Consider the following 49,228-nt stretch of genomic DNA (forward strand, 5'->3'; position numbering starts at 1 on the left):
CGCAGGGGGATGGGAACAGGCGCGGCGACGGGATGAAGAACGGTGTCGTTCATTTGCAGAGATCTCCTGGGGTTTCGCGCCCCGAAAGCGATTGAGAAAGTGGCACAAAAGTGGGTCTGGCTTTCGGCTTCCCTTCATGCCGTTTACAGTGGCGCGACCGCGCCGGAATCGCACCGGCTTCCACACATCGTACGGCGAGGATTCTACCCGCGAAACAGTCATCAGAGAACGCATCAGGTACCCTGTGCCGGAACGCAGCGCCCAAATCGCCGCAATCTGCGCGACCTCATCGCAACGACGAAGCAGGATGGGATTAGACTGTCGTCTATAGCCATAGCGGGAAGCCGGTGTGATTCCGGCGCGGTCGCGCCACTGTGTCTGGTCAATATCGATGATTGGCCAGGAGCCAGACCTTGCTATTGCTCTTCCCTACCTTGCACCGGGGCGCGTAACCCCAGAGGAGCCTGCTCATGCGTATTCACTTCGTTCGCGGTTTTACCGTTGACGCCAGACTTCTGCCTGAATGGCGATCTGAACAAGGTCGCTTCCCGCGCGCTTTGCCAGACGCGACGTAATCCGTCTTTACTGTGATCGGCTCAGGTTCGATGTCTCGCTGAACTGCGCGACGGGATACAGCACGCGCGCCATTTCATCTGACGTAGCAGACACGCGCCGCAGACCGACACGTCCTCGAACGCGTTCGCGGGAGCAAGCATGAGTCAGCGGATACTCAGAACGACCATTGGCGGTCTTCCTGCGCGGGTCAGCATGGGCTGGAGCCGCGCAGGGCAGTCGCACAGGATGGTCATTCAGATCGGATCGGAGGAGAGCGAGCCGCTGTTCATGGACGAGCGTCCGGCGCGCAAGGAAGTGCTCGGCTATTTCAGTGAGATGGCCCGCGCCTTTGGGATCGAACTACCTGAGCCGATGGTTGCTACGCTCATGACCGACGAGATTCTCGATATCGGCGACAACAACATTTCATGGTTCGACGTTCGCGAAGATGCGCAGTCGACCGATCAAGGCGGAGTGGATTCTTGAAACGGATATTGATCATCGGCATTGGTGCTGGCAACCCCGAGTACGTGACGATCCAGGCAGTCAATGCGCTCAATCAGGTCGACGTATTCTTCGTGATGGACAAGGGGCTGTCGAAGGAGAAGCTCGTCGCATTACGCAAGGAAATTATCGAGCGGTATGTAAAGGACAGGGCTTACCGGATCGTGGAGGCGGCAAGTCCCGAGCGAAAGCGCGATGGACAGGACTATGTCGCAACGGTACAGGAGCTGAATCTCGACAAGCAGCTCGTGTTCGAGCGCCTGATATCGGATGAGCTTTCCGATGGTGAGTGCGGCGCCTTTCTGGTGTGGGGCGATCCATCGTTGTACGACAGCACGATGCGGATCATTGGCGCGATAGCGCGCAGCGGCCGTCACGAATTCGAATACGAGGTCATTCCGGGTATCAGCAGCGTGCAGGCGCTGGCGGCGAAGCATCGCGTCGCGCTCAATGCGATCGGCCAGTCCGTCGAGATTACGAACGGCAGAACGATCGCAGAGGGTTTCCCGAACAACGTGGATAGCGTCGTTGTGATGCTCGACGCGCAGAATGCCTTCCGGCAGCTCTGTGATGAGGACCTCGACATTTACTGGGGCGCCTACGTCGGCACGCCAGACGAGATTCTTCTCGCGGGCAAGCTTCGTGAAGTGGTGGACGACATCGAGCGTATCCGGGCCGATGCGCGCCAGCGCAACGGCTGGATCATGGATACGTATCTGCTGAAACGGCGAGGCGAAACGGAGGAGTAGCCGTGAGCGAGCCTCTTCCATGAACGGTCGTTGGAGCCGCGATGAAAAAGGCCGCCCGCAGGCGGCCTTCGATTCGCTGCGGCCAGGAGAACCGCAACGATCAGACCGACTGGCGCAGGGTTTTAGCAGCCGCCACCATATTGGTCAGCGCGGGCAACACTTCCGCCCACTGGCGCGTCTTCAGGCCGCAATCCGGATTCACCCACAGACGCTCCGCCGGAATGCGCTCGGCCGCTTTCTTCATCAGGTTCACGATGTGTTCCTGGCTAGGAATGTTCGGCGAGTGAATGTCGTACACGCCTGGCCCGATCTCATTCGGATACTTGAAGTCATCGAACGCGTCGAGCAGTTCCATATCGGAGCGCGATGTCTCGATCGTGATCACGTCGGCATCCATATCGGCGATCGACGCAATGATGTCGTTGAACTCCGAATAGCACATATGGGTGTGGATCTGCGTGTCGTCCCGCACGCCGTTGGCCGTGATACGGAACGATTCCACCGCCCAGCGCAGGTATTCAGCCCATTGCGCACGGCGCAGCGGCAGACCTTCGCGCAGCGCCGCTTCGTCGATCTGGATGATGCGCACGCCGGCCTTTTCCAGGTCCAGCACTTCCTGCCGGATTGCCAGGGCGAGCTGGTAGCACGATACCGAGCGAGGCTGGTCATCGCGCACGAACGACCAGTTCAGGATCGTGACGGGGCCCGTCAGCATGCCCTTCATCGGCTTCGCGGTTTGCGACTGTGCGTATTTGATCCATTCGACCGTCATTGCCTTCGGACGGCTGATGTCGCCGAACAGGATAGGCGGCTTCACGCAGCGCGAACCATACGACTGCACCCAGCCGAACTGGCTGAACGCGTAGCCATCGAGTTGCTCGCCGAAGTATTCGACCATGTCGTTACGCTCCGCTTCGCCGTGCACCAGCACGTCGAGGCCGAGCGCTTCCTGTTCCTTCACGGCGCGCGTGATTTCCTGCTCCATCGCGGCCTTGTAGCCGGCCTGATCGATTTCGCCTGCCTTGAACTGGCTGCGCGCATGGCGGATTTCAGCCGTCTGCGGGAAGGAGCCGATCGTGGTGGTCGGGAACGCAGGCAGATTCAGGATCGCCGATTGCTTTTCCGCGCGCTGCGCGTAGGCGCTTGCGCGTTTGCCGAGGGACGCGTCGATCTTCGCAAGCGCAGCCTTCACAGCCGGGTTGTTCACGCGCGGCGATGCGCGGCGGCTCGCGATAGCGTTCGCGTTAGCAGCGAGTGCTTCCGCAACCGAGTCGCGACCGTTGTTCCGCGCGCCCGCCAGCACGGAGAGTTCGTCGAGGTTTTGCAGCGCGAAGGCGAGCCACGATTTGATCTCGGCGTCGAGCTTCTGTTCGCTGTTCAGATCGACGGGCGTATGCAGCAGCGAGCACGACGGCGCGATCCACAGACGATCGCCGAGCGCGCGGCGCAGCGGTTCCAGCCAGTCGAGTGCAGCCGTGAGATCGGTCTTCCAGATGTTGCGGCCATTGATTGCGCCGACCGACACCACCGTCGTCGCCGGCAGTTGCGCGACAGCCTTGACGATTTCATCGCGAGCGTTGATCGCATCGATATGCAGGCCATCGACAGGCAGCTTGCACGCGAGTTCGAGATTGTCTTGCAGCTGACCGAAGTAGGTCGCGAGCAGCAGCTTCACGCGACGCTCGGACAGCGCTTCATATGCGGTACGGAATGCCTGACGCCACGCCGCGTCGAGTTCCGTCACGAGCACGGGTTCATCGATCTGTACCCATTCGATGCCCTGCGCCGTGAAGTAATCGAGCAGCGCCGCGTAGGCGGGCAGCAGGCGCGGCAGCAGGGCGAGCCTGTCGGATTCGTCCTTCGCCTTGCCGAGCCACAGATACGTGACGGGGCCGATGATCACTGGCTTGGCTTTTACGCCCAGCGTGCGCGCTTGCGTCAACTGTTCGAGCAGTCGCGACGGATCGAGCGAGAAGTTCGTGTTCGCATCGAACTCGGGGACGATGTAGTGATAATTCGTATCGAACCACTTCGTCATTTCACCCGCGGCGACACCGCCGCAGCATGCGCTGTGATCGTCCGCACCTTGAGCCGAGCGTCCCCGCGCGACGCGGAAATAGTTGTCGAGCGTATCACCATGAAACCCACGCACGCGTTCCGGCAAATTGCCGAGCGTGAAGCTCATATCAAGCACCTGATCGTAGAACGCGAAATCACCAAGGGGCGCGAAATCAAGGCGCGCCTGCTCCTTCCAGTGACGCTCGCGAAGCTGCGCACCAACCGCCTTCAGCTCGTCACGCGACGACTCGTTCTTCCAGTACTTTTCGAGTGCGAACTTCAGCTCACGCCTGGCGCCGATGCGCGGAAAACCCAGGTTATGCGTAGTGACCATGGTTTCGTTTGCCGTCCATAGGAAAGTAGCTAAAGGCGATGATAGAATCTCTCCTGCATGAATAAAAATGTATTTATTTCATGCAAACATTAATTTCGTTCATGGAGTGAGAAATGCTGGAGCGCAGTCATCTGATGGTCGTGCGTGAAGTCGAGCGGCAAGGCTCGCTGACGGCGGCCGCTGATACGCTCAATCTCACGCAGTCGGCGCTAAGCCATGCAGTGAAGAAACTGGAGCAGCAACTGGGCACGCCGATATGGACGCGCGAGGGCCGTTCGATGCGGCTCACGCAGGCAGGCCAGTATCTGTTGGGTCTTGCGAACCGGATGCTGCCGCAGTTCGAACTGGCAGAGGAGCGCATGAAGCAGTACGCGCAAGGTGAGCGCGGCACGCTGCGCATCGGCATGGAGTGTGCACCGTGTTACCAGTGGCTGCTGAAGGTGGTATCGCCGTATCTCGAACGCTGGCCTGATGTCGATGTCGACGTGAAGCAGCGGTTCCAGTTCGGCGGCATTGGCGCGCTCATTGGCTACGAGATCGACGTGCTGGTGACGCCTGACCCGCTCAAGAAGCCTGAATTGCACTTTCACCCTGTGTTCGACTATGAGCAGGTGCTGGTCGTCGGCGATGACCACGCGTTAGCGGGTGAAGCGTACGTCACGCCTGACCAGATCGCGAAGGAAGTGCTGATCACCTATCCGGTCGAAACCGACCGGCTCGATATCTACACGCAGTTCCTGACGCCTGCGCAAGTGGTGCCGAGGCGCCACAAGGTGATCGAGACGACCGACATCATGCTGCAAATGGTGGCGAGCGGCCGCGGCGTGGCCGCGCTGCCACGCTGGCTCGCAGAAGAGTACGCGGGCTGGATGCCACTTACGCCGGTGCAACTCGGCAAGAAAGGCATTGCGAAGCAGATCTTTCTCGGCACACGCAAAGCCGACGACGAAATCGAATATCTGGCCGCATTCGTGAAGACTGCGCGCGAGTCGAAGTGGGCGGAAGCGAAGATGCGGGCCTAGTGTTGCGTCGATGCATGAACAAAACGAGTCGTTCGATAAAACATACCATTTCATCTCGAACGGCGGACCAGGTACTACAGGAAGACCGACTATGACAGTCTCAAACGAACGCAAATCTCTGCCTCTGCCGGGCGGCCATCAGAAGGTTTTGCTGCATTCTTGCTGCGCGCCGTGTTCTGGCGAAGTGATGGAAGCGATGGTGGCCTCGGGGATCGATTTCACGATCTTCTTCTATAACCCGAACATTCATCCGCGCAAGGAATACGACTTGCGCAAGGATGAAAACATCCGCTTCGCCGAGAAGTTCGGCATCCCGTTCGTGGATGCCGACTACGACCGTGATAACTGGTTTGCGCGCGCTCGCGGTATGGAAAACGAACCTGAGCGCGGCATTCGATGCACGATGTGCTTCGATATGCGTTTCGAGCGCACCGCGTTGTATGCGCACGAGCATGGCTTTCCGGTGATCACCAGTTCGCTCGGCATTTCGCGCTGGAAGAACATGCAGCAGATCAACGATTGCGGCATACGTGCGGCTTCGCATTACCCGGACCTGATGTACTGGGACTACAACTGGCGCAAGGGTGGCGGGTCGGCCCGCATGATCGAGATCAGCAAGCGCGAGAATTTCTATCAGCAGGAATATTGCGGGTGCGTGTATTCGCTTCGCGATACCAACGAGCACCGCATCGCGATGGGCCGTGAGCGGATCAGGCTGGGTGAGCTGTACTATGGGCAGACACCCGCTGGCAACGAAGACACGCCGGCCGGTCCATCCACTGATACGACCTCTTGAAGCTGGACTCTATATCCATGCTATTGCGCGACCCGATCCACGGTGACATCGAACTAACCCGCCTTGAAACGGCCGTGATCGATTTGCCCGTCGTACAGCGCTTGCGCGGCATCAAACAGCTTGGGACGGCGCATCTGGTTTATCCAGGCGCACTGCATACGCGTTTCGATCATTCGATAGGCGCATGCGCTGTTGCGCATCGGATCGTGGATAGCTTGCGTCGCAAGGGTCTCGTGGTTCCCCAGGAACTGGAAGAGGCCGTTGGCGTGGCCGCCTTGCTGCATGACGTCACGCACGTGCCATTCGGTCATACGCTGGAAGATGAACGGCGGCTGTTTGCGCGACACGATAAAGGGTCGCGGCTTGAGAATCTCTTTGCCGGTGAGCTTGGCGCAGCGCTCACGCGGCTTGGCGTGCGTGAGCCGGTGGCAAGTCTGCTGGGGCTGCCGTCTTCGGAGACGATGCCCGGATGGGCAAAGGACATCATCTCAGGCAGCGTGGACGCCGATCTGCTCGATTATCTGCGCCGCGACAGCTATTTTTCCGGGCTTGCGCAGAACTATGACGATCGCATTTTTCGTTGCTTCGCGGAGCGCGATGACCGTCTTGTGATCAGGCTGGCACGTGACGGTATGGATCGGCCCGATGCGCGCTCGGAGATCATCGGCGTGCTGCGGCTGCGTTACTACCTGACCGAGCGTGTGTACTATCACCACACGAAAGTGGTCGCGGGCGCAATGATTTCAAAGTCGGTCGAGCTTGCTCTCGATCACAACGTGCTGGCCGAAAACGATCTGCTCGAGCTCAACGACTGGACGTTGCTGGACCGGCTTGCGCGCTGTGATGTGCCGGATGCGGCTATTCTGGCTCGCCGTACGCTCAACCGCGAACTGCTGAAGCGCGGCTATGTCGTCTCGGGCAGGAGCGTTCCACCTGAGCAGCGAAAGACATGGGTCGCACGATTCCATGCGTCGCGCGAGCATCGCGCGCAGGCGGAGCGGGAAATGGCTGCGCAGCTGGGGCTGCCCTTCACCGATGTCGTCCTGTACTGTCCCGCGCTGACGGCAATGAAAGAAGCGGCCGTGCCTGTCGAGACGAGCCGGGGCCTCGAGTATCTGAAGGATGCGGGCAGCACCACATCTGCCGAGATTGGCGCACTGCAGGATCGATATGCTGATCTATGGCGCTTTTATCTGTTCGTGCCCGATCACGCCGCAGCGCGGGCTGCGTCAATCGCTCAGGATATGTTCAAGGTGCCGCAAGAGCGGATTCCGACATAGCGCGCTGCCTTCGCGCGATGTTTTCAATACGCTCACTGCTGCTATCCTACAGAATCTGTAATGCAAATATCGGTTGCCGGCTGAAACGAAGGCCTTGCGATATGGAAATGAAAACCTGCGCCATGTTCGCGCTCATCCTTGCCTTCGCAGAACTCTGCTGGTGCATGGTCGATCAGACCGATCCTGTCAACGCGGCGTTGGCGCGTTCCTATTGTTCCGCGCGTTCGCATCATCATTAACCTGCTGGCGTCCTGTCCAGCAGCCTCGTCGAGTCGCTCAGGCTCCCACCATTCCCGTCACTGCGGCTATCGATATCCACACCTGCAATTGCGCGGCAATATCAAACGCGCTATTGGCCTCGAGGCCAACGTCAATCGCCTCGTTGAGTGTCCGGCCGTGTTGCAAAGCCAGAAATGCGTCATGTGCCGCCAGGGTTTGATCCACGACGACAGGACGCCAGTGTGGTCGCACGACAAGCACGCATGCTGCCGCATCGATATCGCGGGGCGCATCGCCGCCGGGTTGATGAGCGCGCCAGATATCGCCGATCGAATGACGCGAGCGCATGGCTGAACATGCGGGATGGGTCGTCAGCCTGCTGTTTAACAGGCGCTCGCTTCCGGTTTCCTGCCACTGCTGCGTGCTGGTGACGCGTGGATCGGCCGCATACCAGGCGTTGTGAACGGCCCATTCGAGCCGTGCGACGTCACCGAAGTAGCCGTAAAGCGCATTCTGTTCCCACCTCTCGATGAACTCAGGCAGATGGGCTCCGTACTGGTTGAGATCGCCGCTTTCCGATGGATGATCCTTCGCATAGCCCTGCGCAAGCCCGGTGAAATAGCGCTCTCCGGTCAGTGCCAGCAAAACCGGGTAGGCATTTTTCAACGCTGCGAGCCACGCTGACTGGACGTTGCGCCGGTACAGACTCAAACGTCCGCTGACGATATTGGGAGGCGTTGAGAGTCGGCCGGAAAGCGCAGCGTCTTCCCGTGCGTCGCGAACAGCGCTGCAAAAGGCTTGCTGAGTGTCTGCAAGCGATGCCTTCATGTCCGCCCCTGTTTGCACGCTTCAGAAATCAACGGTCCATCGGTACGCGCCAGAACGTTGCGAGCCTTGTCCACCTCGTTGACCAGTTCCGCGAGTGGCGGCAGATTCGTGTCCCACTCGATCAGCGTCGGGCGATGGCCGAAACGTTGCAGCGCATAGTCGTACAGACGCCAGACTTCGGGCGTCACGGATGAGCCGTGATCGTCGATGACACCGATCCCGGTCACGCTATGTCCTGCAAGATGAATCTCGCCCACAACCTGCGGCGAAAGCGCATCGATGGCGGCGATCGCATCTTCACCGTGATTGCATTGATTGACGAAGAGGTTGTTGATGTCCAGCAGCACGCCGCAACCCGTGCGTCTTGCCAGTTCCGCCAGAAAAACGGTTTCTCCATACCGGTCCTCACGAAAGCGCGTGTAGGCCGACACGTTCTCCAGCAGAACCGGGCGCCGTAGGATTTCCTGAAGCGCGTCGACGCGTGGACAAAGATAGTCGAGCGCTTCGTCGGTGAGTGGCATCGGCAACAGATCGTTTAGATACGCCGACGATGCCGCATTCCACGACAGATGCGCTGAAACGATGTGCGGGTCGATGCGATCCACGAGACGCCGAAGTTTGCCGACATGAACCCTATCCAGCGGCACCGGGGAGCCCAACCCTAAACCCACGCCGTGCAGGCTGACGGGCAGGTCGCGCCGGATGGTCTCCAGCACATGGAGATCGTAGCCGCCGTCGCCAAAGTAGTTTTCGCTGTGGACTTCGATCCAGTCCACAGCGGGCGTCGACGCAAGGAAATCTGCGTAATGCGCGTGGCGCAGTCCGACGCCAACGCCGGAAGGTCGCGGGGTCGTGGTCGGCTCACTCATCGTGAAGGGCTTCGTGTGACCTGATCTGTGCAAGGAGAACGGTTAGCCGTCAACCGTTCCACCCAGCTTCTTGCACGTACCCTCGGGCAAGTTCTTGAAGTCACCCTTGTCGTTGTCGACCTTGGCTTCACCTGCGCAGCCGTGGACGCCCGTCTTGCTGGCGCAATCGTTCTGTCCGGCTTTTGCGATGCCGTAGCATTGAACCTTTTTGTCCGCGTGGGCCAACTGGGGCGTCACAACGGCAAGACCGGCAAGCGCTGTGGCAATGAGCGCGTGACGCGCGGTATCGGATTTCATGTTTTTCCTCCTGTTCACAGAAACGGTTGGCTTCAACGTCCCGCTGCGCAGGGTTGCGAAGCAAGACGCATCAAGTGATCTGAAATATAGACAATAGGCGGTGCTCTCGTTTGGCTGGCCGCTATTTCGCTATTTCGCTATTTCACTTCGAAGCTGTAATCGCCATGGGTCCGGTGACCGTCCGATGCAACGGCAACCCAGTGGACCGTGTAGCGTCCCGATTGCAGCGCAGGCAATGCGAGCGAAATCGCGTCGTGGTCTTGTGCATCCACGGCGGACCTGGCGGTATTGACCTGCTTTTCGCCTGCATCCGTGACCGTCAGTGACGAAAACGCGGGTTCCAGCGGGCCGTCGAAGACGATCCGCACCTCGGGTGGCGACGCCACGCTGGCGCCCGCGCCCGGCACCTGATTACGCGGGAACACGTGCGCAAAAGCGATGCCAGATAAAGCCAGGGTGAGGCCAAGTCCACAGACTGTCTTCCAGGCGAGCGACGCGAGACGGCTGATCATACGAATCTCCCTTACCAGTTGAACAGCGGCTTGCCGATCGTGGTCGGCGCAACGTCGTCGAAGAACACGTGCGCCTGAACCAGCACGCCGACGTGCGAACCGCTCGCGCGGTTGATCGGAATCTGCGCCTCGATGCCGAACTGCCCATAGCGATTGATCCAGATGAAACCCGGGTTGACGGTTCCCGTCGTTTGTCCCTGACTTCGCGAGAGCGGAATTTCGACCAGCGGAATCAGATTGGCAAAGGGCTGCGGCAAACCGACAGAATGCACATGCTGCTCCAGATAGGGCAGGCTGTATTGCACGGTGAACCCGTAGTTGAATGCGTTCGGCTGGCCTGCGCCCGTTGTGAGCGAAGGTCCAAATTCGCCTGTGATCGCAACAGGCTTCAGGTAAGCCAACGAGTCCGGCAGGTCGCCCATGCCTTTGCCGATATAAACGGTAGGGGAGATCGTCGAAAAGCTGTCGGCGATTGCGTGGCTGCCGGTGCCACCAATTTCAGCGTCGACGCCGATCGAGGTCATGAACTCATGGGGCTCATTGACGTAGAGCAGATACTTGAGCCCAACGTCGAAGTTGTCGAAGCCATGTGCAGTCGGGTTGTTCTGCATCACATACGTGCCGCCCACCGACAGCGCGAGCCGCGACGTAATGAGCTTGTCGTAGTCGAAATCGCACGTGTTGACGCTCTGGTCGCCGTTGTCGCCCGGCACGCGGACATGGCCGAACTGCAGGTTAGCCTCGTCGCCGACGCCGGGGTCGTCGACGGCCATCGTGGCTGGGAAAACGCGGTCGCCGGCTATCGCGTGCGCGTGGGCATGCAGCGGCAACAACGTGATGAGGCCAATCGCGGCCGCAAAGAGTGGTGATGCGGCGCGCGCAGGCGCGCGTCCCGTCGAACAGGTGTGCATGAATGCGTCCTCTTTCCTGGTTGTGGGCGGCATCGCGCGGCGTAACGGCGCGCGAGCGTGCGCCACGCGGCAGCACGCGCATGGCAGCGGTAGTGAAGCTGGATCAGGAAAGGCGGAAAGGTGGCGCGCGTGGTTGTCCGGGCGCGAGCGGCTCGACAAGGCGCACGCTCTCGAAGCGTGTCGCGATTCGCTGCAGGACAACCTGGATGATCTGGGTGAAAACGAGTTGCGGCGCGACGACGGCGGGCATGTGCGCGAGCAGGCTGCAATACCCGCACGCATCGCCGCCCGGCATCGATGTATGTGTATGCGATGCGTCCTGGCCGGCGTCGTGCTGCATCGACGGCATCGAGCAATGCATGCCGCTTTCGCCGCCGCCGTGCATTGCCGCGAGCGAATGCGAAATGGTCGGCGCAAGCGTGGCCATCAGGATCGCAAGCAATCCTATGAAGCTGCCAGTGAACCGGAAAAAGCGGCTTCGCATGGGCCGGGGCCAGGTTGTTTCTGTTGAGTCTGATGGCAGCGATTATGCCACGCGCATCCGGCTACACATGGCGTAATCGCTGATCATGCGTATCAGCCGACGTTGACGGGCATTTCGTCATACCCCTTGATCTTGTACACGACGACCGAGACCAGCCAGCTCAACACGAACAGGCCAATCACCGCGTAACCAAGCAGGCCGAAATTGTCCGACAGCGAACCGACCAGGTCCCAGAAACCGCCCTTGAGCTCGAGCTTGTCGGCGATCAGTGCCAGCGCTTCAATGCCGCCGATCAGCACAGCCACGATGACCGATACGAACGTAATGGTGATGTTGTAGTAGAGCTTGCGCACGGGCTTCATGAAAGCCCAGCCATAGGCGCCCAGCATCAGCACGCCATCGGCCGTATCGACGAGACACATGCCTGCCGTGAACAGCGCCGGGAAGATCAGGATCGTGCCGAGCGACATGCCGTCGGCAGCTTGTGCCGCCGAAATGCCGAACAGCGCGACCTCGGTTGCCGTGTCGAAGCCGAGACCGAACACACAGCCGATCGGGTACATGTGCCAGCTGCGCGAAACCAGCTTGAACAGCGGGCGGAAGATACGCGAGAGGAAACCGCGCTTGTTGAGCAGCATGTCGAGATCTTCCTCGACAAGACGTTCGCCGCGTTGCACGCGACGGAAGGTCTTGACCACGGAGATCAGGATCATCACGTTGACGATGGCCAGCACGAGCAGGAAACCCGCCGATACCGACGTGCCGATCACGCCGCCGATGTCCTTCATGTCCTCGAAGCGCGCCTTTAACGTGACGGCGGCGAAGGCAACGGCGACAGACAGGCCGATCACGATCGTCGAATGGCCCAGCGAGAAGAAGAAGCCGACGGCAACCGGCCGCTTGCCCGCTTGCATCAGCTTGCGCGTGGTGTTGTCGATCGCGGCGATATGGTCGGCGTCGACAGCGTGGCGCAGGCCGAAGGTGTAGGCGAGGAGTGCGGTGCCAAGCAGGGCGGGCCGCGCGTGCAGCGCGGTCAGCGCCCACACCCAGACACCGATGTTGGCGGCGACCAGCAATGAAAAGATACCGATGATCTTGCCACGCAGTGCCTGTGGACCATCGTCGAATAACTGGGAGAAAGCAAGCCGTTGCATGAATTGTCCTCGCATGCGGGTTAGGCCGCCCGGGGGCGAGCGGCATCGGCCGGAATACTTCTTTGCACTCCGGGCGTGGGCAGGTCTCCTGACTTACGCGTCAACGTCTGGGCATCGCCTTCCCGAGCGATTCAGTGGCATACAGATGCCTGACTCTGCGCTTACAGTTGCGGGTACAGCTACGGACTCGGCGGGTGCCTCACCGTATTCCCTATCAATGCCTTGCGGCAACCCACGCCGCGCGATTATCTCCCGAAAATAAAGCCTGGTGTGACGTACACCGACGCTAGGTGCGCGTCCAGCAGATGGGCGCCATGTACTGCGATGGGGAGTCGCCTGGCCGCGTGATCCACGCCATCCAGCCAGCCCAGATGCCAAGTGCGATCAGGGCAGTCAGATTCAGTTGCAAGCGATGCCGCTTCAGCCAGCCAACCCACTGTCGGGTCTCGGTCATATCGTTCTCCATTTGCGCGAGTGAGTGCGTCACGACGCCTGACTGAGCCAGGCGCCGGGTTATTCCATGTCAGAACGCGTATCGCATGCCGCCGTAGATGCTGCGGCCAGATCCCGGATAAAAGATCGCGGTGCTGCTTGCCGTGCGCGCATCGGCGACCGTGCTGATGTCGCTGACATAGCGCTTGTTGGTGAGGTTGCGCGCGTCGAGGAACAGCGACAAGCCGTTGCGGAAGTCATAACCCGCCTGCACGCCCAGCAGCGTATAGCCCGGCACGCGCAAGGTGTTCGCGTCGTCCGCCCATGCACCCGCCGGCACCCAGTCGACACTCGTCGAAATGTGAAAGCCGTTCGGGCGTGCATAGCCGAGCGTCGCGCGCAGCACGTTGACGGGCACGCCGGCGATGCGATTATTGCCGTATTGCGGAGCGTCCTTGACACGGAAATCGCTGAGATTCCAGATACCCGACAGCGTGATGCGATCGCCTGCACCCGCACTCGCGATGTTGCGGAACAGATCGATCGATGCGCCTGCCTCGATGCCTTGCAGGATCGTCTTGTTCGCGTTGACGGTGGACGCGGGGATGTCAGGGGTGGTGGTGTACTGGAGCAACTGGTCGCGCACGATCGAACGATAGCCGGTGATGTCCCACGAGAACCTGTCGCGCGTGCCGCGCGTGCCGAGTTCGAGCGTCCATGCGTGTTGAGACGCCAGCGGTGTGAAGCTGGTCGTGGTACTGAAGGTCTGCGTCAGATCGCCGAAGTCGGGCACATCCTGGCTGCGCGTGATGTCGACGAATGCCTGAATTTCCTTATTGGGTTGCCACAGCAGGCCCAGCTTGGGGTTCACACCGTTGAAGGTCTCGCTGGTCGACTTGTAGGTCGGATCGGCGGCGAGGCCGCCGTGATCGACATATTTGCGCACGTCGCGTAATGCCTTGAAGCCGGCCATGACCGCGAAGGTCGGCAGGAAGAACAGTCTGTCCTCGACGTAGGCTTCATAGTTGTACGCGCTCTGCGTCGAATCGAGCGTCTGGGTGCCTTTGTCGCCCGACACGTTGATGTATTGCCGCGCCTGGTTGTTGCCGCCGAAAAATCTCGCGCCCGCGATCACGTCGTTGCGCATGCCACCGATTGTCAGGCTCGCCGTGTAGCGCGGCGCGATGCCATAGGTCCAGCCATCCTGATCGATCACCTGGAAGATCGGGTGATACAGGCTCTTGTGGATGGCCCACGTATCGACGTCGATCTGGCCGGTGTCGAGCTTGAAGGTGGTGCGGTTCGCGATGCGCTCGGTGCGCGAATTGCGCGCCTGGTCACCCGACAGCGCGCTCGGCGCGGCCTTGGTCGGATTGTTGAGCGCATCGGAAAGCGACAGCGTGCCGGGCAGTTCCTGATTGACGATGTATGCGCCGAAATAAAAGCGCGTCTCCACATCGGGGCTGAAGCGATAGCCGAGATTGCCGTTGAACTGCTCGTACTGGCCGCGCTCGTGCTGACGGAAACCATCGGCGTGATCGACCGTGAAGGTGCCCAGGAAATCGAGCGGGCCGACGATGCGCGAGAACTGCGCACTGCCGCGCGCGGTGCCGAAGCTGCCGCCTTCCAGACGCAGAATGTTGGGCGCGACGGCCGTATACGCTGTCGGCGTCAGAAAATTGATTGCGCCGCCAAGCGTCGATGAGCCATACGCCAGTCCGTTTCCGCCTTTGTAGACGTCGGTCGCCTGGAGGGCGAGGGGATCGATCTGGTAGTAGTCGCCGCTGCCGTCGGCAAGATTGGTCGGGATGCCGTCCTGCAGGATTTCCAGTCCGCGCGTGTGATACGAGCGCGCAATGCCTGAACCGCGAATCGACAGACGCAGCTCCTGGCCGTAGCGGTCCTGAACGAATACACCGGGGACGTCCTTCAGCACATCGCGCAAGGTGAATGCGTAGGTATTCACATAGGATTCGCTGTCGACGAAACCGACTGAACCGACTGTCTGATCGAGTTCACTGCGCTGTTCGGCGACCGTCTTCGAGGTCAGCGATGGTTGTCGCGTGTCCGTGACGGCAACGGGCGGCAGCGTGGTCTCGCTGGCTCGCGTGGTGCCTGAATCGGCTTGTGCAAGGGCACTGCCGGCAAACAGCATCATCGCTGCACTCGATAGCGCGCGGCGGCGGTTGGCAGGTTGGAACATGGTTTCCGAATCCTCTTGTGTTATGTCGTTCTGCTGGCGTCGACGTAGCGGATCTGGCCGCGTGCGACAACCGGAATGCGGGCGGACCGTGTCGGCGTGCGCGATGACGCGCAAGCTGCCGGTCCGCATGAGACGCGTGTTTCCCGCCGCAACTGCCGCTTTGAAGCGACAGGTCACGAGACAAAGCGATGCCAGCCGGCGAACGCAGGTTCGCCAGCCATTCAGGCTTGGTGAGCAGCAGGGAAAGCACGCACGAACGCGTGACGGCCGCTTGCGGTCGTCACAGTTCGCGTGGGATCAGGACTTCAGGGGAGGGGCGCGTGGTAGCGCGGCAGAGAGGATCGGCCGGGCCGATGGCAGCACAGGGGCAAACAGCCGGGGCGCACGGTCGATCCACACGACCGGTGCAAAACTGGCGTTCGCCGTTTGCACGGCGGGCGCATGGCTAAAGAAGTGGCAATAGCCGCAAGCCTGCAGATGAGGAAGAGAAGGCGTGGAGCTGGTGTGGTCCGCTTGCAGATCACCCGATGGGTTATCGACCGAGCAATAGCTATGCAGCAGTGCGTCGACGCGCTCATGTGAGGCGAGCGCTTGCGAGACGGCAGGCGCGAATACCGTCATCAGGATTGCAAGCAATCCAAGGATACTGCCCAGCTTTTGCAAGCGTAGACGCAGCATATCGACAGGCGCTCGAAAGTTTGTAAGTTTTGAAGGGCTGGATTATGCCATGTCGACGGACGATGAAGTATCCGTGTTCACGCATGATGAAGTTACGCGGCGGCGCGATGCGTGTATGTTGACAAAGGGAGTTGGCCTGATCGCGCGATGATGCTGCGCGCGCTCGCATTACGTGCGTAGTGCGTGTGTATTGCCGGCCGAGAAAGTTGGTGCTGCGGATGGACTGCCGCTTTCAACCGATCCGATAGACCGGGGACGCCGGCCTATCGGGCGTGCTATCGATGCTTCGCTTACTTGAGACCGAGCATGCCGCGCAGGCGCGACAGATCTTCGGCCAGCGTCTGGACGGGGCCCACAAGCGCCTTGCGGTCAGCGGCCGACAGCTTGTCGTAGGTCTCGTAGCCGGTCGGCGTCTTGTACTTCGCGAGAATGCGATCGACCGTCGCGAAGTTGGCTGCGATCTTGTCGGCGAATTTCGGATCCTGCTTGCGGATCAGCGGTTCGAACAGCTGCACGATCTTCTGCGCGCCATCGACGTTCGCCTGGAAGTCCCACAGATCGGTGTGGCTGTAGCGGTCTTCCTCGCCCGAAATCTTGGTCGCCGCTACTTCTTCCATCAACGCGGCAGCGCCACCCACGACCTTCGACGGCGGGAACACCAGCGTCGCGATGCGCTTTTGCAGATCGAGCACGTCTTTCATCAGCTTGTCGGCGACCGGCGCGAGACCCGCCGTGCGGTTCTGCGAGAAGAGCCCATATTCGATGCGATGGAATCCGCCGAAGGTCGGATCGCTTTCGCGCTTTTCGTGATCGTCGGCACGCGAGTCGATGGCGTTGTCGAGATCGCTGAACAGTTCCGCGATCGGCTCGACGGCTTCATAGTGCGCACGAGTCGGTGCGTAGAGCTGCTTCGCCTTGGCGAGATCGCCGGCCTTCACGGCATCGGTGAAGGCACGCGTTTGCGTGACGAGATCGGTGACTTCCGTCGAAACGTAGATCTTGTAGTCTGCAACCGGCTTGACGAGATCCAGCGGCGCGACGGCCGCATAGGCCGTCGTCATGCCGCCGATCATGACTGCCAATGCCAACGATACGATGTGCTTTTTCATTGTGTCGGTTCTCCTGTCGTCTGGTTAATCTGTTCGCAACGGGCGTCGCGCTTAAGCATTCAGCAATGTGCGGCCGAGAAAATCGTCCTTGCCCGGCACGCCGGGCAACGCGAAAAAGTAGCCGCCGCCAATCGGTTTGATGTATTCCTCGAGCGGCTCGCCGTTCAGCTTCTCCTGCACCGCGATGAATCCTTCCTGCAAATTCGCCTGATACGCGATGAACAGCAGACCCATTTCGAGTTGGCCATTCGGCGCGACGCCATTCGAATAGTTGAACGGCCGGCGCAGGATCAGATGCTTTTGCGCTTCTGGCGTGCGGTCGTTGGCAAGGCGGATATGCGCGTCGAGCGGGGTCTTTTTGCCTTCGGGATCAGCGGCGTAATCGGGTACGTCGAACTCGGTCTTGCCGTCGAAGGGTGCGCCCGTCGGCTTGTGGCGGCCAATGATCGATTCCTGTTCCTGCAATGGCGTGCGATCCCATCGTTCGACGAAATTGCGGATGATTCGCACTGCCTGATACGAGCCGTGCGTCGCCCATGCTGGCTCGCCGTTCTCTTTGCCCACCCAGACGATGCGCTCCATCAGCGCCGCGTCGCTCGAATCGGGGTTGGCGGAACCATCGCGGAAGCCGAGCAGGTTGCGCGCACTTTCCGGCCGCTTGTTGGCCGAGGCAGCAATGACGGGTACGGTGCCTTCCTGCTTCCAGCGCAGCACGAGAAGATCAGGCGTGTTCTTCACGATGTCACGCAATGCGTGGATATTCGTGTCTGGCGTGTGAGCACAAAACTGCAGGAGCAGATCCCCGTGACACAGACGTTCGCCCAGCGAGTCATTCGGAAAACCCGTCATCGGCGTGAGATGGACGGGCTTCTGCGCGGCGAGGCCGAAGCGGTCGTCGAACAGCGATGCGCCCACCGAGACGGTCACGGTCAGCCCGTCAGGCGTGACGACGGGGCCGAGAATGCCGGAGTCCGGGGGCGGGTAGTCCGGGTCGGTCTGCGGAACCGGGCCCCCTGTCGTGAGGAATGCGATGCGTTCCGTCAATACGCGGAACAGGCGCTCGAGTCCGGCGCGGTCGCTCGCGAGCACATCGAAGGCGGCCACCATGCCCGCAGCGGGGCGCGGTGTCGTGATGCCTTGCTGGCGCAGGCCACGAAACGGATAACGGTCTTCGATGCCGCCTTTCGCGGCAGGTGCGTCCGTGACGTGTTTGGCCGCGGGCGCGGCGGCGTTGGCGAGATCGGCGACCAGTGCACCGCCGAGAAGTCCTGCGCCCGCCAGCAGACGGCGCCGGCGCGGCGATTCAGGAAGTCCGGCTGTGAAGTCGAAAGGGCATTGCGTCATGATGATGAAGCGGTATGGTCGAGACCGAGTGCGGGGTTCACACGCCGCAGGTTGTCGATCAGCGCGTTGATCTGACCGGACAGCGTGTCGTTGGTGGAAACAGCGATGGGCGAGCCGTTTGCGCTTGCCGTCAGTTTTTTGAGCGTGGCATCGAGCTGGCTGAAGTTGTCCGCGAGCGCCTTGCCCAGCGACGGATCGGTCTTGAGCAGCGGCGTCAGCAGATCGCTGATCTCACGAATGCCATCGAGCGTCGCTTCGAACTGCGCGCCGCTGTCCTTTGCGTAGGGCGTCTTCGCGTCGGCGGCGAGCCGGTCTCTGACCTGTTCCGCGCGCCGTGCAGCGAGACTCGCCAGTTGTGCGGGCTGCATCGACAGCGCATCGATGCGCGAGGACAGCATGGCGATGTCGGCGGCCAGCTTGTCGGCGACGGGCTTCAGCCCGGTCGTATTGCTTTGACCGTAGAGGCCGTATGCAATCCGGTAAAAGCCGCTGAACGCGGGGTCCTGCTCGCCCTTGTCGAAATAGAGAGCGGGTGCGTCGATGCGGTGATCGAGATCCGCGAACAACGCCGCGACAGGCGCGATGCGCGCGTATTCGGCATGGGCATTCGCATATGCTTCGCGCGCGGCGGCGAGGTCGCCGGCCTGGATCGACGTCGAAAGCGATTTCGCCGCGCTCGCAAGACCTGCTGCATGGATGCCCAGGTAGACGCGATACTCGGAAAGCGGGCCGATGAAATCGACTGTAGACAGCGTGGCCGGTTTGGCCGCCGCGTCTGCTGCGGGCGTGACGACCAGACTGCCGCGCGGATTGCTCAGCAGACCGCAGGTGATCGCGTAGTTGCCCGGCGCGAGATCGACAGACAGCGATTGCGTGAAGCCGGGTGCGATGTTCTCGCGCTCCTCGATCACCATCACGCCGTCCAGAATTTCCCATTCGACAGCGCGATCGGACGTGTTGTGGATGTTGAACACCGTCAGGCCAGCCGGCACGGACAGGCTGGAGGGCGTGCATTCGTGTGCGCCGACTTCGACGCTCAGCGTGCGCTGGTTGTTCGAATGGGCACGCTGCGCAAAGCGCGTGGCCTGGTAAAACAGCACCAGACCCGCCAGCACCAGCAGAATCGATACGGCCAGCGCGGCGCGCACCGCCTTGACCGGCAACTGCGGCGGGGCAGCCAGGGTGGAACGATCACTCATTTTTGCAGTTGTCCTTCGACCACGGGCGCAGGCATCGGCCGCAGGAACAGATAAAGGGTGACGACGAGGAACACGCCGTAGACGAGTACTTCGCTGACGGTCGGCGTGTCCTGGTAGCCGAAGATTCCCGAGAAAAGCGTGCCGGCCGCGCTGCCGACGGGCAGGAAGCCGCTCAGGTCGACGACCACACCCTGCAGGTGATTCCACAGTCCGGCCTCATGCAGCGCACGCACCGAGCTGGCGAGAATGCCGGCCGCGACGACCAGAATGAACACGCCCGTCCAGCGGAAGAAGCGGCGCAGATTCAGCCGCACGCCGCCTGCATAGATGCCGTAGCCGACCAGCGCCGCGCACAGCACGCCGAGCAGCGCGCCCAGCGGCGCGGCAGCGCCTGCGCTTTGCTGGAACGTGGCGAGCAGAAAGAACACCGATTCGAGTCCTTCGCGCGCGACTGCGAAGAAGATCATCGCGATCAGGCCGTAGGCCTTGGCGCCGGGCTGCGAGAGGGCGGCGTCGACGGAGGCGCGCAGTTCGGCCGCGATGGAGCGCGCGGCCTTGCGCATCCACAGCACCATCGACGTCAGCACGATTGCGGCAATCACGCCGACGATGGCCTCGAACAGCTCCTGCAGCTTCTGCGGGAACTCGGCGCTGGCAAATTGCAACCCCGCGCCGACAAAAAGGGACAGTGCAACGGCGAGCAGAATGCCGATCCAGACGACGGGCAGCCACTGCCCTCGACCCGTCTGGCGCAGATAGCTCGCGACAATGCCGACGATCAGGGCGGCTTCGATGCCCTCGCGCAGCATGATAAGAAACGGAACAAGCATGCGATCTCAAGCGAAAGAGAATAGTCGTGTAGTTTAATCGCAATTAGCAATCATTCGCATTATAAAATTGGCTGAAAGGGGGATGCCAGCTAAGCTGGGTTAGTCCAAAAAGGTTCCGGGAGCGACACAGAGGAATGTTTTCGTGGTGCCTGCGACAAAGTGTTGCGGGTGCGACACGACGGCGCCCGCCACGGCGGAATGCGCCACCCTTTCGTGTACCTGACGCAGAACCTTTGAGCTAACGCATGTAGAATCTCGCGCCATGAACCTTTTTCGCCACTTCCTGTCGCGAGGCGGCGTGACCCGGCATGCTCTGCTGTTGCTGGTTTTCAGCGTGCTGATGTCTCGAGCCTTGTTGCCTGGCGCTGTCATGATCGATCCCGATCAGACGGCGGCAAGTGGCGTGCTGGTCATCTGTTCCGGCCACGGCGCGATGTTCGTCGACCAGGCGGCTGGCGTCGCCATCGGCGAGCAGATCTCGCGTGCGGCAGCAACGCACGTGACCTTCGCGGCAGACGACGCGTCGACAAATCTGCATGCCGGTCAGCAAGGCAACACATCGAACAAGGACAGCGGCGTGTGCGCGTTCAGCGCGGCGCTGGCGACGGCGCTCGCGGGCGTCGTGGTTCTGCTGTTGCTGTTCCTTCCGCAGGCGCGCAGCCAGTTCTGGCCTGCAGGCTCTACCAACAGCCTGCCGCGTCTCGCCGTTTTCACGCGCCCTCTCACGCGCGCCCCGCCCGTATTCAGCTGACAAGACAGACTGTCCGCTCACGCCCGTAACGATACGACGGCGTGCCTCTCTGCTTTCCTGAATACTGACGATGAACAAGGTCCAACGCCCGCATGCCGCGGGTCGTGTCCACACGCGCGCGCCTTCGATGCGCCGCGCAGATCACTCTTTCCCCGCGCGAGCCATCTTCCTCGCTATTTCGGCGCTGCTGGCCAGTGTGCCGGCCGCCCACGCTGCAAGCTCGACAGGGACAGCAGACTCAGCCTCCGCGTCAACGGGCAGCAATGCGGATGCAGCCGCGAGCACGGCGCTGCCGAGCGTGACCGTGTCCGCCAGCAAGGGCTCGACACTCGACGACATGGACCTGAGCACGACGTCGCTGTCGCGCAAGCAGGTCGAACAGGCGCCGGAAACGACTGTCGACCAGATCGTCAACAAGATTCCCGGCGTCTACACGCCGATGGTCTCCACGTTCGCCTTGCATCCCACGTCGTCGATTGTGAGCATTCGCGGCTTCGGCAACGCGTTCGGCACGAAGACGCTGGTGCTCGTCGACGGCGTGCCGATCAACGACGGCTATTTCCGCACGGTGGACTGGTCGCTGGTGCCCAAGGGCAGGGTGGATCAGATCGAAGTGATCCGCGGCGGCGGCGCGACGAGCCTGTGGGGCAACCTCGCGATGGGCGGTGTGATCGATATCATCACGAAAGAGCCGCAGCCTGGCGAAAAGACGCTGGATGTGTCGTACGGCAGCTTCAACACCCGCACGGCCGATGCCGCCATCACGCTCGTGTCGACGCCGGTGCTGAAGGTGGGGCTCACGGCCAGCACGTACCACACGGACGGTTACAACCTCACGCCCGAGCAATACCGCAATGCGTCGAACGTGGCCACTTCCGGCTTCGCCAATAACGTTGCGCTGTCGTTCTATCTGACGCCCGATGCGGCCTCCAAGTACTACCTCGAGATCTACGACCACGACAAGCACGAAGACGGCCTCGTCTACGCCAACGCGAAGAACACGTGGGAGCGTTACGGTCTGCGCGCAGGCGCGACGCGCAAGCTCGACGACGGCAGCAGCCTGAACGCATACATGTGGCTCGATCGCACGAACTTTTCCACGCAGAACGCAACGCAAACGGGCGGCTATTCGCTGTCGACGCCGACCCTCGGCTATTCGTACGTGTCGCAGATCGAGTATTCGCCGTACAAGACGGGCGGCGGATCGGTCTACTGGCAAAAGGATATCGGGCCCATCCACGATCTGAAGGTCGGTATCGACTACCGCTACCTGGGCGTGGACGATCAGAACAACCTGTACAACGTTGCGGGCACCAACACGTCGAGCTTCACCGCGCACGGCCAGCACCAGTTCTTCGGCCTGTTCTCGCAGGGCACCTACAGGGCGAGCTCGATTCCGCTCGACGTGACGCTCGGTCTGCGCGGCGATTACTGGCGCGCCAGCAATGCGTCGATCGTGGGGCAATCGCTGGCGGGCAGCCTGAACCAGCAGCTTGGCAACGCGGACAAACTGACCTTCAACCCACGGCTGGGCGCGAAATACTACTTCGACAACGGCCTCGATCTGCGCGCCGCCGTGTACAAGGATTTCTCCGCGCCGGGAATGAATCAGATGTATCGCTCGTATGTCTCTGGTGGGACGTACAACGCGACCAATCCGAATCTGGTGCCCGAAACCAATGTGGGCGAAGAAATCGGCTGGGATCTGAAGCGTGACACGTACAACGTGTCATTCACCGCGTTTCACAATCGCGTCAGCAACTACATCGACTATCCGACCCTCTGTTCGACGGCCGCGAGTTGTGCGGGCTTTGTGGCTGGCACGGGCCTGAGCAGCATTACGTCGGTGCGGCAATACCAGAACGTTGGCAAGGCAACCATCATGGGCGCGGAGCTGTTCGGCGATGTCAAGGTGTTGCCTACGCTGACGCTCAAGAGCGGTCTGACCTACACGGAAGCGTATCTGACGGAATCGAATTCGCCTGCTACGTCGCCGACGCATAACCAGATCGGTCAGATTCCGCACTGGGTCTGGACGGGCGGCGCGAGCTGGCAGGCGTTGCCGGCACTCACGCTGACCGCGCAGGTGAAAGCGTGGACGGGCTACTGGTACAACACCGCGCACACGGTCAGGAACGGCGGCGCGGCCGTGATCGATCTCGGCGCGTCGTACCACGTGAACAAGACCGTCGAGCTGTATGGGCTGATCGAGAACCTGGGCGGAAATCTGTACTACGACACCGGCGCGCAGGGCGCAACCACGCCGCCGCAACTGGGGCAGCCGTTCAGCATTTTTGGAGGCATCAGAGTCACGCTCTGATTGCGCAGATGTCATATCCTGAAGCGTGGCATGTGGCGCTTCAGGCCTGATGGATTCGAGGAGGATGTTCATGTCCACAACGCTCAGACAGGCTGCATCGGCGGCACGCCAGACCGGCAACGGTTACCGCACGCTATGGCGGTGGCATTTTTACGCCGGACTGTTCGTGATGCCATTTCTTGTGGTCCTTGCGATCACGGGCACGATTTACTGCTTCCAGCCGCAGATCGAGCCTTTGTTGTATCCGCATCGGTTGATCGTGCAGCCTGAGGCGCGCGCCCGGTTAAGCCAGGAAGCGCTGCTTGCTCGCGCGGTGACTGCGATGCCGAAGGGTGCCGTCGCGAGCAGCGTGCGCGTGCCGTCGGAGCCGAACCGCAGTGCCGAGTTCGTGTTCCGTCTGCCGCAGGGCGGCAGCGAGAGTGTCTACGTCAACCCATACAGCGGCGAGGTGCTGGGCACGTTGAGTATCGAGAACCGGTTGATGCAGGTGTCGCGGATGCTGCATCGCAAGCTGCTGCTCGGCAAGCCGGGTGAACTGCTGATGGAACTGGTGGCCTGCTGGACGCTGGTGATGATCGGAACAGGCGTTGCGCTATGGTGGCCGCAGGCGGGCACACGGGTGCGCGAAGCGCTGTTGCCCAAGCTCTCGCTTCAGGGACGTCCCTTCTGGAAGAGCCTGCATGCCGCGCTGGGCATCTGGCTGGCAATCGGCGCTGTCGCGTTCGTGTTGACGGGCTTGCCGTGGACAGGGTCGTGGGGCCAGTATTTCAAGTCGCTCGCGACCAGCGCCAACCTCGGTTCGCCGCCGGGCTCATGGGGTGGCCTGCCGCTGCGCTCCAGCGTGCCGGGCGGTGTGCAACCGGCTGCACAGCCTGCGGCCGATGCCGGGGCGCATCACATGGACGAGATGGAATCGATGCCCGGCATGAAGATGGACGATATGCCGCTCGCCACCGTGCCTTGGGCCGTTGGCGCGGTGCAGGTGCCGCATTCGCCTGCGGACACGACGGGTGCGAGACTGCCGCTTGCCAGCGTGATCGACATGCTGCGCCGTGACGGCATCGACGGCGGCTACGAGATCGCTTTGCCGACCAAACCGGACGGTGTCTATACGGTGTCGTATTTCCCCGCGGATCCCAAAGCAGAGCGAACGATCTATATCGATCAGTACAACGGCGCCGTGCTGAAGGACATTCGCTACGAGGACTACGGTGCCGTGTCGAAGGCCGTATCGTACGGCACGGCGTTGCACATGGGCCGGTACTTCGGTCTGGCCAATCAGATCGTGTGCGCGGCTATTTCGCTTGGACTCGCCGCCATGGCCGTGACGGGTTGCGTAATGTGGTGGAAGCGCCGGCCGTCGGGTTCGCTCGGCGTGCCGGGCCGCGAACGCGCAGCGCCGCCGATGCGCGGCTGGAAGACAGGCCTGGTCCTGCTCGGTCTGGTGTTTCCGTTGATGGGCGCAACGCTGGTCGCTGTCTGGCTTGCCGATCGCGTGATATTCGGACCGTCTGCACGGCGTCTGGCATCGTGAACGACGGTAGCGCGATGTTGTATTGCAAGTTGCGCGGCCGATGAACCGGCTGCGCCGTTTGCGAACGCATCATTCCGTAGGGCGCTGGCTATTGCACGCGCTCCTGCTGCTGTTTGCCGTGCGCCTGCTGGTTCCAGGCGGCGTCATGCTCGACGACGCTACGTCGGACGGTGACTTCGGTCTGGTTCTGTGCACGGGGCATGGACCGCTGGTGATATCGACAGTAGTCGATCAACCTGAGCTTGCGGTTACCCGTCAATCGCTCGATCCGCATCCGCACGCCGCATCGCCTGCTTTCGACGGCCATTCCGCATTTCAGTTAGCCGATGCGCCGCATCATCAAGGCACGGGTTCCGCCTCCGGTGATCTCTGTCCGTTTGCCGGCGCGCTGACGATTGCGCTCATCGCCATTGCAGCGCTGATCGTCGCGCATCGGGTCGATCTTCGTGAACGCGGTCCGTCCGCTGCGCGCACCCGTATCTTTTCGCGGCCACGCGCCGCTGCGCACACGCCTCGCGCGCCGCCGGCGTTGGCCTGATCCAAGGGCAACGCTTCGCGTCTGCCTTCCACGCATCGAATCTGCCAGTTGTCCGTACTATCGTCTTGCGACCGACGAGGGGATGCTTCGTCCGTCGCTCGCGATACGAACCGCAATCCGGACAGCCCGCCGATCACTACAAAAATGAATGAGCCGGAATAGAACAATGACTTTCAGGGTGACGATTTTCGCTGCCGCTGCGCTGGCGACGTTTGCAGTACCGCTGCATGCTCAAGAGAACAACACGGATACACAGGGCGCTACGCTCAAGCCGATTCAGGTCAATGCGCCAAAGCAGAACGAGCTGACCAGACCGCTCGATACGGGCAGCCATCTTGGACTCTCGGAGCTGGAGACGCCCGCGAGCGTCGAACAGATCGATCGCGCGACGCTCGACGAGCGCGGCGACAGTTCGATCGTCGATGCCGTCAGTCGCGCGGCAGGCATGAGCGAGTCGCCGCACCCGGGCAATGGCGGCTCAGAACTCGGCGCACGCGGTTTTGTCGGCAGTTCGTCGGTGACGCAGTTGTACGACGGACTGCGGCCTTATGGCGCGATCGGCGTGACGTATCCGTTCGATACGTGGTCGATCGATCATATCGACGTATTGCGCGGCCCTTCCTCGGTGATCTATGGCGAAGGCGCGATTGGTGGCGTCGTGAACGTGGTGCCCAAAAAGCCCACCCGCACGCCGATCGAGAATGAACTGCAGGTCGGTGTCGGCACGGAGCGCACTGCCCGTGTGGCTTTCGGCAGCGGCGGCGCGATCAATGACAAGCTCTCGTATCGCTTCGACGTCAGCGGCAATCGCTCGGACAACTGGGTGGACCGCGGCGATTCGCGTGATCTGTCCGTGTCGGGCGCGCTGCGTTACGACATCACGTCGGACCTGTATGTAACGGCGTCGTATGCGCAGGGCTACCAGCATCCTATGCAGTATTTCGGCATTCCGTTGATCAACGGTTCGCTCGACCGCTCGCTGTACTCGAAAAACTACAACGTCGGCGACAGCCTGATTTCCTATCGCGACAGTTGGGCGACGGTATCGGCCAACTGGCAGCCAAGCGATAACCTGAACGTGACGAGCACGCTCTACCGGATGAAGAGCAACCGGCACTGGAAAGACGCCGAGTACTACACGTACATTCCCTCATCGGGGCTGATCGAGAGAAGCAGCTATACGGAGATCTTCCACGATCAGGAGCAGTACGGAAACGTCACCACAGCCACATTGAACAGTGTGCTGCTCGGCATGACGAACACGTTTTCAACCGGCTTCGAACTGAATCACACTACATTCCAGCACGACAACAACTCGCCATACTCCGGAACCTCATACGTCGATCCGTACAACTTCGATCCCGGCAACTTCATCAATGTCGCCGGCACGTATCCGAAGTACCGGACGCAGTCGAACCAGTACGCGCTGTTCGCCGAAGACCGTCTGGCCATCACGTCGCGCTGGTCGGTGGTCGGCGGGGTGCGCTATGACCATGCGAGCGTGAACCGCCAGGACCTCGTCAACGGCGGTGCTTTCACGAAGGTGTTTCCGTATACGGGCTGGCGGATCGGCACCGTCTACAACATACAGCCGGATCTCGCGGTGTATGGCCAGTACTCGGTCGCGGCTGACCCGATCAGTTCTTTGCTGATGCTGAATGCGACCAAGGCACAGTACACGCTCGCAACGGGCAAACAGATCGAGATCGGCGTCAAGCAGTCGTTCCTGAACGGCAAGGCCGACTGGACGCTTGCGGCCTATCGCATCGTGAAGAAAAACCTCGTCACGGCAGACCCGCTCAATCCGAACCAGTCGATTCAGGTCGGCCAGCAATCGTCGCGAGGCATCGAGGCAACCGTCGGCGCGGAGATCGCAAAAGATTGGCGCGTCGATGCGAACGTGGCGGGTCTGCGCGCGAAGTACGACGACTTCAACGAGACCTCGGGCGGCACGACGGTATCGCGTGCGGGCAATGTGCCCGTGTCGGTGCCGCAGCGCCTCGCCAACCTGTGGGTCAGCTACCACTTCGCGCAGGACTGGACGGGTATTGCCGGACTGAAGTACGTGGGGAAACGCTATGCGGATACGGCCAATACGCTGGTGATGCCGTCTTACACGACGGTCGATCTGGGTCTCGCCTGGAAGCCCCGCAAAGACACGACGGTCACGGCGCGCGCCTACAACGTGTTCAATCGTCACTATGTGCAATCGGCGTATTACGACGAGACGCAGTATCTGCTCGGCAATGACCGGCGGCTCGAACTGCTCGTGAACTACCGTTTCTGACGGGAGAACGGCGCGCTGCATCTGCTTGTCCGACACTGGGAGATTCAATGGACCGACGCACCTTTATCAAGGCGAGTACTGTGCTCACTGCGAGCCAGTCGATATCAGCGACCGCACAGCAGCATGATGACGCGGCAGCCGCACACATGCGGATGATGAACACGCTGCCGCCAGATGCACCAAAGATCGCGATGCTGATCTATCCGCAGATGGTCGCGATGGATCTCGTCGGTCCATTGACGATCTTCAACGTGGCGCGTTTCGATACGCGCCTTGTCTGGAAATCGACCTCACCCGTCATGACGGTCGAAGGTCTGCCTTTCGCGGCACGCCACAGCTTCGACGACTGTCCATCGGACATCGACGTGCTGTTCGTGCCAGGCGGCACCATGGGTACGATCGAATGCATGAATGATCCCGTGGTGCTGCGCTTTCTCGCGGAACGTGGCGCAAAGGCGAAGTGGGTCACGAGTGTTTGTACGGGCGGACTGGTGCTGGGCGCAGCGGGATTGCTGGTCGGCTACGACGCAACCGCGCACTGGGCCGTGGCTGACTTGCTGCCATTGATGGGCGCGCGTCATGTCGATCAGCGCGTGGTGCGTGACCGCAACCGGATGACGGGAGGCGGCGTGACAGCGGGCATCGATTTCGCGCTCGCACTCGTGGCCGACATGCGTGCCGGAGAAGCGGCGCGGCGGGCCGCGCTGACGGTCGAATATGCGCCGGCACCGCCTGTTCAAAGCGGCACGCCGCAACAGGCCGGTCCGGCACGAACGGCGGCGATGCGTCAAAGCCGCGCGTGGATGGATGAGCAGGCGCGGCGGGCGGCAGAGCAGGCCGGCAGACGGCTGGGGACTGCCTGACGCAGCGCGCCGGTTATATGCAGGTGTCGCTGTATCGCGATACAGCGACACCGCAGACATAAAAGGCCGTCGTTTATCTGGACGTCGCGCCTGCCGGCTTGATCGCACATTGCGCTGTCAGCTTTTCGCCGTCGCTGAACGAAAACGTGAGGGGCAGCGTCGAGCCGATCTTGAGCGGCGCTTTACGCTGTTCGAGCATGACGTGATAGCCGCCCGGCGCGAAGGCGAGTTTGCCGTGGGCGGGAACGGTCGCCTTGTCGACCATCACCATTTTCGACGTGCTTCCGCTCGACTGCGTCTGATGAAGCATGGCCATGCCGAACGCGTCGGTGTCGACCGACGTCAGATCGATCGCCTTGTCGCTCATATTCATAGCCGTGAAATAGGCGCCGGACGGCACATCGCCGGGCATCGAGCGGACCCAGCAGTCGGACACCATCACAGACGGCGAAGACGCGGCGTGTGCGTTGAGCATGGGTGCGCAAAGGGCGAACAGGGCGAGAATCGGAAGAGTGCGTTTCATGACAGGTACGTAAAGGTAGAGTGATGAGAAAAGTATCGTGGGCATGGTTTGCGGGCGATCGCGTCACCAACTGCACTGATGACGCGCACAGGGCATCCCGGCTGCGAACCGCGCCGACCTGGGTGCGTATCGGGCACGCGCTGATGAGCGATGCCGGATGCAAAGAATCTGAAAAGGCGGCGATGCTCGCAGCCAGAAGACCGCGTCAGACGGGCGGCGCGCGCGGGCTGCCGAAGCGGAATTCGAGAAGGGGTACGAAGTGAACAGCCAATGCCACCGTCGAAACAACGACAGGCGCCGCCAAGGCCACCGAGGTTCCCGTTGGCGACGAGATGGGCGGATGGTGGATTAGCAGATCACAATAAGGACATGCCGCGAAGTGATCATGCTGGACGGGATGGCTGTTTGGTACAGGGCGCGATGCCGTGCAAAGCACGCTTTGCAAATCCTGGCCCGGCCTGGCCGCAGCGACGAACTGTCCAACCACAGGCGCGAGCACAGCCAGGCACATGGCAATGATGCCAAGCCACGCGGTCAGCCATGTGCGGTGTTGAATGGACATGTTTGAGGACTCTATCTGCATGCGCAGTCTATCATCGCGTCTGCATGCAGGCTACGCCGTCAGGTCTCGGGCATCGCGCAGGATCTCGAACCAACCGTTCGCATATCGTAATAGGGTGACGCGCTTCGGCATGGCGCGCGTCGATCGGCTTCAGACAGCCGCTGACGGCGAAGGCGCGCGGTATTGCTTATTTGCCGCCAGTTACGTCAAGGAACGTGCCCGTGATGAAAGAAGCCTGGTCGCTTGCCAGCCACAAGATTGCGCGTGCAACTTCTTCGGGCTGTCCGCCTCGTCCCATGGGGATCGAATCTTTCACGCGATCCACCCGTGCTGGCTCGCCGCCGCTGGCGTGCATCTCGGTGTAGATGTGTCCTGGCCGGACGCAATTGACGCGTATGCCATCCCGCGCCACCTCTTTTGCGAAACCGGTTGTGAACGTTTCGACGGCACCTTTGGACGCTGCGTAATCGACGTATTCGTTTGGACTGCCGAGACGGGCCGATGCCGATGAGATATTGATCACCGAGCCGCCACGTCCGTGATGACGCAAGGACATCCGCCTGGCCGCTTGCTGCGCGCACAGAATCGGGCCAATCGCGTTGACGGCGAAGATACGTTGCATCCGCTCGAAGTCGAGATCCTCCAGCCGGGACTGCCGCGCAATGATCGCAGCGTTGTTCACGAGCACATCGATCCGGCCGAACTCGCGGTCGATCGCGGCGAAGAGGCGAGCGACCTGGGCGGGATCGGCGCTATCCGCGCGCATGGGCAAAGCCCGGCGCCCCGCCGCTTCCACGTCGGCCGCCACCGCCAGCGCGGCCGCTTCGTTGGAGATGAAGCTGATCGCGACGTCGTAGCCTTTTGCGGCAGCAAGACGCGCAGTCGCTGCGCCTACACCGCGGCTGCCACCCGTTATCAGTATGAGCGGTGTCTGAGAGAGGTTATCCATTGCGTGAACCTTCATGTGATGGTGAACATGGTTTATGTCGTTGCGCTACGAGGCATATCAAAGCCCCAGACACACCGCTCCCGCCGCGACGACGAAGCAGGCGAGCCAGCGCGTCGCCCTGACCGTTTCGCGCAGGAACATACGGCCGATGAGCACTGCGAACACCACACTGGTCTCGCGCAACGCCGATACGGTACCCATCGCACCTGACTGCAAAGCCCAGATCACGATGCCATACGCTGCAATCGACACCAGCCCGCCCCCGAGCGATGCGCCGACCGAGAGCGGCGCGGCACGCAAAGGCGTCCAGAGCGGCGAGAATCCGCGCAGCGCGACGAACAGGATGGGCATGAGCCAATAGAACAGGAACATCCATGCGGTGTACGCGAATGGCTGACCGCCGGACAATCTCACGCCGATGCCGTCGATCACGGTGTAGAGCGCAATCGTCACCCCCGTCGTCAGCGCGGCCAGCGCGCCCGCTCGCGACACGTGACGCCCCTGCAACGCAATCGCGATGATGCCGCCCGAGATCATCGCGATGCCGAGAAAGTGCAGTCTGCCGATCGCCTCATGCGCAAACAGCGCCGCGCCGAGTGTGACGAGCAGCGGCGACGAGCCGCGCGCGATCGGATACGCCATCGCCAGGTCGTTGCGTCGATACGAGCGCACGAGGCTGACGTTGTACACGACATGCACGAGACCCGAAGCAACGATATAAGGCCAGGAGGCGCGCGCCGGCCACGGATTGAACGCGACGACGAGCGTGGCCACTGCCGCGATGGCGATACTCATCCACGTCATGGACAGGAAGCGGTCGCGGTTGCCGTGCAACATCGCGTTCCAGCTGGCGTGGAGCAGCGCGGCGAACAGCACGACACCGCCGGTGTAACTGAGCATGCGGGTTCCAGGTCGAATCGGGAGCGGCAAGCAGGAAGGATATCTATCTTGAAGGCAGGGAACAAACGAGATAAATTGCCGGATCGTGTTAGAAAAACTCTTTCGAATGAAACGGGTACTGCCTCCGCTCAATGCCCTGCGGGCCTTCGAAGCCGCGGGCCGTCTCGGCAGCTTCAAGGAAGCCGCCGCAGAACTGCACGTGACGCACGGCGCGGTGAGCCAGCAGGTACGTCTGCTTGAAGAATGGCTCGGCGCATCGCTGTTTGAACGGCACAACCGCCGTGTCGTGCTGACATCGGCGGCGAAGGCGTATCTGGAGCAAATCGGCCCTGTGCTTGATCGGCTCTCGCAGGCGACCGCGCGCTATGGCTATGGTGTGTCCGGCCCGGTTTCACGGGTTCTGTCGGTGAACGCACCCGCCACCTTCACGTTGCGCTGGCTGGTTCCGAGGCTGACGAAACTGCGCGCCAGCCATCCGGATGTGAACATCAACGTGGAGACGTCCAACGCGCCGCTGGAAAGTCTGAAAGACGAATATGACGTCATCATCCGGGGTGGGCCGGACACGTTCTACGGCTACTCGATGCAGCCGTTCCTCTCCGAAGAGCGGCTGCCTGTATGCAGTCCGGCGCTGTTGCGACGGGTGCCGCTCCAAACGCCCGCCGACCTCCGGAAACATACTTTGCTGCACACGGCGAGCCTGCCCCGCCTCTGGCCCGACTGGCTGGCGAGCGCAAGAATTCCCTCGCTGAAGCCGGCATCCGCCATCACGTTCGACCACTTCTATCTGAGCTTGCAGGCAGCTATCGACGGAGTCGGCATCGCCATGGGGCCGACTGCGCTGGTATCCGGGGATCTCGCTGCCGGACGGCTCGTCACCCCGTTTGCCGGCCCCCGTCTGCCGTCGCGCCGCTATTGCACCTATGTTGCGCAGGAGAAGGCTGACGATGAGCTGGTCGCGCTATTCCGTGCATGGCTCGAACGCGAGGGTGCGCGTGGACCAGACTCTCCGGTGCGCGCTCCGTCCCGCCGACGGAAATCGTGAATGAAGGCGCCGGCGTAAACGTCTTCGCCACCGGCGAGCCTCGCCTGTCCCTGCGGGGCCGGCGCTTCAGCCTCTTTGGTTCGGCAAGTGCAAAGATGCAAGCGTGACGGTGCGAACGCAATTACTGCGGAAGCAGCGCGTCGTGTAGGATTGTTGAGCACTATCCATGACTGACTCCGTTCCTGATCATGTGCTGCGAGCGGTCGGGCAGATGGTTCGGCTGAAAAAGCGACTACTCAGATGAGTTCAACGCAGGCACACACGTCCAGACGGACTTTACTGCTGGAGATGGGACGCACACACATGAAGGCGCACCACGTGCGCGCGACTCACGCGCGCACGTTGGTGTTTTCGGTTCTTTACGAGTGCGGCCGCGCGCTCGTCGTAGAAGAAGTGTTTGGTCAACTGGTGCTGCTTGGAGAAGGCATCGGCAGGACGACGGTTTATCGAACGCTCGTCGAATTCGAGAAAGCGGGCATCGTCCGCGCCAGATGGGTCTACGGCAGGAGCGGACGGCGCATGGCGTACTATCTGTGCGTTTGATGCGAACCTCCCGTCTCTTCCTGGGCGCTACGTTTCGCGCCGCACCGGCACATTGTTCACGCCCGTGATCGGCGCGGCAGCCGCTTCATCCCGCAGGAAATCAATCAACGGCTCGACCAGGCGATGCTGACTGGACGGATTACGGCGCAACACGAAACGCCATGACGCCAGCTTCGCCCCACCATGCAGGACGGGAACCAGCCGGCCACTGCGCAACTCCGGCTCGATCAGCGGCACACGGCCGAGTGCGACACCCGCACCGCCCAGTGCGGCCCCGATCACCTGACTGAAGCTGCTATAACGGACGATTTTCGATTCGAAGTCGCCGGGAAAACGGAACTCACGTGTCCAGTTTCGCCAGTCGATCTCGGGGCTGTCTTCATGTGTCTCCTGAAGCAGCCGGCAGCGGCACACTGCCTTCGAGGCCAGCGGATACAGTTCCGGGCTGCATACAGGGAACACCGTCTCCTTCAGCAGCATTTCGTCGCCGGGCTGCAGGTTTCTTTCATGCACGTGCACGATGGCCAGGTCGATGCCGCTGCGCGCGAAGTCGGGCTTGCCGTCGAGCACCACGGCGTGCAGCGGCGAATCCGGATACTGAGAAGAGAACTGCGCAAGGCGCCGCGCGAGCCACATCGAAGAAAATGGCGTGTTGGCCGAGACCGTCAGTTGGCGAATCACGCCACGGATGTCGTCGCAAGCCTCGCTGAGCATCGACAGCGCATGGCTGGTGGCGGGCAGCAGCTTCGCCCCGGCGGGCGTAAGACGAATTCCGCCGATACCCGTGGCGCGTTCGAGAAGGCGCGCGCCGAGCGTCTCTTCGAGCGCACGGATCTGATGGCTGACGGCACTCGTCGAAACATTCAGCTCGGCTGCGGCGCGCGCGAATCCACCCAGACGGACGGCTGCCTCGAAGGCGCGCAAGGCACTGAGGGGCGGAAGGTGCGGCATCGCTGGCAAAAATCATGATGGGAAGGGGTATTGTAGTTTGCTCAACACCCCTTGAAAAAACATCTTTTGCCCGACCTGCGCGCCGCGCGTAAGGTCGGGCTTTTGCTGGCAACAACAGACAGGCGGAGGGGAGCATGTATTTCGATGCGCGGCTATGGGCCATGATGGCGGGCTTGCGTTGGCGGCTGGCGGCAGGTATCGGGCTTGGCCTGCTGGCCATGGCCGTGGGCATCCTCCGGTTCGTGTTTCTCGGCCGCGTGCTGGCACTGGTGTTCGCGGGCGCGCCGCTGCAAAGCCTCGCCGCCGCTGTCGCCGCAACAGCAATCTGCGTGCTATTGCGCGCCTGGCTCGAGCACTGCCGTGCCTTGCTCGCGCAACGAATGGCGGGGCACTTGCAAGCGACGCTGCGCGAGCGGCTCTTCGACCAGATTACGTCGCTCGGACCGGCATGGTTCAGCACCGAGCGCACCGAGCGCACCGGGGGCGTGATGCTTGCGGTGATCGACGGTGTCGAGCAGTTGCAGACTTTTTTCGGCGCGTATCTGCCGCAACTCGCAATTGCCGCGTGTGCGCCCGTCATGATCTTCGCGGTGCTCGCCTGGTGGGACGTGCCGACAGCCTCCGTGCTGCTGGTCGCTGCCCTCATCACGCTCGCGCTGCCTCAGTTGATCCACCGCGCCGACAAGCGCGCGGCGCTGGCGCGTTCCGGCGCGTTCAAGGCGTTCGGCGAAGAGTTTCTCGACGCCGTGCAAGGCCTGCCGACATTGAAGGCGTTCGGACAGAGCCAGGCATTCGGCGAGAAGCTGGCGCGCAAGGCGCGCGCGCTGTCCGACAGCACCTTCTGGGTGCTCGCACTGGGTCTGCTGACGCGCCTGTTCACCGATCTCGGCATCGGGCTCGGCGTGGCTGCGGCAATTGCGCTCGGCGCGTGGCGCGTGCGGCACGGCGAGATGAGCCTCGAAGCGCTGCTGATCGTGCTGATGGCAGGCAGTGAGATATTCCGGCCGCTGCGCGATCTGCGCGGCGTGCTGCACCAGGGGATGATCGGTCAGTCGGCGGCCAATTCGATCCACGCCTTGCTCGATGCAACGCATCCTCAGCGCCATGCCAACGGCGCACCACACATCGCTGGCTTGCAGTCCGACATTGCGTTCGATGGCGTGAGCTTCGCTTATCCCGGACGCCAGGCACACGCGCATACGGGTTTGACCTTTACGATTGGTCAAGGCGAGAAAGTGGCCGTCGTCGGCCCGAGCGGCGCGGGTAAGTCGACCATCGTGCGGTTGCTGTTGCGGCAGCACGATGCGCAACATGGTGTGGTCCGTATCGGCGGCCACGACGTGCGTTCGCTGGACGCGCAACAGGTGCTGTCGATGATTGCCGTCGTCGCGCAGGACGCGACGCTCTTCAGCGGCAGCGTCGCGGACAATCTGCGTCTGGGCCGACCCGACGCCACCGAAGCACAGATGATCGAGGCGGCCCGCGCGGCCAACGCGCACGACTTCATCGCGGCGCTGCCCGACGGTTACGCGACGCGCATCGGCGAGCGTGGCATGACGCTTTCGGGCGGCCAGCGTCAGCGCATCGCCATTGCGCGTGCGTTGCTGCGCGACGCGCCGATTCTCCTGCTCGACGAAGCGCTCTCGTCAGTCGATGCGGAAAACGAAGCACTCATCCAGCAGGCGCTCGACCATCTCACGCGTGGCCGCACCACGCTGATCCTTGCGCACCGTCTGTCGAGCGTGATCGGCGCTGACCGCATTCTCGTGCTCGAAGACGGCCGCATTGCCGACGAAGGCACGCACGCTTCGCTGATGACGCGCGACGGTCCCTACAAGCGCCTGATGGGACCGCAAATCGAAGCGGCCGGCGAAGACGTGGCCGTCGTGGCGACGGCCGCGCAGCCAGCCGGACAGGCTGCGTCCCGTCCCACCGTGCGAGCGCTGAACGATGATGCCGCAACGATCGGCTGGCCCGAGACACTGCGCACGCTGCTGCGCTTCGTCAAACCGTGGAAGAACAAGGTCACGTTGACCGTGCTGTGCGGTATCGGGCGGGTGCTGGGCTTTATCGGCGTGGGCGTGGTGGGCGCGCTGGTCGTGGCGGCCGTGTCGATGCAAGCGCCGCTCACCGCGTTACTGGTCGCGCTGGCCATCCTCGCGCCGCTTGCCGCCGTGCTTCACTGGCTCGAATCCTGGCTTGCGCACGACATGGCGTACCGGCTGCTCGCCGAAATGCGCATCGCGCTGTATGCGACGCTGGATCGACTCGCACCCGCCGGGTTGCTGCGGCGCCGCTCGGGCGACCTGGTCGCGCTGGCGACGCAGGACGTCGAAACCGTCGAGTATTTTTATGCACACACACTCGCGCCGGCGTTCGTTGCGGTGTTGATTCCTGTCGGCGTGCTGGTGCTGCTCGCAGCCTTTGCCTGGCCGCTAGCCGTCGTGCTGCTGCCGTTCCTGCTATGGGCGGGGCTCGCGCCTGTGCTGGCACGCCGTGGCATCGACCGGCTCGGCACCGACGCGCGAGAATCGCTCGGCCAGTTGGGTGCGCATTTGACGGAAACGATTCAGGGTCTCGCGGAACTGACCGCGTTTCAGGCCGTAGCGCGCCGTCGCGCTGCGTTCGTAGCCGATGCCGTCGCCTATCGCCAGAAGCGTGCGGAGTTGCTCGAGGATCTGTCGTTGCAGAGCGCAGCCCTCGAGGTCGCGAGCGGACTCGGCGGCCTTGCGGTCGCGGCGCTGGGCGGCTGGCTGTGCATGCGCGGCTGGTTCGCGCACGAGACCTTGCCGCTGCTGGTGCTGGTGGCCGTGGCAGCGTTCATGCCGGTTGGCGAAATCGGCCAGGTGGCCCGGCAACTCGCCGATACGATCGCGTCGACGCGCCGCCTGCGCGCCGTCGAAAAGGAACCCGTGCCTGTCACCGACGGCGATAGCACCATGCCCGCCGATCCGACCGTGCGCTTCGATAACGTCGGCTTTGCTTATCCAGGCCGTTCCGTCGCGGCCATCGACGGCGTCAGTTTCGACGTGCCGCCGGGTAGCACGGTTGCGCTGGTCGGCGCATCGGGTGCGGGCAAGTCGACGGTGGCGAGTCTGCTGCTGCGCTTCTGGGATCCGCAGCAAGGGCGCATCACACTCGGCGGAATGGATCTTCGCGCGTTGCGGCTCGATGAACTGCGGCAGCACATCGCGCTTGTCGCGCAGGACACGTATCTGTTCAACGATACGCTCGAAGCCAATATTCGCCTGGCGAGCGGCGCGGCGACGCAAGCGGAGGTGCGGCGCGCGCTGGAACGTGCCGCGCTGGCTGAATTCGTCGACCGTCTTCCCGAAGGGCTTGCGACGCGCGTGGGCGAACGCGGCGTGCAGCTCTCAGGCGGGCAGCGACAGCGCATTGCGATTGCGCGTGCATTTCTCAAGGACGCGCCGATCCTGATCCTCGATGAAGCCACCTCGCATCTCGATACCATCAGCGAGCAGCAGATTCGCGCAGCGCTGGACCAGTTGATGGTCCGCCGCACGGCGATCGTCATCGCGCATCGCCTGTCGACCATCCGCAATGCAGATGCGATCCTCGTCATGGAGCACGGCAAGGTGATCGAAGCCGGGCGTCACGAGGAACTGCTGGCTCGTCAGGGCGCTTATGCGCGGCTCGTCGGCAGGCAGGCGAGGGCGATCGAGGTGTAGGTAAAAGGGCGAAGAGGCATCAAACCCAGATCGCAACGCAAATCTTCGGCGTGGGCAGCGCGTCAAGCCTTTCGGGGCGGACCATTGTTGCGCATCCCATTCCCAACGAATGGCGGACCCAGGACACGGGATGAAAGCCTACGAGGAACGCGCCGCGCGAGCGATGCTGAACTCGCTGTAAAGAGCCAGATATCACTGGCAGCACAAGATTCAGGTCATAGCAGCGCTCAAAAAAAATCGAAAAGAGTCATGGCGGGCTGATTCCCGCTACTTGAAGACGCGTCGCGCAATATGCCCGTGATGTATTCGGGTGCACCCTGCGCGCCCCCGCAGCACCGGCTCGAACTATGGTGGCAGTGTATGGCGCGCGATGAGTGCGCTGGTGCGCCCGGGGGCCGTCACTTCTGCGTGGCGAGATAGGCGATGATATCGGCGCGGGTCTTTGCGTCGCCAAGCGCGAAAAACATCTTTGTTCCGGGAACGAGATTCTGCGGGCCTTGCAGCCATCGATCGATCATCTCGGGCGTCCAGACGATGCCCGAGTTTTTCAGTGCGATCGAATAGTTGAATCCCGGTACCGTCCCCGCCTTCCGTCCTACGACGCCGCGGTGCGCAGGCCCGACGTCATTGTCGTCGATCGAGTGGCAGGCCATGCAGGCTCCATACGCGGTCTTGCCTGCGACGGGATCGCCGGCCGCTGCCGCGTGCGCGGCGATGCCGAGTGTCGCTGTGGTGAGCGCTATCGTCCAGATACGCCTCAAGTGAAACTTGCCCATGTCCGTCGTTCTCCATCTGTGTGATTCAGACAGGTAGACTGGGCCGGGACGGCGGATATTCCCATAATCGAATGACTATCGGGCCGCGCGATTAGCTGCCTGCCTTGCCCGATGTCGCTGCTTTCCCGTCATGCCGTTGATCGAGCAGTGCGTCGATCTGCGCGCTTTCCTTCTGCAGTTGCATTCGCAGGTACTTCAGGAATTCCTTGCCGTTTTCCGACAGGGGTCTTCCAGGGCGCATGACCAGCAGCGTGCGACATTCAATCACAGTGGAGAGCCGTCGAATCACGAGGCCTCTCGGAATGAAGTCCAGCGCGGCGATTGGGTGCACCATTGCCAGCCCGATGCCGTCGAGCGCCAGTTGACAAGCAGTTGCGGACAGCGGCGTCTCGATCACCGCGCGCAAATGCACGTCCTGCTCGACGAGTGCGGCTTCCAGGCGCCGTCGTGCGGAGTCTTCCGGGTTCATGTCGATGAAATGGTCCGACGCGAGGTCGCCGAGGCTCAGTGCACGCTTGCGACTGAGCGGGTGATCCGCAGACATGGCGATCACGCCCGGCATCACCGAAAAAAGCGAATGCTCGATGCCTTGTGTGTTGACTTCGTCGTTCATCAGGCCGAAGTCGACCTGACCTGTCACCACGTGCTGATAGACCTCTTTCGAACTCGTCACCTGCAGCATCATCTGCATGTTGCGACGCTGAGGTTCGAACGCGGCCATTGCACGGCCCACGAAGCAGTTTCCGAACGCGGGATAGGACGCCATCGACAGTCGCCCCAGTCCGAACATACGCAGACTGCGGATGCGATGTTCAATGGCCTCGTAGCCGACGTAGTACCGGTCGACCTCGCTCATCAGCGCATGCGCTTCCTGGGTTGGTTGCAACCGTCCGCGAACGCGATCGAATAAGCGTAAACCCGCAAGCTCTTCCAGCTTGCGAATCGACTGGCTGATAGCCGGTTGCGACACACCTAGCAGCCGCGCGGCTTTGCTCGCTGTTCCAGACGCCATGACCGCACGAAACACTTCGATCTCACGAATCGACACCTATAAGCTCCGCTTCTGGAGTGAGAAGTCCCAATGGTAGATCGATTATATTTGGCAGAAAACAATCCTCTCACGTTCAACGACCGAAGCAGAGGATTCAATGGAGAAGTCAGTACCCGCGCATCTCGCCCAGCCCTTCAGAAGCCTGTCGCCAGGCGTATTCCGCGCGTCGACGATCGTCTTCGACTCGTACGAGGATTTTGTTGGGAGAAAGTCGCGACAGCCCGACGGCTACAGCTATGGCTTGACGGGGACACCCACCAACCGGGAACTCGAAACCCGCATCGCCGACCTCGAAGGCGCCCGGCATTGCGTCGTGGTGAGTTCCGGGCAGGCCGCATTGATTGCCTCCGTTCTGCCGTTCGTCAAGGCAGGCGATCACGTGCTGATTTCGGACGCCAGCTACGGCGGGCTCAAAGCGTTTGCCCATGACTGGCTCGCGCGGCTGGGCGTGCAGATTGGCGTATATCCAGCCGATATCGGTTCACAGATCGTCGAATGGGTGCAGCCCAATACACGCATGATCTGTATCGAATCGCCCGGCACGATCTCAATGGAAATGCCGGACGTGCGTGCGATCGTTGCTGTCGCACGTGCCCGGAAAATCCTCACGATGATGGACAACACCTGGGCCAGCCCGCTGGCGTTCCGGCCGCTCGAACACGGCATCGACATGAGTGTCGAGGCCGCCACCAAGTTCTTCGGAGGGCACTCCGACCTGTTGATGGGCGCGGTCAGCACGAACGACTTCGCGCTCTACGAGCAACTGCGCGAGGCGCAGGCAACGATCGGCCTTGCCGCGAGCGCGGACGATTGTTTCCTCGCGCTGCGAGGTCTGGAAACCTTCAGGCTGCGGTTCGAGCAACAGAGTCGTGACACGCTACAGGTCGCGCATTGGCTTGAGCGCCATCCGGGCGTCGATCGCGTGCTGTTCGCGCCGCTCGAATCGCATCCGGGTCACGCCATCTGGAAGCGCGATTTCAGCGGAAGCGGGTGTCTGTTCTCATTCATCCTGAAGCCCGGCCCCGAAGATGCGATTGCAGCATTGTTCAACTCGCTCAAGACGTTTTCGATCGGCGCGAGTTGGGGTGGCACGCGCAGCCTGATCGCGTTCTATCCGGCATCCATTCAGCGTGCCCGGAAATTCCCGCCCACCGATCAGGCCATCATCCGCGTGTCGATCGGGCTGGAAGATGTGGAGAGCCTGATTGCGGACCTGGATCACGGTCTCACGCAGTATGCGGCGCAGTGTGAATCAATCCGCTGATCGAATCCAGACACACAAGATCGACCGGCAAATATCGAACGACCGGATGAGGTTCCAGAATGGAAGCGCTCTTTCTGCGTGCGTTGCCGCTGCTGAAGATGGCGATACTCACCACGCTCTCGCTTGGCTGTCTGTCGTTTGTGCTCGGATCGGTCCTGGGGCTGGGAATAGCGCTCGCGCGAACCAGCAACTGGCGACTGGCTCGCGCGTTTGCTTTCGCCTATGTATCGATCTTTCGCGGCACGCCATTGTTGTTGCAACTGCTTGTCGTGTACTTCGGTCTGCCTTATTACGGCATTGTCATGTCGCCGTTCATGGCGGCGATGGTGGCACTCACGCTCTTTGTCGCGGCCTATCTGAGTGAGGACTTCCGGGCAGGCCTGCTGTCGGTGGACCGCGGCCAGTGGGAGGCGGGCATGTCGCTCGGCATGGGGTACTGGAAGATGCAGCAACGCATCATCCTGCCGCAAGGCCTGCGCATTGCCGTGCCGCCCGTGTCGAGCCGGCTGATCGGGCTGATGAAGGACACGTCACTCGCCTCAACAGTGACGGTCGTCGAAATGACGCGCGTCGCCAATCAGGTCGGCGCGGCCACTTTCCGCTACATGGATATGTTCCTGATCGTGGGTGCCTTGTACTGGATCATCAGCCAGACACTCACCATCCTGCAGACCTGGCTCGAATCCACGCTCGTCAGGAGGTACGGATGAATGGAGAAACGATCGTGCTGCGTGCGACGGGCCTGCACAAGCGCTTTGGCGAGCACGCGGTCCTGAAGGGCATCGACCTCGAAGTGAAAGAGGGCGAGGTCGTCGTGATCATGGGTGCATCGGGCTCGGGTAAGACCACGCTGATCCGTTCACTGAACTTCCTTGAGATGCCCGATAGCGGGCACGTGGACGTATGCGGAATCAGTGTCCAATGTGAGCCCGCAGCGCGCGGCAAACTCGAACGCTGCTCGCGCGCCGCTCGCAGGCAGATGGCACTGATTCGCCGCAATACGGGCATGGTGTTCCAGTCATTCAACCTGTTTCCGCACATGACGGCGCTGGAAAACGTGATGGAAGGGCCCGTCAGCGTGAAGGGCGTTGCAAGGGCCGAGGCGCGGGAACGCGCGCAGGCTCTGCTCGATCGCGTTGGGCTGCGCGAGCGTGCGGGTGCGTATCCACGGCAGCTGTCGGGCGGCCAGAAACAGCGTGTGGCGATCGCGCGAAGCCTCGCGATGGACCCACGCGTCATCTTCTTCGACGAACCCACCTCGGCACTCGATCCGGAACTTCGTGACGAAGTGCTGCACGTGATGAAAGAACTCGCCGAGGCGGGCATGACCATGCTTGTCGTTACGCATGAAATCCGCTTCGCGCGCGAGGTGGCCGACAGAGTGCTTTTTATGGAGGGTGGCCTGATCACGCACGACAGCCCGGCAGCCCAGTTCTTCGCCGATTCGAACAACGACCTTCGGACCAAACGCTTCCTCGGAAAGCTGGCCGTCTGAACAACAGCCTTGTGAGACCAATCATGAATCGAATGCATGGCATCGCAGTTCCATTCGGGCGCGCCTGCGCGGTATTCCTGTGCGCTGCCTTCCTGTGTGTTGCGGCGCGCGCCCAAGGTGACGACGCACTCGCGCGCCTGCGTCAGAAGGGCGAGATATCGATCGCCAATACGCAGGCGAGCCCGCCGTGGAGTCTGCTCGATGAGAGCAATCAACCGGCTGGCTATGACGTTGATGTGGCACGAGAGATAGCAAAGCGCATTGGGGTGCCGAAAGTGACCTTCGTGGCCGACTCATTCTCCAATTTCGTTGATGGGCTGCGCACAGCGAAGTACGACATTGTGGTCAACAGCATGGCGGCGACAGCCGAGCGGAAAAAGATCGTCGATTTCTCGGTGCCGTATGCCCCGCAGGAATTCCGCATCTGGGTCAACGACAAGACAAGTGGCATTAATCAGGTTGCGGATCTGGCAGGCAGGAAGGTTGGTGTCGAGGCGGGCACATCGAACGAAGTCTGGGCACGTGCGCATCTCCCCAATTCCACGATCCTGAGCTATGACAACGGCGGTTTCCTGTACAACGATCTCGGCACGGGCCGTATCGATGCCGTTATCGAATCGCATTTTGCCGGTCTGAAAGAGAAGGAAATCAATCACCTGCCGATTCACGAGGCGGGGCCAGTTCTGACCATTTCGCTTGGCTGCATCGCATTGCCGAAAAATCAGCCCGCGCTTGAGAACGCGATCAATGGAGCGATCGCAGACATGTCCAAAGACGGGACACTCGAACGCCTGGGACACAAGTGGCTCGGCAGCAACTACGACGTGGTCGGGGACATTCAAAAGGTCACGCAGAAAACGAACTAGCACGCGACGACCGGCACATCCGCATACTTCACTCTCCTACACATTTGAACATGAGCAATCCGATCAGTAGTGAAATCAGTTTCGACGAAGATGGAAAACATGTCGGTTACCTGCGCCTGCCGCACAGCGTGACACGTTCGGCCTACGGCTGGATTCCCATCCCCGTCGCTTCGATCCGCAACGGCACGGGACCGACTGTGCTGATCATGGCGGGCACCCATGGCGATGAATACGAAGGCCAGATCATCGTGTCGACGTTGATTCGCGAGATTGAAGCGGACATGGTGCGGGGGCAGCTGATCCTGTTGCCGATGGCCAACTATCCGGCGGCTGCCGCCGGCCAGCGCACGTCGACCGGCGATGACGGTAACCTGAACCGGCTCTTTCCCGGCGATCCCGCGGGCACGCCGACGCAAATGATTGCCGACTACATCGAGAACACGCTGCTCAAACGCGCAGAGTATCTCGTTGATCTGCACTCGGGAGGCAGTTCGCTGCTATACGACGGTGGGAACATGCTCGCGCTCGAGCCACGCGACAAGCAGGAAGAAGCAAAGGTCAAGGGCATGCTCAGCGCCTTCGGTCTGCCGAGAGCTTTTCTTCATGCACCCAACCCCGTCAACATTTCTGCCGCAGCACGACGGCAGGGTGCGATCTCCATCCTGACGGAACTCGGCGGTGCAGGAATGTCCAGCAAGCTGCTGATCGACCAGGGACGGCAAGGCTTGCTTAACTTCCTCGCGCACGTCGGCGTGTTGACCGGCGATCTGGTTCCGGGCAGTCCACCGTGCAAGACGCGCTTTCTGCGCGTGGAGGGCAGACATCACTACGTCTACGCTCATGACGACGGCCTGTACGAGCCGCTGGCGCAGTTCGGAGAGCGTGTGAGCAAGGGGCAGGCCGCCGCGCGCATCCATTTCCCGGATACGCCGCTGCGCGAGCCCGTTACCGTGTATTTCGATGGCAACGGCGAAATTGCATGTCGTCGCGTGCAGGCACAGGTGCGTCGTGGCGACTGCCTCTTCCAGCTTGCGGACGACGACCGAACCTACGCGTGAAGGGGGCGACAGGCGCCTGTCTCGCCCCTCGATAACGGCCATTCAGAACACACGCGATCGTCCAGCGGAATGTGAAAGTTTCAACGCGCTTGCGCTTTGCCACGGCACTGTCACGCCAGGGTGTTGGCACATTTACTACGCCCTACGGTTTATCGTCGGGCCGCCGTTCGACTGGCACTTTCCTACGCCGGTAAAAGCCCAGCCGCCCGATAACTCTCGATCAACGCATCGTAGAGCTTGATATCGGAGCGGCCTCGCGCCATCAGTTGCGCGCCCGCGACCGCGGCGAATATGGCGCGCGCCCGCTTTTTAGCGTCCCTGGGACCGACGATTTCCGCCTCCACCAGCGTCTTGCCAAGCCACGCGACATTGACGTCGGTAAAGGTCTGGACCTCCTTCTTTACGACGTCGGGCAGGTCGTCATATTCCGCTGTCATGAAGCTGGCCATGCACATGCGGTTGTCGTTCTCCAGCGCGACGCGAAACGTCCCCGGGAATTTGCGCAGGCGATCGGCTGCATCGGGCGGCTCTGCCGACAGCATTTCCAGCCCCGCCGCAGCATCTTCCCAGTAACGCTTTGCCACCGCGGCCGCGAGGTCAGCCTTGCTCGGAAAATGATGGTAGAGGCTCGCAGCCTTGATACCCACTTCTTCCGCCAAAGCACGTAGCTTCAATCCGCCATACCCATGCGCTTGCGCAATCTTTGTCGCGACGGCCAGGATTTTGTCGCTGGAACTGGTGCCTGCCTCGTTAGCCACGAATTTCCCCTCGATGAAGACAAGCCGCCTCGGAATCGTCTATCCGGTCAGCTCAAAGCATGTTGACAAGGTGAATTATACCGCCTAATCTTCGCCCTAACAAACGTTAGGTAGGATTCGTTCCTGACTTTGCCAGTTATTTTTCCGACACTTTGAAAGGCTCCGTTATGTCCATCGAACTCATCTCTCAAGACGCAACCAGGCTCGCTGAACTGATCCGTACCAGGGAGGTTTCGCCGGTAGAGGTCATGCAGGCGCATCTCGACCGCATCAGTGCAGTGGATCCCAGGATCAATGCAATCGTCACGGTCGCCGCCGACGCGCTCAAAAACGCAAGAGCCGCGGAAGCCGCAGTGATGGCAGGTCAAGAACTAGGGCCGCTGCATGGCGTCCCCTTCACGGCAAAAGACTCCATCGACACTGCCGGCGTGCTGACGCAACGTGCCTCGCCAATCTTCAAGGGCCGCGTGCCCGACACCGATGCAACCAGCGTGGCTCGCGTGAAGAAGGCGGGTGGCATCCTGCTCGCGAAAACCAACCATCCCGAATTCTCGTTCTGGATCGAAACCGATAACCTGCTTTCGGGACGCACGAGAAACCCGTGGAATCTGGATCGCACGCCGGGTGGATCGAGCGGCGGCGAGTCTGCGGCCGTCGCAGCACTGATGTCGCCGATCGGTCTCGCAACGGATGTCGCCATCTCGGTGCGCGGTCCGGCGGCCCTGACTGGCGTCGTCGGTCTCAAGGCGACGCACGGACGAATTCCCATGACGGGTATCTGGCCCCGCGTGCCGCGTCGTTTCTGGCACATCGGCCCGATTGCACGGAGCGTTCGCGACATCGCGCTCGCCTATTCGTTGCTGGCAGGTCCTGATGGCGCGGACGGTTTCTCGACGGCCCCGCTCAAGCTGGATGCCGGCGTTGGATCCACACCGGGCCGGCCGCTTCGGGTGGGCTTGCTCATCGATGCTTTCGCGCCCGTGGACGCCGACGTCGAAGCCACCGTGCAAGCCGCAGCCGAAGCGCTGCAAGGTTTGGGCGTAACCGTGGAGCCGGTGCGTATTCCCGTGCTCGAGCAGATCAACGCGCTCGAGGTGCTGTGGAAACTTCAGGTCATGGAAACCAAGCCTGCCTTCCGGAAGGTGACGGCCGGGCACGAAGACAAGATCTTCAAGCACGTCCAGGCGGTCTATGACACGCCGGATACTTCGATCGCCGATTTCGTCGATGCAGAACAGCAGGCGGAACAACTGCGCGACGGCTTCGCGGAGTACTTCCAGCGCTACGACGCGTTGCTCTGCCCGGTGACGCCGGTGCCGGCACACGAACACGACGCAGCGGAATTCAACATCAAGGGTCAGTCGGTATCTTCGCTGCACGTCATGACCGCAACTGCGCCGCTCAATGTGACGGGGCTTCCGGGCATGACGCTGCGTTTCGGTACGAGCCGCGAAGGGCTGCCCGTCGGCGTGCAACTCGTAGCGCCGTGGCTGGCGGAATCGACGCTTCTGCACCTTGCCTCGCTGCTTGAAGCGGTGAGTCCCGTGCGTGGTCTTCATCCCGACCTGTCCAACATCTGAGTCGGACCGCAATCCTTCATTGATAGAGAGCAATCCAACTATCGTCAGTTATTGGCCGTCGCCTGGCCGACGGCCTCTTTTCTGGAGGTAGCACCATGTCTAAGCAAGCACCGCGCCGCGCGTTGATCGTCATCGATGTGCAGAACGGATACATCACAGGTAACTTCCGGATCGAGTATCCGCCTGTCGCGTCGTCGCTGCCGAATATCGCCAAAGCGATTGACGCCGCCAATGCTAGCGGCGTTCCGGTTGTGCTTGTAAAGCGCGTCTTGCCCGCTGATGCACCGATTTGTGTGATGCACACAGTTTTGTTTCGTGACATTTCTCCTCTACAGAAATGCGAAAGCAAGGTGCAGGTGGATGCATAACCACAGGCGATCATGTGATAGCGGGTTGCGTGAAGATTCCACGCGTCGACTAACCCTGACGTCGATGTCGAGCAGACGTAAATGTCCCATAAGTTTCGACCCCTACCTTTGCAGGATGCTCCAGCGTCCGGCGTCAGCCGGAGCTCGACCATTCATGCACCCGGATCCAATCCGCGATCGAAGCAAAGGAAGGAATCACCATGTCGGAACTCGTCACTCAAGACCTTGAATCCTCAAGCGAACGGTGCTCGTGGCGGCCGGTCGCGGCCGGTGCCATCGGCAATGCGATGGAATGGTACGACTTCACTGTCTATGGCTTCTTCGCAAGCACGATCGGGAGCGTGTTTTTTCCGTCGCAGAACCATCTGGTGTCGCTTCTGGCGTCGTTTGCGGCATTCGCGGTAGGATTCCTGGTGCGGCCGTTCGGGGCGCTCGTCTTCGGGCATATCGGCGACAAGTTCGGCCGGCGCGCTGCGCTGTGGATGTCGGTTGTCTGCATGGCGGTGCCCACCTTCATGATTGGCCTGTTGCCCACCTATGCGCAGATTGGCGTCGCGGCTCCCATCCTTGTCGTGCTGTTTCGATTGTTGCAAGGCCTTGCCGTTGCAGGCGAGATCGGCGCGTCCGTGACCTTTCTGGTCGAACAGGCAGGCGGGAGGCGGCGAGGGCTGCTCGGCAGCGTCGCCCTGATGACAGGCGCATTGGGTACCCTGATCGGCTCTGCCATGGGCGCTGTGCTTACGACGACACTGAGCCCCGACGCGATTCACACATGGGGCTGGCGCGTCCCGTTTCTGATCGGGATTGTGATCAGCGTCTTCGCGTGGTACTTGCGACGCACGATTCCGGACACTGGCGTCAAGCAACCGGAAACAGCGTCCCCATGGCGCGAAGCCCTGAGAACGCAATGGCGCACGATGCTGCTGTTGCTGGGCATGAACGCTGTTGGCGCGATCGGCTTCTATCTGTGTTTCGTGTTCGCGACGACGTACCTTCGGCAGACCGAGCATATGGCGGCGTCCACTGCACTCGACATCAACACGCTGGCCATCGCTTTGCAGATGGCAACGTTTCCGCTGGCCGCATCGCTGTCTGACCGGATCGGGCGCCGCCCGGTTCTGCTGACCGCCGCGGGCGCGCTGTTCGTGCTGGGCGTGCCGCTATTCTGGCTGATGCATCACCCTGATCCGATGCTCGCAGTTGCCGGGCAAGGTGTGCTCGCGGTGTTGCTCGGATGCTTCGTCGGCGTCGCGCCCACCTACATGGCCGAAATGCTGCCGGGAAGCTTGCGTTGCACGACCGTCTCGCTCGCCTATAACGTCGGCTTTGGCGTGCTAGGCGGCCTGACGCCGCTCACGGCGCTATGGCTCATGCATCTCGGGATCATCGATTTCGACTTCAACACGCTTGCGCCCGCCTATCTGTTGATGACAGCCGCTGCCGTCTCGCTGCTGGTGGTGCTGCGTTTGCCGGAAACCTTCAGGTCGTCGCTCCCGGCCGGACACGGTCAGCCCGGATCGCATTCATAGTTGAGACATACATCATGAGCCTCAGTCCGGAAATCATCGCTGTCGTCGTGGTCGCGGGTCTGGTCTGCGGCTTCCTCAATACCGTGGCTTCGTCGGGGTCGGCGGTGACGCTGCCCATCCTGATGGCTATCGGTCTGCCTGCTGCCGCGGCAAATGCGACCAATCGCATCCCGGTTCTGGTCGGCGCGATGGCCGCGACCATCCAGCTTGCGCGGCACGGCGCGATTCCCTGGCGGCGCGGGCTGATGGTTGGGGCGCCGATGGTGCTGGGCGCGATAACTGGCGCGATCGCAAGTGAGCATCTGCCGGGTCATGACCTGCGCAAGATCATCGTTGGCGCGGTCGTGATTGCGTTGGTGCTGATCTTCACCAAGCTGAAGAATCTGCTCAACGCCGCCACGAGCAATGACTTTCGGCTGAGCTTCAAAACGATCTTCCTGCTTTTCCTCGTGGGCGTGTGGGCGGGCTTCATCGTGCTGGACTCGGGCACGTACATGCTGCTCGTGCTGGTGCTGGCCGTCGGTCTGACGCTTGTCGAAGCGAATGCCATCAAGAACTTCGTGACGCTACTGGCAACGTTGGCGGCCATGCTCGTGTTCATCGAGCATCAAAGCGTCGACTGGAAGATCGGCGGGTTGATGGGGGCGGGAAGTCTGATGGG

At 61.6% G+C, this 49,228-nt stretch carries 45 protein-coding genes, 1 pseudogene and 3 riboswitches; of the genes and pseudogenes, 23 read left to right on the top strand and 23 right to left on the bottom strand.

Translation table 11 applies throughout. The features are described 5' to 3' along the window. Window positions 1–114: 114 nt before the first annotated feature. A riboswitch (cobalamin riboswitch) is annotated at window positions 115–182 on the bottom strand. Window positions 183–292: 110 nt separating this feature from the next. After that, a riboswitch (cobalamin riboswitch) is annotated at window positions 293–435 on the top strand. Window positions 436–714: 279 nt separating this feature from the next. Both DK391_RS28125 and cobF read left to right on the top strand, forming a co-directional pair. Next, window positions 715–1,041, top strand: a complete 327-nt coding sequence (locus DK391_RS28125; protein ID WP_162600925.1) for a hypothetical protein — start codon at window positions 715–717, stop codon at window positions 1,039–1,041. Beyond that, on the top strand, window positions 1,038–1,808 hold the full coding sequence (gene cobF, locus DK391_RS28130; RefSeq protein ID WP_109481286.1) for a precorrin-6A synthase (deacetylating): 771 nt from the start codon (window positions 1,038–1,040) through the stop codon (window positions 1,806–1,808). Before DK391_RS28125 ends, cobF begins: the two co-directional genes overlap by 4 nt. Window positions 1,809–1,908: 100 nt before the next feature. On the opposite strand, the gene metE is transcribed toward cobF, so the two are convergent. Beyond that, complete coding sequence (gene metE, locus DK391_RS28135) at window positions 1,909–4,200, bottom strand: 5-methyltetrahydropteroyltriglutamate--homocysteine S-methyltransferase (protein WP_109481287.1); 2,292 nt, start codon at window positions 4,198–4,200, stop codon at window positions 1,909–1,911. Between the two features lie 113 nt (window positions 4,201–4,313). Between metE and DK391_RS28140 the strand changes: the two genes are divergently transcribed. The 3 genes from DK391_RS28140 to DK391_RS28150 all read left to right on the top strand — a co-directional run bounded on the left by DK391_RS28140 (window position 4,314) and on the right by DK391_RS28150 (window position 7,298). Then, complete coding sequence (locus tag DK391_RS28140; protein WP_109481288.1) at window positions 4,314–5,222, top strand: LysR family transcriptional regulator; 909 nt, start codon at window positions 4,314–4,316, stop codon at window positions 5,220–5,222. Window positions 5,223–5,313: 91 nt separating this feature from the next. Further along, window positions 5,314–6,018: an epoxyqueuosine reductase QueH gene (locus tag DK391_RS28145; protein WP_109481289.1), complete on the top strand. Its 705-nt coding sequence runs from the start codon at window positions 5,314–5,316 to the stop codon at window positions 6,016–6,018. 17 nt (window positions 6,019–6,035) lie between these two features. Next, on the top strand, window positions 6,036–7,298 hold the full coding sequence (locus tag DK391_RS28150; protein ID WP_109481290.1) for an HD domain-containing protein: 1,263 nt from the start codon (window positions 6,036–6,038) through the stop codon (window positions 7,296–7,298). A gap of 276 nt (window positions 7,299–7,574) precedes the next feature. Here DK391_RS28150 and DK391_RS28155 read toward each other — a convergent pair whose 3' ends face one another. The 14 genes from DK391_RS28155 to efeU all read right to left on the bottom strand — a co-directional run bounded on the left by DK391_RS28155 (window position 7,575) and on the right by efeU (window position 20,367). Then, window positions 7,575–8,345, bottom strand: coding sequence for a DNA-binding domain-containing protein (locus DK391_RS28155; RefSeq protein ID WP_109481291.1), 771 nt, complete (start codon window positions 8,343–8,345; stop codon window positions 7,575–7,577). After that, window positions 8,342–9,214, bottom strand: a complete 873-nt coding sequence (locus tag DK391_RS28160) for a DUF692 domain-containing protein (protein ID WP_109481292.1) — start codon at window positions 9,212–9,214, stop codon at window positions 8,342–8,344. Before DK391_RS28160 ends, DK391_RS28155 begins: the two co-directional genes overlap by 4 nt. A gap of 42 nt (window positions 9,215–9,256) precedes the next feature. Beyond that, complete coding sequence (locus tag DK391_RS28165) at window positions 9,257–9,511, bottom strand: DUF2282 domain-containing protein (protein WP_109481293.1); 255 nt, start codon at window positions 9,509–9,511, stop codon at window positions 9,257–9,259. A 137-nt stretch (window positions 9,512–9,648) separates the two neighbouring features. Further along, on the bottom strand, window positions 9,649–10,023 hold the full coding sequence (locus DK391_RS28170) for a copper resistance protein CopC (protein ID WP_109481294.1): 375 nt from the start codon (window positions 10,021–10,023) through the stop codon (window positions 9,649–9,651). A gap of 11 nt (window positions 10,024–10,034) precedes the next feature. Beyond that, on the bottom strand, window positions 10,035–10,934 hold the full coding sequence (locus DK391_RS28175; RefSeq protein WP_109481295.1) for a hypothetical protein: 900 nt from the start codon (window positions 10,932–10,934) through the stop codon (window positions 10,035–10,037). A gap of 103 nt (window positions 10,935–11,037) precedes the next feature. Then, entirely contained in the window at window positions 11,038–11,418 is a 381-nt protein-coding gene (locus DK391_RS28180; protein ID WP_109481296.1) for a DUF2946 domain-containing protein, read from the bottom strand. Window positions 11,419–11,510: 92 nt separating this feature from the next. Next, window positions 11,511–12,572 (bottom strand): HoxN/HupN/NixA family nickel/cobalt transporter, encoded by a 1,062-nt coding sequence (locus tag DK391_RS28185; RefSeq protein WP_109481297.1) that lies wholly within the window; start codon window positions 12,570–12,572, stop codon window positions 11,511–11,513. A 60-nt stretch (window positions 12,573–12,632) separates the two neighbouring features. Next, window positions 12,633–12,823, bottom strand: a riboswitch (cobalamin riboswitch). 35 nt (window positions 12,824–12,858) lie between these two features. Beyond that, window positions 12,859–13,026, bottom strand: a complete 168-nt coding sequence (locus tag DK391_RS44990; RefSeq protein ID WP_204117453.1) for a hypothetical protein — start codon at window positions 13,024–13,026, stop codon at window positions 12,859–12,861. A gap of 69 nt (window positions 13,027–13,095) precedes the next feature. Next, entirely contained in the window at window positions 13,096–15,207 is a 2,112-nt protein-coding gene (locus tag DK391_RS28190; protein ID WP_109481298.1) for a TonB-dependent receptor, read from the bottom strand. A 297-nt stretch (window positions 15,208–15,504) separates the two neighbouring features. Next, window positions 15,505–15,885: a DUF2946 domain-containing protein gene (locus tag DK391_RS28195; protein ID WP_109481299.1), complete on the bottom strand. Its 381-nt coding sequence runs from the start codon at window positions 15,883–15,885 to the stop codon at window positions 15,505–15,507. Window positions 15,886–16,175: 290 nt separating this feature from the next. Then, a complete protein-coding gene (efeO, locus tag DK391_RS28200; RefSeq protein ID WP_109481300.1) occupies window positions 16,176–16,994 on the bottom strand; it encodes an iron uptake system protein EfeO in 819 nt (272 codons plus the stop codon). 51 nt (window positions 16,995–17,045) lie between these two features. Next, window positions 17,046–18,338, bottom strand: a complete 1,293-nt coding sequence (gene efeB, locus DK391_RS28205; RefSeq protein WP_109481301.1) for an iron uptake transporter deferrochelatase/peroxidase subunit — start codon at window positions 18,336–18,338, stop codon at window positions 17,046–17,048. Then, window positions 18,335–19,537 carry an iron uptake system protein EfeO gene (efeO, locus tag DK391_RS28210; RefSeq protein WP_109481302.1) on the bottom strand — a complete coding sequence of 401 codons (1,203 nt, stop codon included), beginning with the start codon at window positions 19,535–19,537 and terminating at the stop codon, window positions 18,335–18,337. Before efeO (DK391_RS28210) ends, efeB begins: the two co-directional genes overlap by 4 nt. After that, window positions 19,534–20,367 carry an iron uptake transporter permease EfeU gene (efeU, locus tag DK391_RS28215; RefSeq protein WP_109481303.1) on the bottom strand — a complete coding sequence of 278 codons (834 nt, stop codon included), beginning with the start codon at window positions 20,365–20,367 and terminating at the stop codon, window positions 19,534–19,536. Before efeU ends, efeO (DK391_RS28210) begins: the two co-directional genes overlap by 4 nt. A gap of 262 nt (window positions 20,368–20,629) precedes the next feature. Here efeU and DK391_RS28220 point away from each other — a divergent pair, with 262 nt between their 5' ends. From DK391_RS28220 to DK391_RS28245, 6 genes are all read left to right on the top strand, one after another. Then, entirely contained in the window at window positions 20,630–21,118 is a 489-nt protein-coding gene (locus DK391_RS28220) for a DUF2946 family protein (protein WP_109481304.1), read from the top strand. Between the two features lie 70 nt (window positions 21,119–21,188). Next, on the top strand, window positions 21,189–23,438 hold the full coding sequence (locus tag DK391_RS28225) for a TonB-dependent receptor (protein ID WP_109481305.1): 2,250 nt from the start codon (window positions 21,189–21,191) through the stop codon (window positions 23,436–23,438). 70 nt (window positions 23,439–23,508) lie between these two features. Further along, on the top strand, window positions 23,509–24,972 hold the full coding sequence (locus DK391_RS28230) for a PepSY domain-containing protein (RefSeq protein ID WP_109481329.1): 1,464 nt from the start codon (window positions 23,509–23,511) through the stop codon (window positions 24,970–24,972). A gap of 40 nt (window positions 24,973–25,012) precedes the next feature. Then, window positions 25,013–25,510, top strand: a complete 498-nt coding sequence (locus tag DK391_RS28235; protein WP_109481306.1) for a hypothetical protein — start codon at window positions 25,013–25,015, stop codon at window positions 25,508–25,510. A 166-nt stretch (window positions 25,511–25,676) separates the two neighbouring features. Beyond that, window positions 25,677–27,797, top strand: a complete 2,121-nt coding sequence (locus tag DK391_RS28240; RefSeq protein ID WP_109481307.1) for a TonB-dependent receptor — start codon at window positions 25,677–25,679, stop codon at window positions 27,795–27,797. Window positions 27,798–27,844: 47 nt separating this feature from the next. Further along, entirely contained in the window at window positions 27,845–28,660 is an 816-nt protein-coding gene (locus tag DK391_RS28245; RefSeq protein WP_109481308.1) for a DJ-1/PfpI family protein, read from the top strand. 73 nt (window positions 28,661–28,733) lie between these two features. On the opposite strand, the gene DK391_RS28250 is transcribed toward DK391_RS28245, so the two are convergent. The 4 genes from DK391_RS28250 to DK391_RS28265 all read right to left on the bottom strand — a co-directional run bounded on the left by DK391_RS28250 (window position 28,734) and on the right by DK391_RS28265 (window position 31,594). Further along, a complete protein-coding gene (locus DK391_RS28250; RefSeq protein WP_109481309.1) occupies window positions 28,734–29,183 on the bottom strand; it encodes a copper chaperone PCu(A)C in 450 nt (149 codons plus the stop codon). A gap of 205 nt (window positions 29,184–29,388) precedes the next feature. Further along, window positions 29,389–29,745 carry a DUF2946 domain-containing protein gene (locus tag DK391_RS28255; RefSeq protein WP_162600926.1) on the bottom strand — a complete coding sequence of 119 codons (357 nt, stop codon included), beginning with the start codon at window positions 29,743–29,745 and terminating at the stop codon, window positions 29,389–29,391. A gap of 187 nt (window positions 29,746–29,932) precedes the next feature. Then, window positions 29,933–30,694, bottom strand: coding sequence for a glucose 1-dehydrogenase (locus tag DK391_RS28260; protein ID WP_109481311.1), 762 nt, complete (start codon window positions 30,692–30,694; stop codon window positions 29,933–29,935). 57 nt (window positions 30,695–30,751) lie between these two features. Beyond that, a complete protein-coding gene (locus tag DK391_RS28265) occupies window positions 30,752–31,594 on the bottom strand; it encodes a DMT family transporter (RefSeq protein WP_109481312.1) in 843 nt (280 codons plus the stop codon). A gap of 106 nt (window positions 31,595–31,700) precedes the next feature. Here DK391_RS28265 and gcvA point away from each other — a divergent pair, with 106 nt between their 5' ends. Both gcvA and DK391_RS28275 read left to right on the top strand, forming a co-directional pair. After that, the gene (gene gcvA, locus DK391_RS28270) at window positions 31,701–32,639 is read left to right on the top strand and encodes a transcriptional regulator GcvA (protein ID WP_109481313.1); all 939 of its coding nucleotides are present in this window, start codon (window positions 31,701–31,703) and stop codon (window positions 32,637–32,639) included. Window positions 32,640–32,942: 303 nt separating this feature from the next. Next, window positions 32,943–33,182: a transcriptional repressor gene (locus DK391_RS28275; RefSeq protein ID WP_162600927.1), complete on the top strand. Its 240-nt coding sequence runs from the start codon at window positions 32,943–32,945 to the stop codon at window positions 33,180–33,182. A 27-nt stretch (window positions 33,183–33,209) separates the two neighbouring features. Here DK391_RS28275 and DK391_RS28280 read toward each other — a convergent pair whose 3' ends face one another. Continuing rightward, window positions 33,210–34,133: a LysR family transcriptional regulator gene (locus DK391_RS28280; RefSeq protein ID WP_109481315.1), complete on the bottom strand. Its 924-nt coding sequence runs from the start codon at window positions 34,131–34,133 to the stop codon at window positions 33,210–33,212. Between the two features lie 134 nt (window positions 34,134–34,267). Here DK391_RS28280 and cydC point away from each other — a divergent pair, with 134 nt between their 5' ends. Beyond that, window positions 34,268–37,822, top strand: a complete 3,555-nt coding sequence (gene cydC / locus DK391_RS28285; RefSeq protein ID WP_109481316.1) for a thiol reductant ABC exporter subunit CydC — start codon at window positions 34,268–34,270, stop codon at window positions 37,820–37,822. A 398-nt stretch (window positions 37,823–38,220) separates the two neighbouring features. Here the strand turns inward: cydC and DK391_RS28290 are convergent, their stop codons facing one another. After that, on the bottom strand, window positions 38,221–38,598 hold the full coding sequence (locus DK391_RS28290) for a c-type cytochrome (RefSeq protein ID WP_109481317.1): 378 nt from the start codon (window positions 38,596–38,598) through the stop codon (window positions 38,221–38,223). Window positions 38,599–38,689: 91 nt separating this feature from the next. Then, entirely contained in the window at window positions 38,690–39,646 is a 957-nt protein-coding gene (locus tag DK391_RS28295; protein ID WP_109481318.1) for a LysR substrate-binding domain-containing protein, read from the bottom strand. 100 nt (window positions 39,647–39,746) lie between these two features. Between DK391_RS28295 and metC the strand changes: the two genes are divergently transcribed. The 5 genes from metC to DK391_RS28320 are packed head-to-tail and all read left to right on the top strand — an operon-like array spanning window position 39,747 to window position 44,332. Then, a complete protein-coding gene (metC, locus tag DK391_RS28300; protein ID WP_109481319.1) occupies window positions 39,747–40,913 on the top strand; it encodes a cystathionine beta-lyase in 1,167 nt (388 codons plus the stop codon). Window positions 40,914–40,972: 59 nt separating this feature from the next. Then, window positions 40,973–41,623 carry an amino acid ABC transporter permease gene (locus DK391_RS28305; RefSeq protein WP_109481320.1) on the top strand — a complete coding sequence of 217 codons (651 nt, stop codon included), beginning with the start codon at window positions 40,973–40,975 and terminating at the stop codon, window positions 41,621–41,623. Next, complete coding sequence (locus tag DK391_RS28310) at window positions 41,620–42,408, top strand: amino acid ABC transporter ATP-binding protein (protein ID WP_109481321.1); 789 nt, start codon at window positions 41,620–41,622, stop codon at window positions 42,406–42,408. Before DK391_RS28305 ends, DK391_RS28310 begins: the two co-directional genes overlap by 4 nt. Window positions 42,409–42,431: 23 nt before the next feature. After that, window positions 42,432–43,274 (top strand): transporter substrate-binding domain-containing protein, encoded by an 843-nt coding sequence (locus tag DK391_RS28315; RefSeq protein WP_109481322.1) that lies wholly within the window; start codon window positions 42,432–42,434, stop codon window positions 43,272–43,274. Window positions 43,275–43,324: 50 nt separating this feature from the next. After that, the gene (locus tag DK391_RS28320) at window positions 43,325–44,332 is read left to right on the top strand and encodes a succinylglutamate desuccinylase/aspartoacylase family protein (RefSeq protein WP_109481323.1); all 1,008 of its coding nucleotides are present in this window, start codon (window positions 43,325–43,327) and stop codon (window positions 44,330–44,332) included. Window positions 44,333–44,514: 182 nt separating this feature from the next. On the opposite strand, the gene DK391_RS28325 is transcribed toward DK391_RS28320, so the two are convergent. After that, window positions 44,515–45,090, bottom strand: a complete 576-nt coding sequence (locus DK391_RS28325; RefSeq protein WP_109481324.1) for a TetR/AcrR family transcriptional regulator — start codon at window positions 45,088–45,090, stop codon at window positions 44,515–44,517. 167 nt (window positions 45,091–45,257) lie between these two features. Here DK391_RS28325 and DK391_RS28330 point away from each other — a divergent pair, with 167 nt between their 5' ends. The 4 genes and pseudogenes from DK391_RS28330 to DK391_RS28345 all read left to right on the top strand — a co-directional run. Next, a complete protein-coding gene (locus tag DK391_RS28330; protein ID WP_109481325.1) occupies window positions 45,258–46,670 on the top strand; it encodes an amidase in 1,413 nt (470 codons plus the stop codon). Between the two features lie 95 nt (window positions 46,671–46,765). Further along, a pseudogene (locus tag DK391_RS28335) lies at window positions 46,766–46,960 on the top strand (isochorismatase family protein); the annotation flags it as partial. 278 nt (window positions 46,961–47,238) lie between these two features. Further along, on the top strand, window positions 47,239–48,567 hold the full coding sequence (locus DK391_RS28340) for an MFS transporter (protein WP_109481327.1): 1,329 nt from the start codon (window positions 47,239–47,241) through the stop codon (window positions 48,565–48,567). A 14-nt stretch (window positions 48,568–48,581) separates the two neighbouring features. After that, on the top strand, window positions 48,582–49,228 hold a 647-nt coding region (locus tag DK391_RS28345), incomplete at its 3' end, for a sulfite exporter TauE/SafE family protein (RefSeq protein WP_109481328.1).

It is taken from the genome of Paraburkholderia sp. C35, assembly GCF_003121405.1.
Lineage (GTDB): Bacteria > Pseudomonadota > Gammaproteobacteria > Burkholderiales > Burkholderiaceae > Paraburkholderia.

Coding starts and splice junctions, on each gene's coding strand:
- DK391_RS28230 (WP_109481329.1), top strand. CDS start 23,509: ATGTCCACAACGCTCAGACAGGCTGCATCGGCGGCACGCCAGACCGGC.
- efeU (WP_109481303.1), bottom strand. CDS start 20,367: ATGCTTGTTCCGTTTCTTATCATGCTGCGCGAGGGCATCGAAGCCGCC.
- DK391_RS28250 (WP_109481309.1), bottom strand. CDS start 29,183: ATGAAACGCACTCTTCCGATTCTCGCCCTGTTCGCCCTTTGCGCACCC.
- DK391_RS28320 (WP_109481323.1), top strand. CDS start 43,325: ATGAGCAATCCGATCAGTAGTGAAATCAGTTTCGACGAAGATGGAAAA.
- DK391_RS28140 (WP_109481288.1), top strand. CDS start 4,314: ATGCTGGAGCGCAGTCATCTGATGGTCGTGCGTGAAGTCGAGCGGCAA.
- DK391_RS28240 (WP_109481307.1), top strand. CDS start 25,677: ATGACTTTCAGGGTGACGATTTTCGCTGCCGCTGCGCTGGCGACGTTT.
- DK391_RS28125 (WP_162600925.1), top strand. CDS start 715: ATGAGTCAGCGGATACTCAGAACGACCATTGGCGGTCTTCCTGCGCGG.
- metE (WP_109481287.1), bottom strand. CDS start 4,200: ATGGTCACTACGCATAACCTGGGTTTTCCGCGCATCGGCGCCAGGCGT.
- DK391_RS28185 (WP_109481297.1), bottom strand. CDS start 12,572: ATGCAACGGCTTGCTTTCTCCCAGTTATTCGACGATGGTCCACAGGCA.
- DK391_RS28165 (WP_109481293.1), bottom strand. CDS start 9,511: ATGAAATCCGATACCGCGCGTCACGCGCTCATTGCCACAGCGCTTGCC.
- DK391_RS28260 (WP_109481311.1), bottom strand. CDS start 30,694: ATGGATAACCTCTCTCAGACACCGCTCATACTGATAACGGGTGGCAGC.
- DK391_RS28150 (WP_109481290.1), top strand. CDS start 6,036: ATGCTATTGCGCGACCCGATCCACGGTGACATCGAACTAACCCGCCTT.
- DK391_RS28175 (WP_109481295.1), bottom strand. CDS start 10,934: ATGCACACCTGTTCGACGGGACGCGCGCCTGCGCGCGCCGCATCACCA.
- DK391_RS28145 (WP_109481289.1), top strand. CDS start 5,314: ATGACAGTCTCAAACGAACGCAAATCTCTGCCTCTGCCGGGCGGCCAT.
- DK391_RS44990 (WP_204117453.1), bottom strand. CDS start 13,026: ATGACCGAGACCCGACAGTGGGTTGGCTGGCTGAAGCGGCATCGCTTG.
- DK391_RS28255 (WP_162600926.1), bottom strand. CDS start 29,745: ATGTCCATTCAACACCGCACATGGCTGACCGCGTGGCTTGGCATCATT.
- DK391_RS28195 (WP_109481299.1), bottom strand. CDS start 15,885: ATGCTGCGTCTACGCTTGCAAAAGCTGGGCAGTATCCTTGGATTGCTT.
- DK391_RS28170 (WP_109481294.1), bottom strand. CDS start 10,023: ATGATCAGCCGTCTCGCGTCGCTCGCCTGGAAGACAGTCTGTGGACTT.
- DK391_RS28330 (WP_109481325.1), top strand. CDS start 45,258: ATGTCCATCGAACTCATCTCTCAAGACGCAACCAGGCTCGCTGAACTG.
- DK391_RS28245 (WP_109481308.1), top strand. CDS start 27,845: ATGGACCGACGCACCTTTATCAAGGCGAGTACTGTGCTCACTGCGAGC.
- cydC (WP_109481316.1), top strand. CDS start 34,268: ATGTATTTCGATGCGCGGCTATGGGCCATGATGGCGGGCTTGCGTTGG.
- DK391_RS28310 (WP_109481321.1), top strand. CDS start 41,620: ATGAATGGAGAAACGATCGTGCTGCGTGCGACGGGCCTGCACAAGCGC.
- DK391_RS28315 (WP_109481322.1), top strand. CDS start 42,432: ATGAATCGAATGCATGGCATCGCAGTTCCATTCGGGCGCGCCTGCGCG.
- gcvA (WP_109481313.1), top strand. CDS start 31,701: ATGAAACGGGTACTGCCTCCGCTCAATGCCCTGCGGGCCTTCGAAGCC.
- DK391_RS28190 (WP_109481298.1), bottom strand. CDS start 15,207: ATGTTCCAACCTGCCAACCGCCGCCGCGCGCTATCGAGTGCAGCGATG.
- DK391_RS28305 (WP_109481320.1), top strand. CDS start 40,973: ATGGAAGCGCTCTTTCTGCGTGCGTTGCCGCTGCTGAAGATGGCGATA.
- DK391_RS28340 (WP_109481327.1), top strand. CDS start 47,239: ATGTCGGAACTCGTCACTCAAGACCTTGAATCCTCAAGCGAACGGTGC.
- efeB (WP_109481301.1), bottom strand. CDS start 18,338: ATGACGCAATGCCCTTTCGACTTCACAGCCGGACTTCCTGAATCGCCG.
- DK391_RS28290 (WP_109481317.1), bottom strand. CDS start 38,598: ATGGGCAAGTTTCACTTGAGGCGTATCTGGACGATAGCGCTCACCACA.
- DK391_RS28160 (WP_109481292.1), bottom strand. CDS start 9,214: ATGAGTGAGCCGACCACGACCCCGCGACCTTCCGGCGTTGGCGTCGGA.
- metC (WP_109481319.1), top strand. CDS start 39,747: ATGGAGAAGTCAGTACCCGCGCATCTCGCCCAGCCCTTCAGAAGCCTG.
- DK391_RS28225 (WP_109481305.1), top strand. CDS start 21,189: ATGAACAAGGTCCAACGCCCGCATGCCGCGGGTCGTGTCCACACGCGC.
- DK391_RS28275 (WP_162600927.1), top strand. CDS start 32,943: ATGAAGGCGCACCACGTGCGCGCGACTCACGCGCGCACGTTGGTGTTT.
- DK391_RS28155 (WP_109481291.1), bottom strand. CDS start 8,345: ATGAAGGCATCGCTTGCAGACACTCAGCAAGCCTTTTGCAGCGCTGTT.
- DK391_RS28280 (WP_109481315.1), bottom strand. CDS start 34,133: ATGCCGCACCTTCCGCCCCTCAGTGCCTTGCGCGCCTTCGAGGCAGCC.
- efeO (WP_109481300.1), bottom strand. CDS start 16,994: ATGAAAAAGCACATCGTATCGTTGGCATTGGCAGTCATGATCGGCGGC.
- DK391_RS28220 (WP_109481304.1), top strand. CDS start 20,630: ATGAACCTTTTTCGCCACTTCCTGTCGCGAGGCGGCGTGACCCGGCAT.
- DK391_RS28180 (WP_109481296.1), bottom strand. CDS start 11,418: ATGCGAAGCCGCTTTTTCCGGTTCACTGGCAGCTTCATAGGATTGCTT.
- DK391_RS28265 (WP_109481312.1), bottom strand. CDS start 31,594: ATGCTCAGTTACACCGGCGGTGTCGTGCTGTTCGCCGCGCTGCTCCAC.
- DK391_RS28235 (WP_109481306.1), top strand. CDS start 25,013: ATGAACCGGCTGCGCCGTTTGCGAACGCATCATTCCGTAGGGCGCTGG.
- efeO (WP_109481302.1), bottom strand. CDS start 19,537: ATGAGTGATCGTTCCACCCTGGCTGCCCCGCCGCAGTTGCCGGTCAAG.